This window comes from Bacillus sp. NPDC094064 (assembly GCF_050279585.1).
In the GTDB taxonomy this organism is placed as follows: Bacteria; Bacillota; Bacilli; order Bacillales; family Bacillaceae_G; genus Bacillus_A.
Map to the genome: position 1 here is coordinate 100,158 of NZ_JBNNUI010000002.1, position 57,671 is coordinate 157,828.

At 35.9% G+C, this 57,671-nt stretch carries 56 protein-coding genes, 1 tRNA gene, 3 pseudogenes and 1 riboswitch (2 of these 61 cut by a window edge); of the genes and pseudogenes, 39 read left to right on the plus strand and 21 right to left on the minus strand.

Annotation, left to right across the window (positions count from 1 at the left end):
• The 3 genes and pseudogenes from ACQKNI_RS05060 to ACQKNI_RS05070 form a co-directional block, all read left to right on the plus strand.
• A protein-coding gene (locus tag ACQKNI_RS05060; protein ID WP_088231391.1) for an FAD-dependent oxidoreductase crosses the window boundary here: on the plus strand, nt 1-152 show its 3' portion. It extends 1,183 nt beyond the left edge of the window; only the last 152 of its 1,335 coding nucleotides appear in the window; the start codon falls outside the window, past its left edge; the stop codon is at nt 150-152.
• A 23-nt stretch (nt 153-175) separates the two neighbouring features.
• A pseudogene (locus ACQKNI_RS05065) lies at nt 176-262 on the plus strand (GNAT family N-acetyltransferase); the annotation flags it as partial.
• 146 nt (nt 263-408) lie between these two features.
• Entirely contained in the window at nt 409-819 is a 411-nt protein-coding gene (locus ACQKNI_RS05070; protein ID WP_088231390.1) for a DUF3908 family protein, read from the plus strand.
• A gap of 31 nt (nt 820-850) precedes the next feature.
• Here ACQKNI_RS05070 and ACQKNI_RS05075 read toward each other — a convergent pair whose 3' ends face one another.
• The 6 genes from ACQKNI_RS05075 to odhA all read right to left on the minus strand — a co-directional run bounded on the left by ACQKNI_RS05075 (nt 851) and on the right by odhA (nt 11,339).
• Nucleotides 851-1,441, minus strand: coding sequence for a class I SAM-dependent methyltransferase (locus ACQKNI_RS05075; protein ID WP_088231389.1), 591 nt, complete (start codon nt 1,439-1,441; stop codon nt 851-853).
• 92 nt (nt 1,442-1,533) lie between these two features.
• Nucleotides 1,534-3,075, minus strand: a complete 1,542-nt coding sequence (locus tag ACQKNI_RS05080) for a SagB family peptide dehydrogenase (RefSeq protein ID WP_427282239.1) — start codon at nt 3,073-3,075, stop codon at nt 1,534-1,536.
• Between the two features lie 16 nt (nt 3,076-3,091).
• A complete protein-coding gene (locus ACQKNI_RS05085; protein ID WP_427282240.1) occupies nt 3,092-5,041 on the minus strand; it encodes a TOMM precursor leader peptide-binding protein in 1,950 nt (649 codons plus the stop codon).
• Nucleotides 5,038-6,957 carry a putative thiazole-containing bacteriocin maturation protein gene (locus ACQKNI_RS05090; RefSeq protein ID WP_098945931.1) on the minus strand — a complete coding sequence of 640 codons (1,920 nt, stop codon included), beginning with the start codon at nt 6,955-6,957 and terminating at the stop codon, nt 5,038-5,040. Before ACQKNI_RS05090 ends, ACQKNI_RS05085 begins: the two co-directional genes overlap by 4 nt.
• Before the next feature lie 124 nt (nt 6,958-7,081).
• Nucleotides 7,082-8,341: a 2-oxoglutarate dehydrogenase complex dihydrolipoyllysine-residue succinyltransferase gene (gene odhB, locus ACQKNI_RS05095; protein ID WP_088231385.1), complete on the minus strand. Its 1,260-nt coding sequence runs from the start codon at nt 8,339-8,341 to the stop codon at nt 7,082-7,084.
• A 130-nt stretch (nt 8,342-8,471) separates the two neighbouring features.
• Nucleotides 8,472-11,339: a 2-oxoglutarate dehydrogenase E1 component gene (gene odhA, locus ACQKNI_RS05100; protein WP_098252423.1), complete on the minus strand. Its 2,868-nt coding sequence runs from the start codon at nt 11,337-11,339 to the stop codon at nt 8,472-8,474.
• A 717-nt stretch (nt 11,340-12,056) separates the two neighbouring features.
• On the opposite strand from odhA, the pseudogene ACQKNI_RS05105 reads away from it, so the two are divergent.
• The 5 genes and pseudogenes from ACQKNI_RS05105 to ACQKNI_RS05125 all read left to right on the plus strand — a co-directional run.
• Nucleotides 12,057-12,125 (plus strand): annotated as a pseudogene (locus tag ACQKNI_RS05105) (permease); the annotation flags it as partial.
• Between the two features lie 28 nt (nt 12,126-12,153).
• Nucleotides 12,154-12,336: a DUF3976 domain-containing protein gene (locus ACQKNI_RS05110; protein ID WP_001178300.1), complete on the plus strand. Its 183-nt coding sequence runs from the start codon at nt 12,154-12,156 to the stop codon at nt 12,334-12,336.
• Between the two features lie 133 nt (nt 12,337-12,469).
• Nucleotides 12,470-12,832 carry a hypothetical protein gene (locus tag ACQKNI_RS05115; RefSeq protein WP_088231383.1) on the plus strand — a complete coding sequence of 121 codons (363 nt, stop codon included), beginning with the start codon at nt 12,470-12,472 and terminating at the stop codon, nt 12,830-12,832.
• A gap of 16 nt (nt 12,833-12,848) precedes the next feature.
• Nucleotides 12,849-13,118 carry a hypothetical protein gene (locus tag ACQKNI_RS05120; RefSeq protein WP_427282241.1) on the plus strand — a complete coding sequence of 90 codons (270 nt, stop codon included), beginning with the start codon at nt 12,849-12,851 and terminating at the stop codon, nt 13,116-13,118.
• Between the two features lie 81 nt (nt 13,119-13,199).
• Nucleotides 13,200-13,458: pseudogene (locus tag ACQKNI_RS05125) on the plus strand (hypothetical protein); the annotation flags it as partial.
• A gap of 261 nt (nt 13,459-13,719) precedes the next feature.
• Here the strand turns inward: ACQKNI_RS05125 and ACQKNI_RS05130 are convergent.
• Both ACQKNI_RS05130 and ACQKNI_RS05135 read right to left on the minus strand, forming a co-directional pair.
• Nucleotides 13,720-14,334 (minus strand): hypothetical protein, encoded by a 615-nt coding sequence (locus ACQKNI_RS05130; RefSeq protein ID WP_427282242.1) that lies wholly within the window; start codon nt 14,332-14,334, stop codon nt 13,720-13,722.
• A 243-nt stretch (nt 14,335-14,577) separates the two neighbouring features.
• Nucleotides 14,578-14,650 (minus strand) — tRNA-Val (locus tag ACQKNI_RS05135).
• Between the two features lie 697 nt (nt 14,651-15,347).
• On the opposite strand from ACQKNI_RS05135, the gene ACQKNI_RS05140 reads away from it, so the two are divergent.
• The 6 genes from ACQKNI_RS05140 to ACQKNI_RS05165 all read left to right on the plus strand — a co-directional run bounded on the left by ACQKNI_RS05140 (nt 15,348) and on the right by ACQKNI_RS05165 (nt 20,296).
• The gene (locus ACQKNI_RS05140; protein ID WP_071679315.1) at nt 15,348-15,575 is read left to right on the plus strand and encodes a hypothetical protein; all 228 of its coding nucleotides are present in this window, start codon (nt 15,348-15,350) and stop codon (nt 15,573-15,575) included.
• Nucleotides 15,576-15,728: 153 nt separating this feature from the next.
• Nucleotides 15,729-17,015 carry a D-alanyl-D-alanine carboxypeptidase family protein gene (locus ACQKNI_RS05145; RefSeq protein ID WP_088231378.1) on the plus strand — a complete coding sequence of 429 codons (1,287 nt, stop codon included), beginning with the start codon at nt 15,729-15,731 and terminating at the stop codon, nt 17,013-17,015.
• 193 nt (nt 17,016-17,208) lie between these two features.
• Nucleotides 17,209-17,778, plus strand: a complete 570-nt coding sequence (gene sipW, locus ACQKNI_RS05150) for a signal peptidase I SipW (RefSeq protein ID WP_088231377.1) — start codon at nt 17,209-17,211, stop codon at nt 17,776-17,778.
• Nucleotides 17,779-17,840: 62 nt separating this feature from the next.
• Complete coding sequence (locus ACQKNI_RS05155) at nt 17,841-18,428, plus strand: CalY family protein (RefSeq protein ID WP_088231376.1); 588 nt, start codon at nt 17,841-17,843, stop codon at nt 18,426-18,428.
• Nucleotides 18,429-18,548: 120 nt separating this feature from the next.
• Nucleotides 18,549-19,340 (plus strand): DUF4047 domain-containing protein, encoded by a 792-nt coding sequence (locus ACQKNI_RS05160; protein ID WP_427282243.1) that lies wholly within the window; start codon nt 18,549-18,551, stop codon nt 19,338-19,340.
• Between the two features lie 356 nt (nt 19,341-19,696).
• Nucleotides 19,697-20,296 carry a CalY family protein gene (locus ACQKNI_RS05165; RefSeq protein ID WP_427282244.1) on the plus strand — a complete coding sequence of 200 codons (600 nt, stop codon included), beginning with the start codon at nt 19,697-19,699 and terminating at the stop codon, nt 20,294-20,296.
• A gap of 78 nt (nt 20,297-20,374) precedes the next feature.
• Here the strand turns inward: ACQKNI_RS05165 and ACQKNI_RS05170 are convergent, their stop codons facing one another.
• Both ACQKNI_RS05170 and ACQKNI_RS05175 read right to left on the minus strand, forming a co-directional pair.
• Entirely contained in the window at nt 20,375-20,698 is a 324-nt protein-coding gene (locus ACQKNI_RS05170; RefSeq protein WP_088231373.1) for a helix-turn-helix domain-containing protein, read from the minus strand.
• 90 nt (nt 20,699-20,788) lie between these two features.
• Nucleotides 20,789-20,923 (minus strand): anti-repressor SinI family protein, encoded by a 135-nt coding sequence (locus tag ACQKNI_RS05175; RefSeq protein ID WP_000276217.1) that lies wholly within the window; start codon nt 20,921-20,923, stop codon nt 20,789-20,791.
• Nucleotides 20,924-21,267: 344 nt separating this feature from the next.
• On the opposite strand from ACQKNI_RS05175, the gene inhA1 reads away from it, so the two are divergent.
• The 11 genes from inhA1 (at nt 21,268) to ACQKNI_RS05230 (ending at nt 34,551) form a co-directional block, all read left to right on the plus strand.
• Complete coding sequence (inhA1, locus tag ACQKNI_RS05180) at nt 21,268-23,655, plus strand: M6 family metalloprotease immune inhibitor InhA1 (RefSeq protein WP_098945933.1); 2,388 nt, start codon at nt 21,268-21,270, stop codon at nt 23,653-23,655.
• A 273-nt stretch (nt 23,656-23,928) separates the two neighbouring features.
• Nucleotides 23,929-25,296, plus strand: a complete 1,368-nt coding sequence (locus ACQKNI_RS05185) for an aldehyde dehydrogenase (RefSeq protein WP_088231371.1) — start codon at nt 23,929-23,931, stop codon at nt 25,294-25,296.
• 283 nt (nt 25,297-25,579) lie between these two features.
• Entirely contained in the window at nt 25,580-26,563 is a 984-nt protein-coding gene (gene potA / locus ACQKNI_RS05190) for a spermidine/putrescine ABC transporter ATP-binding protein PotA (RefSeq protein ID WP_088231370.1), read from the plus strand.
• Entirely contained in the window at nt 26,560-27,408 is an 849-nt protein-coding gene (potB, locus tag ACQKNI_RS05195) for a spermidine/putrescine ABC transporter permease PotB (RefSeq protein ID WP_088231369.1), read from the plus strand. Before potA ends, potB begins: the two co-directional genes overlap by 4 nt.
• A gap of 6 nt (nt 27,409-27,414) precedes the next feature.
• A complete protein-coding gene (gene potC, locus ACQKNI_RS05200; protein WP_088231368.1) occupies nt 27,415-28,215 on the plus strand; it encodes a spermidine/putrescine ABC transporter permease PotC in 801 nt (266 codons plus the stop codon).
• 38 nt (nt 28,216-28,253) lie between these two features.
• The gene (locus tag ACQKNI_RS05205; RefSeq protein WP_088231367.1) at nt 28,254-29,303 is read left to right on the plus strand and encodes a polyamine ABC transporter substrate-binding protein; all 1,050 of its coding nucleotides are present in this window, start codon (nt 28,254-28,256) and stop codon (nt 29,301-29,303) included.
• Nucleotides 29,304-29,362: 59 nt separating this feature from the next.
• Nucleotides 29,363-30,010, plus strand: a complete 648-nt coding sequence (locus ACQKNI_RS05210) for a phosphatase PAP2 family protein (RefSeq protein ID WP_140417398.1) — start codon at nt 29,363-29,365, stop codon at nt 30,008-30,010.
• Nucleotides 30,011-30,120: 110 nt separating this feature from the next.
• Nucleotides 30,121-32,313, plus strand: coding sequence for an MMPL family transporter (locus tag ACQKNI_RS05215; protein ID WP_088231366.1), 2,193 nt, complete (start codon nt 30,121-30,123; stop codon nt 32,311-32,313).
• Between the two features lie 102 nt (nt 32,314-32,415).
• On the plus strand, nt 32,416-32,832 hold the full coding sequence (locus ACQKNI_RS05220) for a histidinol dehydrogenase (RefSeq protein WP_088231365.1): 417 nt from the start codon (nt 32,416-32,418) through the stop codon (nt 32,830-32,832).
• A 98-nt stretch (nt 32,833-32,930) separates the two neighbouring features.
• Nucleotides 32,931-33,854: an RluA family pseudouridine synthase gene (locus tag ACQKNI_RS05225; protein ID WP_088231364.1), complete on the plus strand. Its 924-nt coding sequence runs from the start codon at nt 32,931-32,933 to the stop codon at nt 33,852-33,854.
• Between the two features lie 91 nt (nt 33,855-33,945).
• Entirely contained in the window at nt 33,946-34,551 is a 606-nt protein-coding gene (locus tag ACQKNI_RS05230) for a DUF1648 domain-containing protein (RefSeq protein ID WP_098252417.1), read from the plus strand.
• Between the two features lie 40 nt (nt 34,552-34,591).
• On the opposite strand, the gene ACQKNI_RS05235 is transcribed toward ACQKNI_RS05230, so the two are convergent.
• The 4 genes from ACQKNI_RS05235 to ACQKNI_RS05250 form a co-directional block, all read right to left on the minus strand.
• A complete protein-coding gene (locus ACQKNI_RS05235) occupies nt 34,592-35,413 on the minus strand; it encodes a CAP domain-containing protein (RefSeq protein ID WP_088231362.1) in 822 nt (273 codons plus the stop codon).
• A gap of 464 nt (nt 35,414-35,877) precedes the next feature.
• Entirely contained in the window at nt 35,878-37,206 is a 1,329-nt protein-coding gene (locus ACQKNI_RS05240) for a (Fe-S)-binding protein (RefSeq protein ID WP_098252416.1), read from the minus strand.
• Nucleotides 37,203-38,615, minus strand: a complete 1,413-nt coding sequence (gene glcD, locus ACQKNI_RS05245; RefSeq protein ID WP_427282245.1) for a glycolate oxidase subunit GlcD — start codon at nt 38,613-38,615, stop codon at nt 37,203-37,205. The genes ACQKNI_RS05240 and glcD overlap by 4 nt, the downstream gene beginning before the upstream one ends.
• A gap of 117 nt (nt 38,616-38,732) precedes the next feature.
• A complete protein-coding gene (locus tag ACQKNI_RS05250; RefSeq protein WP_098252415.1) occupies nt 38,733-39,848 on the minus strand; it encodes a CdaR family transcriptional regulator in 1,116 nt (371 codons plus the stop codon).
• A 136-nt stretch (nt 39,849-39,984) separates the two neighbouring features.
• Here ACQKNI_RS05250 and ACQKNI_RS05255 point away from each other — a divergent pair, with 136 nt between their 5' ends.
• The 9 genes from ACQKNI_RS05255 (at nt 39,985) to ACQKNI_RS05295 (ending at nt 48,120) form a co-directional block, all read left to right on the plus strand.
• Nucleotides 39,985-40,953 (plus strand): YncE family protein, encoded by a 969-nt coding sequence (locus tag ACQKNI_RS05255; protein WP_088231358.1) that lies wholly within the window; start codon nt 39,985-39,987, stop codon nt 40,951-40,953.
• Nucleotides 40,953-41,624, plus strand: coding sequence for a response regulator transcription factor (locus ACQKNI_RS05260; RefSeq protein WP_088231357.1), 672 nt, complete (start codon nt 40,953-40,955; stop codon nt 41,622-41,624). The genes ACQKNI_RS05255 and ACQKNI_RS05260 overlap by 1 nt, the downstream gene beginning before the upstream one ends.
• Nucleotides 41,625-41,627: 3 nt before the next feature.
• Entirely contained in the window at nt 41,628-43,028 is a 1,401-nt protein-coding gene (locus tag ACQKNI_RS05265) for a sensor histidine kinase (RefSeq protein WP_088231356.1), read from the plus strand.
• A 205-nt stretch (nt 43,029-43,233) separates the two neighbouring features.
• Entirely contained in the window at nt 43,234-43,923 is a 690-nt protein-coding gene (locus tag ACQKNI_RS05270; RefSeq protein ID WP_255294748.1) for a FadR/GntR family transcriptional regulator, read from the plus strand.
• Nucleotides 43,924-44,090: 167 nt separating this feature from the next.
• Nucleotides 44,091-44,810, plus strand: a complete 720-nt coding sequence (locus ACQKNI_RS05275) for a (Fe-S)-binding protein (protein WP_088231354.1) — start codon at nt 44,091-44,093, stop codon at nt 44,808-44,810.
• Between the two features lie 16 nt (nt 44,811-44,826).
• Nucleotides 44,827-46,248, plus strand: a complete 1,422-nt coding sequence (locus ACQKNI_RS05280) for a LutB/LldF family L-lactate oxidation iron-sulfur protein (RefSeq protein ID WP_088231353.1) — start codon at nt 44,827-44,829, stop codon at nt 46,246-46,248.
• Nucleotides 46,248-46,958 carry a LutC/YkgG family protein gene (locus ACQKNI_RS05285; RefSeq protein ID WP_088231352.1) on the plus strand — a complete coding sequence of 237 codons (711 nt, stop codon included), beginning with the start codon at nt 46,248-46,250 and terminating at the stop codon, nt 46,956-46,958. Before ACQKNI_RS05280 ends, ACQKNI_RS05285 begins: the two co-directional genes overlap by 1 nt.
• A gap of 113 nt (nt 46,959-47,071) precedes the next feature.
• Complete coding sequence (locus ACQKNI_RS05290) at nt 47,072-47,794, plus strand: prepilin peptidase (RefSeq protein WP_088231351.1); 723 nt, start codon at nt 47,072-47,074, stop codon at nt 47,792-47,794.
• Between the two features lie 14 nt (nt 47,795-47,808).
• Nucleotides 47,809-48,120 (plus strand): cyclic-phosphate processing receiver domain-containing protein, encoded by a 312-nt coding sequence (locus ACQKNI_RS05295; protein ID WP_088231350.1) that lies wholly within the window; start codon nt 47,809-47,811, stop codon nt 48,118-48,120.
• Nucleotides 48,121-48,147: 27 nt separating this feature from the next.
• On the opposite strand, the gene ACQKNI_RS05300 is transcribed toward ACQKNI_RS05295, so the two are convergent.
• The 7 genes from ACQKNI_RS05300 to phaQ all read right to left on the minus strand — a co-directional run bounded on the left by ACQKNI_RS05300 (nt 48,148) and on the right by phaQ (nt 53,614).
• Nucleotides 48,148-48,999: a formate/nitrite transporter family protein gene (locus tag ACQKNI_RS05300; RefSeq protein ID WP_088231349.1), complete on the minus strand. Its 852-nt coding sequence runs from the start codon at nt 48,997-48,999 to the stop codon at nt 48,148-48,150.
• 194 nt (nt 49,000-49,193) lie between these two features.
• Nucleotides 49,194-49,988: a TerC family protein gene (locus tag ACQKNI_RS05305; protein WP_088231348.1), complete on the minus strand. Its 795-nt coding sequence runs from the start codon at nt 49,986-49,988 to the stop codon at nt 49,194-49,196.
• 90 nt (nt 49,989-50,078) lie between these two features.
• Nucleotides 50,079-50,245, minus strand: a riboswitch (yybP-ykoY riboswitch).
• A gap of 38 nt (nt 50,246-50,283) precedes the next feature.
• Nucleotides 50,284-51,603, minus strand: coding sequence for a TrkH family potassium uptake protein (locus ACQKNI_RS05310; protein WP_088231347.1), 1,320 nt, complete (start codon nt 51,601-51,603; stop codon nt 50,284-50,286).
• Between the two features lie 114 nt (nt 51,604-51,717).
• Nucleotides 51,718-51,903 (minus strand): alpha/beta-type small acid-soluble spore protein, encoded by a 186-nt coding sequence (locus ACQKNI_RS05315; protein ID WP_000241212.1) that lies wholly within the window; start codon nt 51,901-51,903, stop codon nt 51,718-51,720.
• A 146-nt stretch (nt 51,904-52,049) separates the two neighbouring features.
• A complete protein-coding gene (locus ACQKNI_RS05320) occupies nt 52,050-52,493 on the minus strand; it encodes a MaoC family dehydratase (RefSeq protein WP_071709900.1) in 444 nt (147 codons plus the stop codon).
• Between the two features lie 101 nt (nt 52,494-52,594).
• A complete protein-coding gene (gene phaP / locus ACQKNI_RS05325; RefSeq protein ID WP_000448582.1) occupies nt 52,595-53,119 on the minus strand; it encodes a polyhydroxyalkanoic acid inclusion protein PhaP in 525 nt (174 codons plus the stop codon).
• A gap of 42 nt (nt 53,120-53,161) precedes the next feature.
• Nucleotides 53,162-53,614 carry a poly-beta-hydroxybutyrate-responsive repressor gene (gene phaQ / locus ACQKNI_RS05330; RefSeq protein ID WP_000903017.1) on the minus strand — a complete coding sequence of 151 codons (453 nt, stop codon included), beginning with the start codon at nt 53,612-53,614 and terminating at the stop codon, nt 53,162-53,164.
• A 198-nt stretch (nt 53,615-53,812) separates the two neighbouring features.
• Between phaQ and phaR the strand changes: the two genes are divergently transcribed.
• From phaR to ACQKNI_RS05355, 5 genes are all read left to right on the plus strand, one after another.
• Nucleotides 53,813-54,295 carry a polyhydroxyalkanoic acid synthase subunit PhaR gene (gene phaR, locus ACQKNI_RS05335; RefSeq protein ID WP_088231346.1) on the plus strand — a complete coding sequence of 161 codons (483 nt, stop codon included), beginning with the start codon at nt 53,813-53,815 and terminating at the stop codon, nt 54,293-54,295.
• A 150-nt stretch (nt 54,296-54,445) separates the two neighbouring features.
• A complete protein-coding gene (locus tag ACQKNI_RS05340) occupies nt 54,446-55,189 on the plus strand; it encodes an acetoacetyl-CoA reductase (protein ID WP_000250412.1) in 744 nt (247 codons plus the stop codon).
• Nucleotides 55,190-55,271: 82 nt separating this feature from the next.
• A complete protein-coding gene (gene phaC / locus ACQKNI_RS05345; protein WP_000206837.1) occupies nt 55,272-56,357 on the plus strand; it encodes a class III poly(R)-hydroxyalkanoic acid synthase subunit PhaC in 1,086 nt (361 codons plus the stop codon).
• 95 nt (nt 56,358-56,452) lie between these two features.
• Nucleotides 56,453-57,646: an NAD(P)/FAD-dependent oxidoreductase gene (locus ACQKNI_RS05350; protein ID WP_088231345.1), complete on the plus strand. Its 1,194-nt coding sequence runs from the start codon at nt 56,453-56,455 to the stop codon at nt 57,644-57,646.
• Between the two features lie 23 nt (nt 57,647-57,669).
• Nucleotides 57,670-57,671: a 2-nt sliver of a TrkH family potassium uptake protein gene (locus tag ACQKNI_RS05355; protein WP_427282246.1), read on the plus strand. It continues 1,348 nt past the right edge of the window; only 2 of the gene's 1,350 nt are visible here; only part of the start codon is in view: it crosses the right edge, with 2 bases visible at nt 57,670-57,671; its stop codon lies beyond the right edge, outside the window.

Below are 57,671 nucleotides of genomic sequence, written 5' to 3' on the forward strand. Positions count from 1 at the left end.
AAGAAGGCGTAGATAAACGTATTGATGTGATCGCAATGGCACTTTTCAATAAAATGAGTATTCACGATTTAGAAGATGTCGACTTAAGTTACGCACCACCATATAACAGCGTTTGGGATCCAATTCAACAAGCGGCAAGAAGAGCAGAATAGCACTTTTTAAGTGCTATTTTTTTGTGCAAAGGGAGGTAAACATCGAATTTGATTAGAAAAAACAGTTAATCGATGATGAAGAATGTCTCTTTCAAACGTTTAAAATATAATGAAATGGATTCTACTTGTATATTAATTTGAAACTTCACTTTATTTCGAATGTATCGTTCACCCTTGAAAACATAGTACGTATCGCTTATATTTTCATATAGTATTTATTTTAAAAGAAAGCAATGAACGAACCAGGGGGCACAGTATGGCAATTAACATAAAAACAATCGAAGAATGGATTGCTGAATCAAACGCAAGACAGGAAGAAGACTTTGGACGTGTTGTTGAAGAGATGAAAGAAGTTTGCGTCGGACTTGATAATGCGACATTAATTTATGCGAAAAATGTATTTTGTTTCGGCAAAAAAGTAGAAGTATTGTTCTTCTTCCAAGACCATGTCGTAATTGGACAAGAAACAGATGAATATGTTGAAATTGAGAAATTAAAGTATGATGACATTACAAATAGTAATTTAAAAACAAACGACAAAAATACAACGTTAGCATTAAAGTTTGCTAATGGTAAATCTATTGATTTAGATAGCTTAAATGATAACTACGGTACGAAAAACTGGTTATTTGCGAGACAAATTAAGAGTATTTTTAAGTTAATCTAGTAAAAAGAGCAGACCTTTTAAGGTCTGCTTTTTATTTACTTCCTATTACACAAAGGCATCCTTTTTCTTCATAACATTGTACCCTTGTAAATCCAGTCTTATAAAAAAGGTTTACTAACTCTTCATTCGTTTTAAAATTCTCCATATGATATTGAATTTTAAAAGTTTCAGCTACTAATAAAAAAGATCCATTCGGTTGTAAGACGCGAAATACTTCTTTTATATCTTGTTCAACATCAGGCCAAAAGTAATGAGTTTGAAAAGCGGTAATGAGATCGAAGAAGTTTGTATTGTAAGGAATAGAGGAGACACTTGCCTGATGAATGATTACTTTTCCTTTTTTTACGTCCTGTATATTGGCTTTCTTTGAGTTTTCAACAGCTTGATTTGAATAATCAATTCCATATATTTTCCCAAGTGGAATCCGTTTTGAAAGAGTATGTATTGTCTTACCGCCCCCACAACCAATATCTAAAGTAATCGCATCTTTACGTATATGTATTTTTTGTAATCCCCAATGTGTTAATCTCGTATGTGCAGCGTTCATAATACAAAGCATGGAAGAACCAATTGTCCCGCGAGGATTTTTCGCTTGCTGAATTAACCGTTGTAAAATGCTCAAGTTAAACTCTCCTTTTATATAAGAATATATATTTATTTCGCTTTTTATAAATTAAGTCCTTTAGAAAAAGCACGCCATCAATCGGCGTGCTTCTAATTATGCAAAGCTCCTTTTAACCAATTCCGCGCCCGATACGCCCCAACAGGAATTTGAATGAGAGACGTTTCATTTCCAGCATCAATCCCGTACAGTTGATCACATGAATTTGTATCAAAGCTTAGTAACGGATGCCCACCCATCCCCATAGCGGTTGCAGTGAAAACGAGTTTATGGACGAGTATACCAGCTTCCATTTGGTGAATACGGTATCCTCTATAGCCTAGTGCATTTGTATAGTAATCTTTCTTTCCGACTACATGTAAGCAAAGTGGTACTTGAAAAAGGTTCACGTTATCCATCGTCATACTAGATTGAAGGGGATAACGAAGATCTCCGTATCGAAGTGGCTGTATGGAATGGGTTTTACTGTTATAAGTGTAAGCACCGTTTTCTATATCTTTTACGTTATAAAAACATCCATATAATGAGACTCGCGCATTTTTATTTAAAGAATTGCCATCAACGTCGTTGTAATAAGGAAAAGAGAGACTCGCTTCTTGTAGTAAAGTAGCGAGCTCGGCTGCATCCCATTTCGTTAAAGTAAAGTCAGCATCAGGGGAATATCGTTTTTTGCAAAGGTGTAAGAAATCATACGATAACCGTTCTACTTTTGGTAGCTGTATGGCGTGAGCACTATGTTGATAGTATTCTTCATGAGCGAATGCTTGGAAGTGTTCTGTCGATTCGATCATAGAAGCCGCGTTTATTTTTGTTATCATCGGATATTTATTCACATGCTTTGAGCGAACGAAATGTTCATGTGCTAACGGCGGAATTTGCTGTAGTAATTCATGAGAAGTAACAGTTTTATTTTCACGATGATCGTCATGAAACCAAGCTATATTTGGTTCTGTACTTAAAGGAATAACTGCATACACACTTTCTTCGTCTTCAGACAGTCCGAGTAAATGATTCATTGCCCGGTCTAGAAATTGAAAATATACGCCATTCGTGTAACCGAATTGTTTTGCGCATTCAAGCAATTGACCGATGAGAACACCACTATCTAATCCTTGCAGACGATAAGAAAAGTTATTGTATTTAAAGAAGTTTTTCCAAAACATAGTGGATACAAATGCAGCACCAAAACAAGAATGTATATTGCAACGATTGCCGAGTGCGTCTGTAAGGTATGAATCGAAATTTCCTTCGCGAAGTAAGATAAGTCGATGATGAGCGGCATCGTAATGGTAAATGCCGTCTGGATAATCGTCAATCTTTAAGTATATATACAATTCATTCGGATATAAAGCGCCGCCTGAAGGGATAGATCTTCGGAATACATTCCTCTCGCTGTTTAGCTGGCATAATTGTGTTAAACCAAATGAGTGCCAAAGATAATGACCAATCTTATCCAAAGTAGGTGCAGTAGAAGAGCTCGGCAAAGACAACGGAATTTCTAAAGAGAGAGGGATGACAGGTAAATTTCGATATAATTTATAAGGAAGCGGCGCGTCTTGCCAATCGACTTCATGATTCGGCATAATTTCATCGATAGAGAAATGGAGATGATGTAAAAAAGTATCCAGATGCATGAAATCCCCTCCTCTATTATGGAAACGGATGCGGATGTGGATTTAATTGTTCATTTGTTAACGGCTCAGCTCTATATCCAAGTGTCACCGGTACGGTATACACTCGATCTAATCCTGTAACACGAGTAAGGTGATGCCCGAACGTCATCGGTAACATGCCTGGAATTATTACTTTTACACAATGTAATCCATTTTTCTCTATAAGCGGTACCGTTTGATTTACAACGATCACCTCAAGTCCAGATTGATGTATTCGATTTAAAAGTTGATGAAGATCGGACGTTAAATCCATATGAAATGATTGTAATGCATTCATCTCTTGGAACGTCTGCAATGGCGCATCTTCACGTAAAAGAAAGTGAAGGCGTTCTTCCGCTTCTTTCAATCCGTAAAGCATACTATGGTCTTCCATTTTAGTAACGAGATAAGGATCTTGTAAGCAGTTTTCGTAGTGCTCCCTTTTTTGCTCGAGTTCATCGTCTGTTATTAGTAACATGCCTGCTATTTCGTGAATGGCACTCTTTAGAGCACGGATTGGATCTAAATGAGAGCCTCCTGCACAAACAACGTTCATCCCATTTTCACGAGTATTTTTCGCAATTACCCATAAGCTCGGGATGCCGTGTTCCATCGTCGCGTTAAAAGCATGTAGTTCATATCCAGTAATCGTGTGTAACCGCTGGATCATTAATTGTAGTTCTGTATCATTTGCTGAACTAAGATCAAGGCGGGGAAGAGGTAATTCAGCATACCAAGTGAGCAGGAAGGCGTCACGCTCTACAATTTCTAAAATGCCGTGAAAAATAGCTTCTTCTAAACTACCACCAATTGCACATCCATTCGATGTTTCATACACGAAAGCATCTCGATGACCGAGGCTATAATAAGCAATGGATTCAGGAACTAAAAGTGGCCTGTTTTGTAATAAAGAATAGCCCCATACCCAGTTTTGCTCATAATCAGGATCGAATGGTTTAAACGGGAAACTATCACGATTATAGTGTTCATTTGTATGTACACCGAGGGTGAGAGGATTCAGTGCATAACCTTCTAAATCATGAAAACTACTATGCACATTTGTCTTTTTCCCGCGGGGCGACATACCGCAATATCGTTCTAATCCTTCTAAAATCGCAGTTGCTTCACTTATTGCAAATGAATGAGTTCGACCTGCAACACCTTCATTTCCAAATATTAAAGGCATGTTTATAATAACGTCAGCAAAGGGTAATAAAGAATGTTGCATTTTTCCGTTCAATATACCAACCCGGTAATCTAAATAATCTCTCGTTAAAAATGTGTTTAGCTCATGAATGGAACGGCAGCGATACGTTTCAGTACTTGTTTTTAAGCTCGGTTGTAAAGAAATCTCTGCTGCATCCGCCGTATCATTAGGTAAATCACTACATACAGGGCAGAGAGGATCAGGAAGAAAAGAATGCCGCGTACATTGCAATGTTTGTAAGTTTAGTAAAATGAGTTCATTTTCTAAAGAAGAATGTCCGTTAGCTAATATATTCTCCGTTTCAGCATGAATGAGCTGGCACATTTGTAGAATACCGTTTTGGGTGGCACGTACATCACGTCTCGTCACGTTCGCTGCTTTTAGCGCATATTTTTGCTGTAATTCCCACATTTCTTTTTGATCAAATCCAGCGATAAAGCGTCGTCCATCGGCACAATGGGTACATCCAGTTGCAGGAGGATGAATGTAAGGACCGATAATACCCTCACCAAATGAAGTAAATGCACGTAGCCACGGAATGTGGTTGGAACGAAAAATCAACTCAGCATCATGATGAATAGTAGAAGGGGAGCCGTCATGTAATATGAGAGCGAGTTGAATATTTTCAGGAAGTTCTTCTGTGATAGTATGTTGGCGAATGATAGCGTATTGTTTGCATAATTGATCATGTACGTAGTCTGCAAGTAGGCCATCTCCTATAAGCAATATATTTTGAGTCATAGACTATCCTCCTTTGCAATTAATACCCCGTACACACCATCTAAATTTTCTTTCAAAAATGATTCAATTGCTAAATCAAATACGAATGGATAAAAATTATGTTCCGATAAATGCTGTAAGGCAAGCTGTAAAGATTGCACACTTGGAATGTCTTCTTCTGCTTGTATTTCCACTCTAAAAGGGTCCGTTTCATATAAAATAATAGATGAGTCAGGCAAAATATTAGCTCTGTAAGGAGTCTTTTCATTTTGAATATGGAGAAGTGATAGTTGTAGTGCATTTCGTAATGCTAACGTCATATTAATATTCGATGCACCATACCATCTCTCATTTACACCGACCCAAACGACAGGAAAACTGAGAATCTCGTCACTCATTGCTATTTTAGGTGTTTCGTGGATTGTAGAAAGGGCATCGTAATAAAACTTACAATGCTTATCATGAATTTCCGCTACGTTGATTGTTGTAATCTCTTCTAGCATATGTGACTGCCGTTCATACAGTTTATTGTTTACATGTTGTTGTAGAGCCCGGTATACACCTTCTGTCATCGTTTCCCCAGCGCCGATACCGATATCGTTATGTTCAGGAATAAGGCGATGAATGATTTCTGCTATATATGTTTCAATTCCTGTTAAACCAGCTTCTCGGCGCGCTTCATTATGGGTCAATCCTCCACAAGTCATAAGAGGGAGGAGGGTAGCCGGGCCATTTGATAGTGGCGTAGCTATTTGAATATTGCATTGTGATAACGGTAATTGATATAAATCTTGTTCATCCCACACATGGAATATACCAGCTTCTTTAGAAGTTAACGAGTCGAAAAAACGAAATAAATTAGTTGAAGCATGTTGGTTGGACCGATGCTCAAGTTTTTCGGAAAGATTTTCTATCGTATCGATTGTAAAACTTTCATCAGTAGCAAGAGGGTGTTTTATAAAAGGATGCCATGTTCCTTCGAGTGTTTCATAGTTTAATAAAAAGAATTGTGGTTCCTTTTCTCGGTAAGAATCATTCGCGACGTGTTTAAATAACTCAAAAACGATTATATTTGCTAACATTGCATATGGAATAGAAGAGAAGGAATCTGGTGAATGTTCATTTTGCAAAGTCGTTTCATGTAGCCGATGCCATGCTGATTCCCAGCACTCTTCATGATTTGCCGTTACGACAGGGCCGGCCAAACCGAAATTTGCTAAACAAATGGCTGGTATGAAGTTTTTTCCTAGTTCCTTGCAAATAGTGTGAACGGCTCTTAAACCTTCAATATCTCCATCTTGAGAAACGTACAAAATCCAGTCGAAAGGTTCGAATACTTCATGCAGGGGACGATCAATTGTCGTATCTATTTCTTGAATCAGTACACAATCATCAACTTCATATGCACGTTCTATTAGCTCATGAATTCTGTCATAATTTGTTTCAGCACGATCTGTAACGAGGTAATGAAATGTAGGTAAACCAGATTCAAGTAAAGAAGAAACTAAGGAAGTAAGCATATATCCGGAACCAACTATAAGGACATTTGCTGCGCGGTACGTTTCGAATTTTAAAGCACCTGAATGAGAATCAGCTTCTAGAAATTCAATTTGCGAAGCGTATCTATCAAGTAATGCACTGTTTAATTCATGAGGCGCATCTTGACTTACATCACGAACGAAACCATTTTCATATAAAATCTCTCCGATTTCAAATACACGATTTTGATAAGGGAGAGGGAGTCCGTCTGTTATTTCATCTAAAGAATAATGCCCGTTAAACATCGGCATTAATTTTTCAATCCAGTTATAAATTCCATCACCGTCCATGCGAAATGAACTGGCGTTATTTCGAAAATAGACACCCCCGCTTGAGTCAGGGAGAAAGAAAGTATCCTTATTTACTTTAAGTTTTGCATGAGTTGGAAGGTTACTCATTTTAATCCTCCTTACGTTTTAGGCATACATTATTAACGTATGTCATGTGATTTGTCCAGTATGAACGCAATAAAAAAGGCTGTAGAATGATTCATTCTACAGCCTTGAATAGACTTTTAGTCTATCAACCTTCTAATAATAATGATTTTGGATCTTCAAGCATATCTTTAACAGCAACAAGGAAGCTAACCGCTTCTTTACCATCAACAATACGGTGATCGTAAGATAAAGCAAGGTACATCATTGGGCGGTTTTCCATACGCTCATTATCGATTGCAACTGGGCGTACTTGGATTTTATGCATTCCTAAAATACCTACTTGTGGGCTATTTAGGATTGGTGTTGACATTAGAGAACCGAACACACCACCGTTTGTAATTGTAAATGTACCACCTTGTAGTTCTTTTAATGAAAGTTTGTTATCGCGTGCTTTCATACCTAAATTACGAATTTCGCTTTCGATTTCAGCGAAGTTTAATTGGTTAGCATCGCGTACAACTGGAACAACTAATCCATCTGGAGCTGCTACTGCAATACCGATATCATAGAATTTTTTAATGATAAGCTCGTCACCTTGAATTTCAGCATTTAATAATGGGAATTGTTTTAATGCTGCAACAACTGCTTTTGTGAAGAATGACATGAAACCAAGACGTACATCATGTTTTTTCTCGAAAGCATCTTTGCGCTCTTTACGTAATTCCATGATCGCACTCATATCAACTTCGTTAAATGTTGTTAACATTGCAGATGTTTGTTGAACTTCTACAAGACGTTTTGCAATTGTTTGACGGCGGCGGGACATTTTCACGCGCTCAACTGGTTTTTCGAATTCAGTTTTTGCAACTGGAGCAGGAGCTGGACTTTTTGGAGCAGCTGGTGCTTCTTTTGGTGCTGCAGCATGAGCTTGTACATCGTGTGGTCTCACACGTCCAAGTGGATCTGTGCTACGTACGTCGTTTAAGTCGATTCCTAATTCACGAGCCATTTTTCTAGCAGCTGGTGATGCGATAGGACGGTTTGTATTTGGTAAACCTTGTAGAGTTGCAGTTTGTTCAGCACTTGGAGCTGCTGCTTTCGGTGCTTCAGCTGTTTCTTGTTTTGGTTGCTCAGCAGGTGCTGCAGGTGTACTTACTGCAACTGGTGCTCCGTTTGCATCTAAAATTGCGATAGTTGCGCCAACTTCAACTGTATCCCCAGGTTCGCCTAGTAATTTCGATACAATACCTGAATCTTCTGCAATGATTTCTACATTGACTTTATCAGTTTCAAGCTCAACAACGCTGCCACCTTTCTCAACTTTGTCGCCTACGTTGATAAGCCATTGTGAGATAGTTCCTTCTGTAATAGATTCTGCAAGCTCAGGTACTTTAATTTCGATCATTTTAAATGTCCTCCCCTTATTTGCCTAACGGTGTGTTTTTTCTTCTTTTGTCTTCGGTAATCTCCATTTGTTAGCCTGACCCTGGGCAGATATTCTGCCCAAGGCAAGCTAGAAACCTTCATTCTTACTTTTAGTTGCTGTAAACTTCAATTTCTTGTTTATCTTGACGGAAGTTATACTTCACATCTAAAGCATGTGCAACAATTAGTTCTTGCTCAGCTTTATGAGCGAATGGATCGCCACCAGATGGGCTAGAACGGTCTGGGCGTCCAATGTAACCTGTTTTCACTGTATCTCCAGCTAGTTCGAACAGAATTGGAGCCATGTAATGCCAAGCGCCCATATTACGAGGTTCTTCTTGAACCCAAATGATTTCTTCTAAGTTTTTAAAGCGTTTAATAATAGATTGAACTTTCTCAGCAGGGAATGGGTACAATTGTTCAATACGAACAACATGAACTTCATCTAAGTTGTATTCATGTTTACCAGACTCGATTTCTGCTGCTAAGTCAATCGCCATTTTACCTGTACTTAAAACAAGACGTTTTACTTTGTTTGGTTTCATGCCAAGGTTTTCTTGTTCTAAAGCAGGTTGGAAACGTCCTTCGCTTAACTGACTAGCAGTTGAAAGCGTAAGTGGGTGACGTAATAAACTCTTCGGCGTCATAAGTACTAATGGTCGAACAGCTTCTGTTCCTAAGATAGATGCTTGACGACGTAAGATATGGAAGTACTGTGCCGCGCTCGTTAAGTTTGCAACTGTCCAGTTGTTCTCAGCAGCTAACTGTAAGAAACGCTCTGGACGTGCGCTAGAGTGCTCTGGTCCTTGACCTTCATAACCGTGTGGTAATAGAAGAACTAAACCAGATTTTTGACCCCATTTTGCTCTTCCAGCTGAAACATATTGATCAAATAATGCTTGCGCAGTATTTGAGAAGTCACCGTACTGTGCTTCCCACATAACAAGCGTTTCTGGAGCGAATACGTTATAACCGTACTCGTAACCAACAACAGCAGCTTCTGATAACGGACTGTTATGAACAGAGAATGAAGCGTTAATGTTTGGTAAGCGATGTAATGGTGAATATGTTTCATTTGTATCCGTATCATGTAATACGATATGACGGTGCGCGAATGTACCACGCTGTGAATCTTGACCAGTTAAACGAATTGGCGTACCTTCTTGTAAAATAGAAGCGAATGCTAATGACTCAGCAAGTGCCCATTCAATTTTACCGTTCTCTTCTAGAGCATCTTTACGGCGCTCTAGAATTTTCTTCACCTTCGGATATACGTTAAATCCTTCTGGCCAAGATAATAAACCTTCATTAATTGCACGAAGTGAATCAAGCTCAACACCAGTATCGATTGGCTGAATGCCTTTTGCAACAACATCTGGTACTTTAACGTGAATCGTTGCATCGCTCGTATCAGCTGGTGGTACTTGTGCATAGTCAGATTTTAATTGTTCTTGTATAAACTGTGTAATCGTTTCAACCTCATCTGCATTTAGAACACCAGCAGCTTGTAATTGATCTGCATAAATTGCTCTTACAGTAGGATGGTTTTTAATTTTTTTGTATACTTGTGGTTGCGTAACTGCTGGGTCATCCATTTCGTTATGACCGTAGCGGCGATAACCAATTAAATCGATCAAGAAGTCTTTTTTGAACAACATGCGATATTGGATCGCAAGGTTAGCAGCAGCAAGACAAGCTTCTGGATCATCAGCGTTCACGTGAACAATCGGAATATCGAAACCTTTTGCAAGGTCACTTGAATATTTCGTAGAACGAGAATCATAGCTATCAGTCGTAAAACCAACTGCATTGTTTGCGATAACATGAATTGTTCCGCCCGTTTGATACGCGTTCAATCTGCTTAAGTTCAACGTTTCAGATACAATACCTTGACCAGGGAATGCAGCATCACCATGAACTAAAATTACGAATGACTTTGAAGTATCTTGTTCTGGAAGACCAGATTTTTTACGGTTTTCTTGAGCTGCACGTGCGAAACCTTCTACTACAGGATTCACGAACTCAAGATGACTTGGGTTATTTGCTAATGTAACGCGAGTACTAACTTCTTCTTTACTAACGACTTGTTCTCTACCTAAATGGTATTTCACGTCGCCAGTCCAGCCAGAATTTGCTACTGCGCCTTCTATTTTTGCATGTTTGAACTCAGCAAACATGTGACTATATGGTTTTTCTAATACGTGTGCAAGTACGCTTAGACGACCGCGGTGAGCCATACCAATCATGACATCTTCTACGCCGCTCTTAGCACCTTCTAGAACAATCTCATCTAGAACAGGTACAAGCATATCAACGCCCTCGATAGAGAAACGCTTTTGCCCAACGAATGTTTTATGCAAGAATTGCTCGAAACCTTCAACCGCTGTTAAACGTTTTAAAAGAGCAGTTCGTTTTTTATTTGATAGTGGTTGACGCAATGAATTTGATTCCACCATTTGATGCAACCACGCGCGTTCTTCACTATCTTGTATATGAGAAAATTCATAAGCTAAAGATTTTGTATAAACGTCTTTTAATCTATGAATTACATCAAGTGCAGTGTGAATACCTTCTGGTGCATCTTGCCATACTGTTTTTGCTGGAATCGCTTTCAAATCAGCATCGCTAAGTTCGTTCATTGCTTTCTCAAGAAGAGATTGTCCATTTGCAGCATCTTCCATCGGGTTGATGTGAGCCAACGTATGCCCGAAAGAACGAATCTGCTCAACAAGTTGAACGACTTTAAGAATTTTTTCAATGTTCCCTGTGTTTTGAGGAGAAAAATGTGTTGCTGTGTTGTCCCCTGTTACGACATCATCTTGAAACGAAGGAGCTCCAAAAATTTCAAAAAGCTCTTGTAATTCCGGATCAACAGAACCTGCTCCAGTTACGTAAAGATCATACTGCTCAATAACATAACCAAGGTTCGGACCGTGGAACTTGGCCCAAGGGTTTGTCGTTGTATTCTTCCTCGTCATTTGTTTAAACCTCCCAATGCATATAATCCTTTTCCATACAAAGGTGCATTTTGCTCTTTTTCAATAATTGATTAACTAATAAATAATGTAATTGTTTTCTTTACTCTTATGTTATTACAATAATTTACATAATACCAAACACTATTACTTATCTGTTTTGTAAAAAAACATTCACAATAACTTATCACCCAAGTTAATCTTTCATGTTATAAAGTAATTTTACAGAAAAATGGGGTGGATATATTTGGTATACCTATACTAATAACTATAATTGTTGCATTTAAATATAGGTATAATAGTTAGAATGTTTCGATAAAATGTAGTTCGAATTATGTATATTGAAATAATAAGCGCTTTCATTGATATTATACAACAATATAACGGAATATAGTATAAAAAATAAAAAATTATGAATTTATCGTAAACTTTATTTCGATAGTATTAAATATCGAAAGGAAAACGAAGGATTTCTACAAAAAAAGTGGTTAAACATAAAAAATGCTCCATAACCCGTTAGTTTCTATCAATATGCCGAAAAACAACGTAAAACCAATAACGCATTTTATGAAATAAAGAGGAGAATGGAATACTTTAAAAGGATAAAACAAATATGGAGATATTAAATTTTCACAAAAGTGGGGAGGGGATATAGTAACGGATATATACATTGTTCCATGTTTCGTTTCAAAATAGACATGCTGAAAATGAAAAGTTTCTTCTATATTTATGGCACTCACAATGAGTACCGTCTTTATCTCATTTGTTGTTTTGGCAAAAAGATATTAAGATGGAAGAGAGAAAGGAAGATTAACATATGCAAATGATGTATGCTTTTGGCATTGGGCTTGTATTATTTTTAGCCGTATTCTTATTTATTCGTAAAGACGTTCAAGGCGGGACGTTAACGAAAAGAGGATTTTATAAAATGATTGGCTGTTTAGTTGTTATGTTTATAGCGATTATCGTAATGATCGTTTTAATAAATCAGTCACTGTAACATTGAAAAATGGAACCTTACTTATGTAAGGTTTTTCTTTTTGAAAACAAAACAAAAATTACCATAAAAACAATTTACTATCTATATCCTATATTATATAATCCAATAAAATGATAGATAAGGAGAATAGTATATGAATAAAAAAGCTATCTTCTTTATAGGAATAAGTCTACTACTTATAGCTAGTATCACTTATATAATATGTAACAAACGAGAACAAGTACCACCTATATTAGTATGGAACGAACAAGAATACTACGTTACGGATGAACCTGCCGAAGCAGAAGAAGTCGGGCAAAAACTTGGCGAGGTAACAAAGAAAATTGAAACGAGCAAACAGCCTACTAAAGACAGTGAATCCAACATATTACAAGAAAAAACAGAAGTATTTGAAATGATTGTAGAAGAAGAGGATGAAAGACCACCCCTAATCGTAAAAGAACCTAATAGTGAAGAATATAGAGTAGCAAGGCCGATGCTAAAGCAAGTATTATAATGAAAAGGAGACTTATATGCAGGCAGTAATTTCATATCCGTGGTCGTTAAGGGAAATATTTGTCTTTTTCCTGTGCTTTATCATTCCTCCTATCGGTGCTATTTACATTTTGATGAATAGAGAGGCGCTGCAAAAGAGAGACTTCATTTTATATTTAGTATTTGCTGCTATTAATATATCGCTTTGGTTATCATTGATGATTTTTGATCGGAGTATGTGGATGGTAGCGGGGCATTATGTGCTTGGCGGAATTGTTATTGTTGTTTCGAATATGAATAAGAGATAACCCAGCAATCTTAAAGTTGCTGGGTTTTATTTTGCTATTTATAATGAAGAAATAAATTTTTAATAGAGAGTAGTGAGCGGTATGAGATGGAAAGAGGGAACTTTTGAAAAAATAGAAACAAATGAATTATCTATTGAGCAGCTTATAAACACATTTAAGAAACAAAACTTAAATGGTGGAGCAGTAATAAGCTGTTTTAAAGTGCATAACGAAAATTTTTTCAAAGAAATACCACATGGAGAAGATGGACACGAGCACTTTTTCAGAAGAATCTTCAACTCTTTAGATATAATACATAATACATACGTCAGAAAAATATAAGTTTCATTTTAAAGAGCATTTCCATTAGTTTCTCAGATAAATAAAAAAATATAGGATGAGTGATTTTTTTAATTAATTTATGGTATAACATGTGGGTTCAAGGAAGAAATATTGAATAGCAGAGGGGAGTATCTGTAATAAAGGTATATAAATGGCGTTTTTTCTTTTATTTATTTATTAAAGGGGACAATAGTTTTTAGATTGTTCATTTTATACTATATAGAGCTGGGAATTTCTGATATGAAGCGGGAGGTTACGCTTCATATCAGAATAGAGCTAATTATAATAAATGTTGATTCCCTAATAAATAGCAAATCGTATAGGCAAATTTAATATAATCCCTATCAATAGTATTATATAAGCAATTTCCTCCAAGCGTAATTGTTTCAAATGCTACATAAACCTTGTTATCAACAAAGTTAATTTGTTTAAAGCTTTCCTTAAAAGTTATAAGGATATTGCCAAATTCATACTCTTTTAAACTTTCATTGTAGTATTGATTGTCCATAAAGGTGATATTTAAGGCGTTCTCTATATTGTCCCAATCTTCATCGTAAAAAAATTCATCAATCTCTACCTTTACATCAGATATATTAAATTTAAACTTTTGTTGAATACTTTGGTTCTCTAGAATGTTATAAACTTTTTGAGCTAAATCATCATAGTAATTGTTAGCATCTAAAACAAAGTAATTTATTTGAGGAGTGTTCTCTTTTAGTGTTTTTTGAAATGTACGTTTATTTTCATAGCTCTCTGTAAGCATGGTCACACCTGTTTTAACACTATTTCCTACTATAGGGATGTCAGAAAGTCCCTCTAAACCTTTTTTAAAGGTGTTATTCCATTTAGATGTATTCTTTTTTAAGTCTTTATAAGTTTGATATGAGTATTCCATATTGTGAAAAATCCTCCTTTAGTGATATATTGAGGTATTCCATGAATGCGTATATTTCTCCTCTTTTATTGATAGTTTGGATTAATTTTGTGAAGAAATATCCATGACATATTTTTTAGAAAAAACATTTTGATTAGTTGTGTTGCTTCTGAAAGAATAGCTTCTGCAAAAAAAAGCTGTTTCATCCCAGTTAATCAACTGTTATACATAAGAAAACCTCTTGAAGATCAAGAGGTTTCAGTATGACCCCGGAGAGGCTCGAACTCACGACCTCCACCCTGTCAAGGTGGCGCTCTCCCTGCTGAGCTACGGGATCTTCAAAAATGATTATGTATTTGCACTTTTAATCACTATGTTAAAGCAATTATATATAATTAACTGAAAATTTACAATATTTTTTGTGTAGTAAGTTTTTAAAGATGGAGTGTAATAGAAAATAGGTTTTATTTCAGAGGGATATTAGTATGTATGTTTTTATATTTAATAAGTAGAAGATGCTGGAGTGCTATGATTTCCGATACCAATCCAAAGGCCCTTCATCACTCAAATCAACTAGAAAAGGGAATAAGAAGTGTAGAGGTAAGCTTATAAACTCTGGCATAGCGTTCAATGTTTTCTTTGATAAATATTGTCTTCCAAAACAATATGGACAATCTTTTCAAATGTTACGAGTATTGACCATACTTCTTTTACTTTTCACTTCGTTTTACAATACGTACAGATAGCCATGGAGTTCCTCCTCATTTTAAGTTGTTTTCTAATATATTCCATCTTGTTGTGCTAAAGTCAAGTATATTTGGTGTGATAAAATGTAAGTTGTTTTGTTTTATATGGATCTATTTGGTGATTTATGGCCGATTGTATGCCGTATGACAGTTATGTAGGATAAGAGATTTCCACTTTCAATATCCAAATTGGCCAATATATCCTTTTTACAATTTACTTAAAATCATGTATAACAGAGATACAAGATTATTTTATAAATATTCAGGAGTAGAGGGAGAAAAGTTGTAATGGTGAGAAAAACGTTCAAGATGCGTGTGTCTAGAAATAGAACGATTTCGATTAATGGTTCGATTCTTGATGTGGATGTTACACATGATGAGTTTTTGCAAGAGTTTGTTGAGTGGGTGGATTCTAAAGGTTGGTCGTTTATGGGGATGACGGATGAGATTACGCTTGAGGAAGCTAGTCAAAATTTAATAGATTCGTTGATTGATGAGAAGGATAAGAAAGAGTAATTCCTTCTTATTTTTATTGTATATTTATGTCCTTTATCGTAAAAGTATGATATAGTAAAAAATAGTGAATATTCTTCCAATTTAATACAAATTACATAAAGATTGGTGGATTCATATTTTTGTTAGGGGAGTAAATTGAAAAGGGAGAGTCATATGGTAAATTTTAAGAAGATTTTGGCTTTTATTACAGTTATTTGTTTATTTTTTTTGACACCTATGACATTATACGCTGAGACGAATATTGGAGTGAATCCAGAACAAGTGGCACCACCACCTGCGGAAGGGCCAAATGTTTTTAGTCAGTTTGCAGCTACGATTGATGCGAAAACGGGAGATATGTTGTATGACAAAAACGCACGTCATCGTGCATTTCCTGCTAGTATGACGAAAGTGTTAACAGCGATTTTACTTATGGAGCATACGAAGCCTGAGGATCAATTTACGTTTTCACAATTAGCATTAGATCAGGAGAAGAGTAATTATCAAATTGAGTTTCAACCTGGTGAGACGATTGACCGCAATACGGCGCTGATGATTTTAATGGTGCTGAGTGCGAATGATGTGTCATATGCGATTGCGGAGCGTATTGGCGGGAGTGTTGAGAATTTCGCTAATATGATGAATGAAAAAGCGAAGCAATTAGGGGCTACAGATAGTCATTTTGTAACACCAAATGGTTTGCATGATCCAAATCATTATACGACGCCATATGATATGGCTATGATTACGAGAGGTGTGCAACAGTATCCTGAAATTTTGCAAGCGATGAATACGAAAAGAACAAGCGTTACGACATCTAGGCAGACGGTTTCTATTTTTAATAAATCTACTTATTTTGAAAATCCATATAGTATTGGTGGTAAGACGGGTTTTACGAATGAAGCACGTAATACACTCGTTTTATTAAATGAGAGAGATGGAAATCGTATTATAAATGTAGTAATGGCTTCTCAAAGACCTGAAATTTATGAAGATTTAAAGCAGATGGCAGAATATTCTTTCGGGCAATTTGTGAAGCAAACGGTGCTAGATAAACAGAGTTGGCATCAAAAGACAACGTATTTAAATAAGGATATTGATAGCGAACTTGAAAAAAGTGCAGAGCTTATGCTTAAGAAAGATGAAGGGAAAAATGTGAGAACTATTTTCCGGGCAGCTTCATTAGACAAAGATTCTTTGTATCATAAGGGGATCCATCGTGGTGAGGTAGTTGGTGCAGTTGATATTACGAAAAATAATCAAACAATTGCGACGATAAATGTTCTTTCAAAGGAAGATGTTACTTTTGCGATGCCTCAAAAAGATACAGTTGCGCCGGAAGCAAAGGAATCAAATGTGAAAGTGATAAGTGTTGGGATAGGCGCGATTGTATTATTTGGAGCGATTTTATATGTTGTGTTGCGCCGAAATAGGCAAGGGATAAAATTAGAAGAAAAGTAAAAAAGTATGAGGACTGTGAAGAGATTTCGTCACAGTCTTTTTTTTATGATTAAAAAGAGAGTTAACTAATAATTGTAAATTTTCTTATTGCAATTATATAAAGTTCATTATATCATTTACTTGTGTTCTTGTTAAAGAACGAAAGGTGTTACATATTTTAAATAATATAAAACAACGGAGAGGAAGAGAGACGATGAAATTCGTTTGGAAGATTATTAGCAACGTTATCTCATTTGTTTTATTTGCATTGATGGTTTTTTTAGCTTTTATAGTTATTTCGTCAAAGGCGAGTGGTGGGGATCCGACAGTGATGGGATATCAATTTAAATCCGTGCTATCAGGCTCGATGGAACCAACATTTTTAACAGGGTCAATCATCGCGATAGAGCCAACGAAAGATGGTTCTAAATATCAAAAAGGTGATGTGATTACCTTTAAAGAGAAAGATGGAAAAATTATCACTCACCGTATTATCGGTGTGAAAGATACAAATGGAAAAGTAATGTATGAAACAAAAGGGGATAACAACAACGGGCCAGATTTAGAGCCAGTGCTTGCGGAGAATGTAATTGGAAAATATGCGGATATTACAGTTCCTTATGTAGGGTATGCATTAAATTATGCTAGTTCAAAGGCTGGGGCTGCATTGCTTCTTATTATTCCAGGAGTCTTTTTACTAGGCTATTCTGCGATTTCTATTTTTAGTGCAATTCGTAGCATCGACGGAGAAAAGAAAGAGAAAAAAGTAGAACAATCCGTCTAGTGTGTTTGGTTATACTTTCCGTTTAGGAAGTTGACAAATATATAAATTAAGGGGATATGGACATGACTTTAAAGAAAAAATTAGGAATGGGTATCGCATCAGCAGTACTAGGAGCAGCGTTAGTTGGTGGAGGAACATTTGCATTTTTCAGCGATAAAGAAGTGTCAAACAATACATTTGCGGCTGGTACGCTTGATTTATCATTAAATCCATCAACAGTTGTTAATGTATCAAATTTAAAACCTGGGGATACAATCAAAAGAGATTTTAAACTAGAAAATAAAGGTTCTTTAGATATTAAAAAAGTTTTACTAAAAACGGATTATAGTGTAGTAGATGCAAAAGGCGACAATAAAGAAGATTTTGGTAAACATATTAAAGTAACATTCTTAAAAAATGTAGATAAGCATGAAACAATTGTAAAAGAAACAACACTAGATAAGTTGAAGGGTGACACGCTTACAGCGGTTGATAATGATTTAGCAGCTTGGTTCTGGGATGAAAAAGGTATTTCTGCAGGTAAATCTGATAACTTTACAGTAAAATTCGAGTTTGTTGATAATAAAAAAGATCAAAATGAATTCCAAGGCGATAAATTAAAATTGGATTGGACGTTTGATGCACAACAAACAGCAGGTGAAGAAAGATAATAATAAAAAAGGGCTATCAAATGGATAGTCCTTTTTCTATTTTTCTAGTATATAGCTATCATTTCGTAACGTTCTTTATTATAATAAAGATAATGTTCTGTATAAAGAACGTAACGTTCGATGGGAGAGATTAAGATGCTGAAAAGACCGCGTAATTTAAAAAAGATGCTTATATTGCCGTGTATGTGCTCTATTACGTTTTATTTAGGATCTCAAATCATGACGCATACGGAAGCGGCGTTCATTCATGAAACGAAAGTAGAAGCGACCCTTTCTACAGCAATAATATTTCCGAAAACAGTAAATACGTTTAAAGAACAGGCTGAGCAACATAAACAGTTTATTGAACATGAGTATGGGGCGATGAAGGAGAAATTAGCAGTGACTTCTATTGAAGAAATAGAACAGGCAATTACTGTATGGCAACAAGGACGTGAGAAAATTGTTTCTGAGAAGGAAGCACTGCAAAATGTATATACTGAAATAGAAGCTCCTTACAATCAAATACAGGAAGAATTAAAAGTGAATAAAGATGAGTCGACTCAGCAAGTAGCTTTATATGTGAATGAAGGCTTTCATAGTATAAAAGATAAGCGCGATTATATTGAAAAGGAAATTAGTTTGCAAGCTATTGATGAACAAATTCAGGCTCTGCACCAACAATTAAATGATGCGATAGAAGCAGAGAAGCAAGCAGAAGAACAGAAGCAAGCAGAAGAACAGAAACAAGCAGAAGAGCAGAAGAAAGCAGAAGAGCAGAAAAAAGCAGAAGAACAGAAACAAGCAGAAGAGCAGAAAAAAGCAGAAGAGCAAAAACAAGCAGAGGAACAGAAACACGTAGAAGAGCAGAAACAAGTAGAAACAGCTAAAAAGCCTGAGCAAGGAACCAATGAAAAGATTACTATCAACTAATCAAGAGAAACAATTGAAGGATAGGGTTGTGGTGTCAGAGAACGCATTAGAACAACTTGGTGATCGTCATGAAAAAGAATAATATATATAGGAGTGTGAGGGAGTATTTGCCCTCGCACTTATTGTTTATGCGTAAATGTAAACGGAAAAGTCAGAATAATATTGAGAAATAAAAATAACTGAAAATACTAATAAATATTTGTTGTATTTACATAGGTTCGTTCGTTATAATGAACATAAGGTTTTTAAAAAAGAACATATATTAGCTCAGCTAGTATAGTTTTTAGTTACACCTCTTATTTAAAAATAAGAGATAGAAATGTAAAAATACAAAAAACAGCTAGGGGGAATTGATTGTGAGTCTAAAGAAAAAGTTAGGTATGGGAGTTGCATCAGCGGCATTGGGGCTATCTTTAATTGGTGGAGGAACATTTGCATTCTTTAGCGATAAAGAAGTATCGAACAATACATTTGCGGCTGGGACATTAGATCTTTCGTTAAATCCTCAAAAAATTCTAGATGTAGATAACTTAAAACCAGGTGATTCAGTATTACGTGAGTTTAAGTTGACTAATAATGGTACATTAAATATTAAAGAAGTTAAATTGTTAACAGATTATAAAATTACTGATGCAAAAGGTGACAATAATGGAGAAGATTTCGCTAAGCATATTAATGTGAAATTCTTCTGGAACTGGGATAAACAAGCTGAACCAGTATATGAAATAACGTTAGATAATTTGAAAAATCTTAAAGATGCACCAGATCTTGTAGCGAAAAATGTATTCTCACCTGAATGGGCAGAAGAAGGTGGTTTACGAGCTGGAGATGAAGATACTTTATGGGTGCAATTAGAATTCGTTGAAAACGATAAAGACCAAAACAAATTCCAAGGCGATTCATTGAACTTAGAATGGACATTCAACGCAAGCCAAACAGATGGCGAAGAAAGATAATAAATCAAAAAGCGGGTACCCCCCGCTTTTTTGTATAAAGAAAAAGAAGTGCCAGTTGTAAGCACTTCTTTCTATGTATTATTTGTGATCTTGCTTCCATTTTGTAAATTCAAGAAATTCGCGAAATTGTTCTTTGGAGACACCGGAGTTCATCGCATCTTTAACGAGCTGTGTCCATTCGGAGTCTAGGTTGGTTTCCTTTGTTGTTTCATCGTGAAGTAAAGTATCAATTGGAATTTGTAGAACTGCTGCGATTTTTTCAAGAAACTGAATGGAAGGGTTTTTTTGTAAATTTCGTTCTATAGAACTAATGTAAGATTTAGCAACACCAGCTTTTTCGGCAAGTTCAGTTAATGAAATACCTTTTTGTAAACGAAGGCGTTTTATACGTTCTCCAATCATATTTGCGCACCTTTCTATCAATATGTAGTCGTCTTAGGGTGTCATTATTATAACATTATTATAGCATAAACTTCGTTAAAAAGAACAAAGCTATTGAGCCTGACTTGATGGCTTCATACGTTGGAAAAAGTGTTCAATATCTTGCAGGGCGATACCAGCATCTAGAGCTTCAAGTATTAGATCAATCCACTCTTGGTCCAGTGCGTCTGTCTTATCTTTGTACAAGTGAAATACCTCCCTAATTATCGGTCATAATTGTTGCTACAGAATAAATGATAATGAATCGAATTTTGTATTTTATGTATCGGATTATCAAATATTGTGTAGATAAAACAAAGATAAACTCCCCATTAAACTCCCTCAATGGTAATTATTATAAATTGTTCGATAAATATTTTCAATATTTTCAGAAAATATTGTTGAATTGTGATATATTCGTATATTAACTATGAAATTTTTACAAATATATTAAAAAAATTACATAATATAACTAAATATTGAAAAAATATTGAATTTTTAATAAAATTCAATTTGTAATACATATTATTTATTAGGGGAGGAAATAAGGGATGAAAAAGAAACCATTTAAAGTGTTATCATCAATTGCTTTAACAGCTGTTTTAGGTATTTCATTCAGCGCTGGTACCCAATCAGCATATGCTGAAACGCCTGTGAATAAGACGGCTACGAGCCCAGTTGATGATCATTTAATTCCAGAGGAGCGTTTAGCAAATGCACTAAAGGAACGTGGGGTAATTGATTCGAAGGCTTCAGAGACAGAAACAAAGAAAGCCGTCGAAAAATACGTTGAGAACAAAAAGGGTGAAAATCCTGGGAAAGAAGTAATAAATGGGGACCCACTTACGAAAGATGCATCAGACTTTTTAAAGAAAGTGAAAGATGCGAAAGCAGATACGAAAGAGAAGTTAGACAAACCTGCAACAGGGACACCTGCAGCAACAGGCCCAGTTAGAGGCGGACTAGATGGTAAAGTACCAACTTCTCCAGCAAAGCAAAAAGCATATAACGGTGAAGTTCGTAAAGATAAAGTACTCGTTTTACTTGTAGAGTACGCTGATTTCAAACATAACAATATCGATAAAGAGCCTGGTTATATGTATTCTAACGATTTTAATCAAGAACACTATGAAAAAATGTTATTCGGTAACGAGCCATTCACATTAGATGATGGAAGTAAAATCGAAACGTTTAAACAATATTATGAAGAGCAATCTGGTGGTAGTTACACTGTAGATGGGACAGTTACAAAATGGTTAACAGTTCCTGGTAAAGCTGCTGATTACGGTGCAGATGCTGCTACAGGCCATGATAATAAAGGACCAAAAGGACCACGTGATCTAGTAAAAGATGCATTAAAAGCAGCTGTAGATAGCGGTCTTGATTTATCACAGTTTGATCAATTTGATCAATATGATGTAAATGGCGATGGAAATCAAAATCAACCCGATGGTTTAATTGACCACTTAATGATTATTCATGCGGGTGTTGGACAAGAAGCTGGCGGCGGTAAATTAGGTGATGACGCAATTTGGTCACATCGCTGGACTGTTGGACCAAAACCATTCCAAATTGAAGGTACACAAGCGAAAGTTCCATATTGGGGCGGAAAGATGGCAGCGTTCGACTACACAATTGAACCAGAAGATGGCGCGGTTGGTGTATTCGCACATGAATACGGTCATGATTTAGGTCTTCCAGATGAGTATGATACACAATATACCGGTAACGGTGAGCCAGTTGAAGCTTGGTCTATTATGAGTGGCGGAAGCTGGGCTGGTAAAATCGCAGGAACAACGCCAACGAGTTTATCACCACAAAATAAAGAATTTTTCCAAAAAACAATCGGTGGTAACTGGGCAAATATCGTAGAAGTAGATTACGAGAAATTAAATAAAGGTATCGGTCTAGCAACATATTTAGACCAGAGTGTTACGAAATCTAACCGACCAGGTTTGATTCGTGTAAACTTACCAGATAAAGATGTAAAAACAATTGCACCAGCATTTGGTAAACAATACTATTACAGTACAAAAGGTGACGATCTTCATACGAAGATGGAAACACCACTGTTTGATTTAACAAATGCAACGACTGCAAAATTTGATTTCAAATCATTATATGAAATTGAAGCAGAGTATGACTTCCTTGAAGTACACGCTGTAACAGAAGACGGTACACAAACGTTAATTGAAAGACTTGGTGAGAAAGCAAATAGTGGAAATGCAGCTACGACAAATGGAAAATGGATTGATAAATCATATGATTTAAGCCAATTCAAAGGTAAGAAAGTAAAATTAACATTTGATTACATTACTGATGGTGGTTTAGCGTTAAACGGATTCGCTCTTGATAATGCGTCATTAACAGTAGATGGTAAAGTTGCATTCTCTGATGATGCAGAAGGTGCACCACAATTCAAATTAGATGGTTTCGCTGTTTCTAACGGAACAGAGAAGAAAGAACATAATTACTATGTAGAGTGGAGAAACTATGCTGGTTCAGACAACGCATTGAAATTTGCTCGTGGTCCACAATATAACACTGGTATGGTTGTATGGTATGCGGATTCAGAGTATACAGATAACTGGGTTGGCGTACATCCAGGACACGGTTTCCTTGGTGTAGTTGATTCTCATCCAGAAGCTATTGTAGGAACTTTAAATGGTAAACCGACAGTTAAGAGTAGTACACGATTCCAAATCGCTGATGCGGCGTTCTCATTCGATAAAACGCCAGCTTGGAAAGTTGTATCTCCAACGCGTGGAACGTTTACGTATAATGGCTTAGCAGGTGTACCGAAGTTTGATGATTCTAAAAAGTATATTAATGAACAAATTCCAGATGCAGGACGTATTTTACCGAAGCTTGGTCTGAAGTTTGAAGTAGTAGGACAAGCTGATGATAATTCTGCAGGTGCTGTTCGTTTATACCGTTAATACTGCAAAACTACCGGAAGATTTTCTTTCGGTAGTTTTTTGTGAGCAATGAATTTTATTAAAAAGAAAAAATTATATATAATGTAACTTTACGAATAAAAAAGTTCTATATAAATAATGAAAGAATTGGATAAAGTGAAATTTTAATCAGGGGTTATCCCGATTGATTATTCGTTCGGCTCTCGTCTAACTTCCTTGCGTTCGCTGGAGTTTGAAGTGAGAGTCTTACTGCCCGTTAATAGCGGGATAAAACTAGTGGGAGAAGGTGAATGGATGAGCATTTCTTCTATTGTAAATAAACAAAAGAAATATTTTTATAATGGACATACAAGAAGTATAGAAACAAGAAAAATTAATTTGAAGAAGCTTTATGGTGGCATTCAGCGTTATGAAGATGAGATATTTCAAGCATTGAAATTAGATTTAAATAAGTCAGTTCACGAATCGTTTACAACAGAAATAGGATACGTATTAAAAGAAATTTCTTTTCAATTAAAACATATTTCATCGTGGAGTAAACCGAAGCGTGTTCGAACAGCACTTACTCATTTCGGATCAAAGGGGAAAGTAGTACCAGAACCGTACGGTGTGACACTGATTATTGCACCGTGGAACTATCCATTTCAATTAGCAATTGCACCACTTGTAGGAGCTCTGGCAGCTGGCAATACAGTTGTTTTAAAGCCATCAGAGTTAACGCCAAACGTTTCAAAAGTACTTGCGAGAATAGTAGAGGAATTATTCCCAGAAGAGCTTGTAGCAGTAGTAGAAGGTGGCGTTGAAGAGAGTACAGCTTTGCTGAAGGAACCATTTGATTATATTTTCTTTACAGGTAGTGTTGGCGTTGGGAAAGTTGTAATGGAAGCAGCAGCGAAACAGTTAACGCCGCTTACGTTAGAACTTGGCGGAAAAAGCCCATGTATTGTACATAAAGATGCAAAAGTAGATGTAACCGCAAGACGAATTGTTTGGGGCAAGTTTTTAAATGCTGGACAGACGTGTGTAGCGCCTGATTATATGTATGTTCATTCTTCCGTGAAAGAACAGTTAATTGAGGCACTGAGACATGAAATTACAGAGCAGTATGGAAAAGAGCCACTTAATAATGATAACTACGTACGAATTGTGAGCGAGCGTCATTTTGAACGATTATGTACATTTTTGAAAGATGGTAAAACTGAAATTGGCGGAAATTATAAAAAAGAAACATTACATATTGAACCAACAGTAGTAACAAATGTTACATGGCAAAGTACTGTTATGGAAGATGAAATTTTTGGACCGATCTTACCAATTATAGAATATGACAAAATAGAAGATGTCATTGACACAATTCAGCAACATCCGAAGCCGTTAGCTTTATATGTATTTTCTGAAGATAAAGAAGTACAAAAGAAAGTGACTAGTAATATTTCATATGGTGGAGGCTGTATTAATGATGTTGTCTATCATCTAGCAACGCCATATTTACCTTTTGGAGGCGTCGGAAGTAGTGGATTAGGTAGTTATCATGGTGAAGAAAGTTTTCGGACTTTTTCACATTATAAAAGCATTTTAGTCCAATCTACAGCATTCGACATGAAAATTCGTTACTCTTCTACAAAAAGTGCTTTAAAATTCATACGAAAGTTGTTAAAATGATGATGGTGTTTATCAGTAGGCGTAGCCGTATGATAATAGCCCCTTCGCAATGGAAGGGGTTTTTCTGTTCGACGTTATGTATCGTGCGAAAATGAATCAAACATACTACATAAAGAATAGAAGCGAACGCTTGTTAAATAATCATTTTTGTTTGGATCGAAACAAAACAAAACAAAACAAAACAAAACAAAACAAAACAAAACAAAACAAAACATAGTCTATAGAATATAAATATTTATTCATAAATATAAAAATTAAAATTTAAGGTAGATAGGACGGGAAAATGAAAAAGATTATTAAAGTTGAAGCAGTAGAAAAACATTTTGGAAATCAAGTGATTATCCCACCTCTTTCTTTAGATATTAAAGAAGGAGAATTTTTAACAATTTTAGGACCGAGTGGTTGCGGGAAAACGACGTTACTTCGTATGATCGCGGGTTTTGAAACGCCAACTAAAGGGAATCTTTTATTAGATGATGAAAAAATTAACGATTTGCCGCCATATAAGCGTCATATGAACCTAGTGTTCCAACATTATGCATTATTCCCGCATATGAGTGTGGAGAAAAATATTTGTTTCGGTATGAAAATGCAGAAAGTACCAGCAGCAGAGCAGAAAGAGCGTGCTGAAGAGGCAATGCGTTTAACGCAGTTACTTGAGTTTCGTAATCGTAAACCTTCAAAGCTTTCTGGTGGACAGCAGCAGCGTGTAGCAATTGCGAGAGCGATTGTTAATAACCCACGCGTATTATTATTAGATGAGCCACTTGGAGCACTTGACTTTAAGTTACGAAAAGATTTGCAACGTGAATTGAAGAACTTGCAGCGTAATTTAGGAATTACGTTCATATACGTAACGCACGATCAAGAAGAAGCGATGAGTATGAGTGATCGTATTGTCGTTATGAATAAAGGACATATTGAACAAGTCGGTACGCCGAAAGAAATTTATAATCAACCGAAAACATTGTTCGTTGCGACGTTCATCGGTGAAAATAATATCGTGAAAAATGGGGAAAGCTACGTAGCAATTCGCCCTGAGAATGTAAAGGTTCGTTCGGTTGAAGAGCCAATTTTAAAAGAATACCATCTTGGACATATTGAAGACATTGAGTTTGTTGGAAATATGGAAAAGCTTTATGTACGTGATGAGAGAACATCAGAATTACTAATGGCGTATCAAACTGCTGAAGAAGTAGCACAGTGGAGCATTGGAGATAATGTATATGTAGGCTGGGAGCAAGAGGACGAGGTGACCTTAAATTGAAAAAAGGGAAATTACTCGCATTACCTACAGTCGTATGGCTGTTACTCTTCTTCCTAATTCCACTTCTGTTCGTACTTGCATTTGCCTTCATGCAGCGCGGAGCATACGGGACAGTGGAAATGAAGTTTACATTAGATAACATCGTGCGCGTGTTTGATCCGTTATATATGGGGACGTTATGGGAAACGGTGAAAATTGCGGTTATTACGACAGTACTTTGTTTAGTAATTGGTTATCCATTTGCCTATACAATTACAATTGTTGATCGTAAATATCGTTCTATCCTTTTATTATTGGCAACGATCCCGTTCTGGATTAACTTCCTTGTTCGTTCATACGCATGGATTGTCATTTTACGTTCACAAGGTCTTGTAAATACATTGTTATTGAAATTAGGCATTATTAGTGAACCTTTAAATTTATTATATAATACACCTTCTGTAATACTCGGAATGGTATATTCTTTATTACCATTTATGATTTTACCAGTGTATGCGGCAATTGAGCAGCTGGATAAGCGTAAGCTAGAGGCAGCTTATGATTTAGGAGCAACACCAGCAAAGGCATTTTGGAATGTAACAGTACCGATGACGATGTCAGGGATTGTTACTGGTTCTATTTTAGTATTCGTCTCTTCTATCGGAATGTTTGTTGTATCAGACGTTATGGGTGGATCGAAAGTAGCGTTAATCGGAAACGTAATTCAAAATCAATTCTTAGGCTCGCGTGACTGGCCGTTTGGTTCCGCGTTATCTCTGATTGTTGTTCTATTCTCTGTTCTGTTAATTTACTTATATTATCGTGCAACGAAAATATATAAATATGATGGAAACGGAGGGGAATAGGCAAAGATGAAGAAGTTTTTAGTTTCTTATTCTTGGTTAATTTTATTGTTTTTGTATTTTCCAATGCTGGTTTTAATGGTATATTCCTTCAACGATTCGCGCATTAATGCGGAATGGGAAGGCTTTACATTCCATTGGTATACAGATTTATTTCAAAAACAAGATGTTATTGATGCGTTTATAAATAGTATGACGATTGCAGTTATAACAACGGTTGTAACGACAATTCTTGGTGTGTTTTTTGCGATTGCCTTACATCGTTATAAATATCGTTTTGAAGGGGCAATTAATGGTCTTGTATACTTACCCATTTTAATTCCTGATATTTTAATGGGATTATCTTTACTAATCTTATTTAGTCAATTAGGTATGGAACTTGGACAAGTAACGATTATTATTGCGCACATTACATTTAGTATTTCATTTGTGGTTGTTATTTTAGCAGCGCGTCTTTCTAGTATGGGACGTGATTTAGAAGAGGCTGCAAATGATTTAGGAGCAACACCGTGGCAAACGTTTCGCTATGTAACATTTCCAGCAATTGCGCCGGGAGTTGTTTCGGCAGCATTATTAACATTCACATTATCAATTGATGATTTTGTAATTAGTTTCTTCGTATCAGGACCAGGATCAACAACATTGCCATTATACATTTACAGTATGGTTAAGCGCGGAGTATCACCTGAAATTAATGCCCTTTCTACAATTTTAATTGTCGTTATCGTAGGATTAATGGTTCTATCTGAAATCTTCCGTAATAAAGGTGCAGATGGTGAAGAAAACTCTGGAGGACACCTTCCTTTATAATACGAATGATATAGAAAGTACGAGGAGGTAATAAACCGATGAAATTAGTGAAGACATTAGCTGGCGCAGCTATTAGCTTTGGTCTTGTTGCAGGTGTACTTGCGGGCTGTGGTGAGAAGAAAGAAGAACTAAACATTTATAGTTGGGCTGATAACTTTGATGAGCAAGTTTTAAAAGATTTTGAAAAGAAGTATAACGTGAAAATCAATTATGATAAATATGCAAGTAATGAAGAAATGCTTGCAAAATTACAAGCTGGTGGCGCGACGTATGATTTAATTCAGCCATCTGATTACATGGTAAAAACAATGGCGAAGATGGACTTATTAGAGCCGTTAGACAAGAAGAACATCCCGAACATTGAGAACCTTGTTTCTAACTTTAAAACACCTGCGTTTGATCCAGAAAATAAGTATTCTCTAGTATATACTTGGGGTGTAACAGGCATTGCATACAATAAAAAGTATGTGAAAGAAACACCTACAAGCTGGGCAGATTTATGGGACGAGAAATATAAAGGGCATGTTACTTTATTAAACGATTCTCGTGAAGTGCTAGGAATGGGACTTAAAAAGAATGGATTCTCAAATAGCACGAAAGTTGATGCAGAGTTAAAGACAGCGTCAAATGATTTACAGAAGCTACTTCCAAACTTATTAGCATTCGATACAGATAATATTAAACAAAAATTCATTACAGAAGATGCTTGGATTGGAACTGTATGGTCTGGAGATGCAGCATTTATCGCGAAAGACAATAAAGATGTAGGATACGTTGTACCAAAAGAAGGCGGCACAATTTGGGCTGATACGTTAGCAATTCCAAAAGGTGCGAAACATAAAGAACTTGCAGAGAAGTTTATGAACTACTTATTAGATGAAAAAGTAAGTGTGAAAAACTACGAGTCAATTGGGTACAGTAATCCGAATGAAAAAGCTTATCCTCTTCACAGTAAAGAATATCGTGAGAATCACATGATTTTCTTAACGAAAGAAGAATTAGATCGTACAGAATGGCTTGTTGATGTAGACGATAAGTTAAAAGACTACGATCGTTACTGGACAGAGTTAAAAACAAAAGGTAAATAAGTAAGGAAATGCGGTTTCTAAAGTAGAAATCGCATTTTTTCATAGTAGGAGGAACTCGTTTGAAGAAGAAGTTACATCAATATGAGATAATGTGTATCGGTTTATTACTTGCTGTATTTAGTATTATTGCTTGGCGCGTACATGCAGGTGGCGTTACAGTGATGGATACATATGTCCATGGATTGGTAAAAGGGTTACAGACAGAAGGCTCACTTACATTTTTCTCATATTTTACAAAGATGGGATCTGAGATTGGGATCATAACTACGCTCGTTATAAGTTTGCTCGTTTTTTGGAAGAAGCGTTATTATGCTGCGATGATTGTGTATCCAGTAGGTATTTTAGTAACGCATCTTGTGAATAAAGGGATTAAAGAAATTGTGAAAAGGGACCGTCCGTCATTAAATGAAGCGCTAGATGCACTTGGATATAGTTTCCCTAGTGGGCATGCAATGCTATCCATTATGACATTCGGATTTCTTGCTTATATCATTGCTGCAAATTTGAAGAGTGTAACGGGGAAATATGTCATAACGATTTTGCTAAGTATATTAATCATATTGATTGGATTAAGTCGAATTATTTTAAATGTACATTATCCAACTGATATTTTAGCTGGTTACTGTTTCGGTGGCATTTTATTAATTATAGCAATTTATTTTCATCGCTTGCTTACCGAAAGGCTTGGGCTTAATAACGAGAGATAGAAAAACGTCTAAAAAAACTATCATTATAGTTTTTTTAGACGTTTTTTGTTTATGTGAAGATGTGATACAGTATAAATGACAATTGAATTTTTTAAAGTAGGTGAAAATGTGTGAAGACGAATGTACATAAAGTTGATAGGTGGGGGAAGTTAGGCTCTTTTTTATACCAGTTTCGTTATACGGTAATTGTAGCGTTATTATTACTCGCAGTAGCACTCGGTATTTTCGCTCCAAAGCTTCCAGGAGTGTTGGGCGGTGATGGTTTCCAAACAGAAGGGGACTATCAAAAAACGAAAGAAATTTTAGATAAAGATTTTAAGAGGTCCCAAGATACACTCCTACTCGTTTTTGAAAAAAATAAGGATGCTTCACATGAGGAATTCCAAAAGCAAATAGAGAAAATTGTAAAGAATATTCAAGAGAAAGAGACGTATGAATCTTTCCATCACCCAGTGCAAAATAAAGAAATGTTACAAGATGATATCGGTTATGCGACAATTTTATTTTCCGGGAAAACAAATAAAGAACGAATGGAACAGACATTACAATTCGCTGACAAAATTGAGAAGGAAAGTAATAGAGTGCTAAAAGTAACACCTACAGGGTTCCCTAAAATTAATCAAGAGATTAATGAAAGAACGCAAAATGATTTAAAGGTAGCAGAGATGATTGGCTTACCAATTGCGTTTCTTGTATTACTATTTTCATTTGGTAGCCTTTTGGCATCTATTTTACCAATTGTAAATGGGGCACTTAGTGTTATTAGTACGATGGGCATATTATACTTTATAGGTAGCGATAAAGAACTATCTATCTTTGTGTTAAATGTTGCACCGATGATCGGACTTGCGCTATCTATTGATTTTGCGCTATTATTTGTGAATCGCTTTCGAGAGGAAGTTGCAAAACGAACAGTAAAAGAAGCGATAGCAATTACATATCAGACAGCAGGTCGCGCTATCGTATTTTCGGGATTATGTGTATTTGTCGGATTATCTGGTTTGTTTTTCTTTAAGATAGATTATATTCAGTCTGTTGCTATTAGCGGAATGATTGTTGTGATTATGAGTATTTTATTTTCACTCACACTTCTTCCGGCGCTATTATCGTTAATTGGTAAACGAATATTAAAAAAGAATCAAGTAGCGCATACGCCGGCAAAGGCATGGCGTACATTTGCACAATTTGTAATGAAACATCCAATCGCAATGATTATTGTTGTTACAACATTTATTGTGATTTGTTTATTGCCGCTACGTACTGCGAATTTGCAGTTCCCTGATGTGGAAGCTCTACCTAAACAGAGTGATACAAGGATTGCATATGAAAAGTATGAAGAAGCATTTAATAAAATTGTCAAAACACATGCGGATGTTACGTTAGTGGTAGAGACGAAAAAAGATATGAAAGAAAAAGAAAGTTTACAAAAGATAGAAGAAGTCGTTCAAAAGTTAAAAGATGATAAGAAAGTACATGAAGTAAGAAGTTTATACGACGGATTACCTGGAATGAAAGCAGAGCAAGTTGCTGGAATATTACAGTCGCCAGAAGCCGCGAAACTAGCTCCTGTATTTGAAGTGTACACGAAAGGAAATAAGACAACGATAGAAGTCTTTTTGAAAACAAAACCACGTACGGAAACTGCTAAACAGTGGGTTCGTGATTTTAAAAAGAATTATAAAGAAACAGATGTTACGTACTATCTAGGCGGAATGACGACGTTCCAACAAGAGTTGGAAGATGAAATTAAAGATAATGTGGTAATTGGTATGTCTGTTATATTTGGATCGACCTTTGTTATATTATTATTTGCATTTCGCTCTATACTCATTCCAGTTAAGGCTATTATTATGAATATACTTAGTTTAAGCGCAACAATTGGAATTGTTGTTTGGTTATTTGAAGGTGGGCATTTTGGTTTAGAAGCGAGTCCTGTTCTATTTGTATTACCAATCTTCATTTTCGGTCTCGTATTTGGGCTTAGTATGGATTATGAAGTATTTCTTATTTCACGTATTCATGAGATCTATGAAGAAACAGGAGATAATGATCAAGCAACGTTAGAAGGGCTCGTTTCAACGAGTAGAATTATAACATCAGCTGCTTTAATTATGATCGTTGTAACTGGTGCGTTTGCATTTACTGATATTTTACCAGTGAGGCAGATGGGGCTTGGGGTGGCATTAGCGATATTTCTTGATGCAACAATTATTCGACTTATGCTCGTACCAAGCTTGATGAAGTTGTTTGGAGACTGGAACTGGTGGCTACCATTTCGAAAAAAACGAGAAAAATCATCTTGAAAAATGCTCATCATATTGATGAGCGTTTTTTTATGAATAGCAAAGCCTACATTTTGCAAATAGTATGTGATAAGAACATTACATAATAAGTAGGTGAAGGCAATGTTTCGTTATTTTAAGTTTAAATTAAATGATACAGTACAGTTTGCTGAGAACGATGGGCATATGTATCGCATTGTCGGTTATCGGTTAGAAAAAGGATTTTATCCAAAAGATGAATGGACTCATATCATTTATGAACTGCTTAGAGAATTTGACGGGTACACGATGGATGCAGAAGAAGAGGAGCTTGTAAAGGTCATTCAAGTAGAGGATGAGTATTATAAAATACAAGAAGTATCAGGCTATCGTTATCCAGTAAAAATGAAGCAAAAACACCAAGTGATGAAAGTAGAAAAGATTGACGATTTATTAGATACGTATAACGACTATAAACGATTGGCGGATTTCTTTAAAGATTTATCGTATGAACAAAAAGCTGAAGAATTGTTGCAGGAAATGAAAAAGCTTAGAGCATGAGGGACAGTCTACTATAAGACTGTCCTCTGTTTTTAGCGGTGCATCAAAGTGTGTTTTCCGTTACAATGAGAGAATCAATAGAAATAAGGTGATACAATATGGAAACAAAGAAGAAGGGCGAATGGTGCGAAATGACTGTTCCAGCTACATGGAATGGTATAAGTATCGAATCGTTATTAAAAGTAGAATGGGAAATACCGAAAAAATTATTACATCAGCTTCGTATGGAAAAAGGAGTTACTGTTAACGGGGAACAGAGAAGATGGAATGAACCTTTAAAAGAGGGCGATAAATTGCAAGTTCATATGTTTATGGAGGAGGAGTACGGTGTAGAACCGGAATATGGTGAGTTACATGTAATATTTGAAGACGATCACGTACTCATCGTAAATAAACCAGAGCAAATGGATACGCATCCTGCTGAAAAAGGTGGAAAGGGAACACTTGCAAACCTTGTTGCGTTTCATTTTCAAATGCAAGGTTTAGAGACGAAAGTTCGTCATATTCATCGCTTAGATAAAGATACAACAGGTGGTGTTGTGTTTGCTAAGCATAGAATTGCTGGTGCGATTATGGATCGTTTATTAATGGAACGAAAAATTAAGAGAACGTATGCGGCGCTTGTTGAAGGGAAAGTAAAAAAGAAGCAGGGAACAATTGATGTAGCTATTGGAAGGGATCGACATCATGCTACGAGACGTCGAATTTCTCCAAAAGGGGATGAAGCTATAACTTACTATAAAGTAGAAAAATACTTTAAGAAGCAAGATGCAACATTCATCACGTTACAATTAGAAACAGGTAGAACGCATCAAATTCGTGTTCATATGAGCTATAATGGTAATCCGTTAGTAGGGGATGTATTATATGGTGGACAAACAAAATATATGTCAGCGCAAGCGTTACATGCAATGAAAATTAATTTCCTACATCCAATTACGAAAGAAGAGATAGAAGTTGATGTACCATTTCCTACAAAATTAAACAATACTCTGAAAGAATTTCAAAGAGTGAATGCGTAAAATGTAAATATCAATTTGAGAAAAGTAGATTTTTGCAGGAATTTCTCTAAAAGAAGCGAAGCCGTTAAGAGAAAAGAGAGGTGAGAATCACTTGGTCAAATATAAATATATACTAGGAATATGTTTCGCTTGTCTCTTAGTTACTCTATGTCTCTATCCATATTTACCAAACCGGATGGCAGTGCATTGGAATGAAAATGGCGGGCCGAACGAGTTTATGAGTAAACAAGTTGTAGTATTATTTATTCCTTGTCTTATTATTTTCTTACATGGATTCGTGTATATTATTTCACATAATATATATAAGTTTAATGAAAGAGAGCATTTTATTATAAGTGGGTTTATAAAGACGATTACTTTATTTATGTTGTTTATCCATATGCTCATTCTCTTTATTAATTTTGGAAGCATTATATCTTTTCAGACAGGATTAACGATTGGGATTAGTATGTTTCTTTTTATGCTTAGTAAAGAGTTTAAAAAGGTTAAGAGTACGGAGAAAGATCCAATCAAATTACAAAAGATTCGTTTAGTGAGTAGGCGGATTTTTCAAGTGATGGCATGTGGTATATTATTTTCATTGTTTTTGAACTTGAAGTGGGGATTTTATGTGTTACTTAGTGTAATAAGCTGTGGTTCTATTTTGTTTATGTTCTACATTTTATATTCCTACATAATAGAAAGTTACGAAACTTAAAAAAGAGTCTTCTTGTTATGAGAAGACTCTTTTAATCTATTTATTTCGTAATAAATTGTTGTGTCCAGTAGTTTCCATTTTCTACATAGCCAACACCAATGTGAGTGAAGCCACTATTTAAGATGTTTGCACGGTGTCCAGCGCTGTTCATCCAAGCTTGTACTACTTCTTCAGGTGTACGTTGACCTTGAGCGATGTTTTCACCTGCAGATGTATAAGAAATACCAAATTTCTTCATCATGTCAAACGGAGACCCGTATGTAGGGCTGTTATGATCAAAGTAGTTATTCTTTTGCATATCTTCAGATTTAATACGTGCTACTTTGCTTAATTCAGTATCGATTTTTAGTGCTGGTAAGCCTTGTTTTGTACGCTCAGCGTTTGTTAATTCAACAACGCGTTGTTCGAACTCACTTAAAGATTTTGCTTCTTCAGCAGGCTTTTCAGCAGGTTTTTGTGTTTCGTTTTGAGTGTTATTATTTTCAGCTGGTTTTGAAGCTTCTGGTTTTTGAACTTCTTCAGCAGGCTTTTGTTCAGCAGGTTTTTGCTCAACAGGCTTTTGAGTTTCTGGCTTAGCTGTTGGTTGCTCAGTTACAACATTTTCAGTAGGTTGTTGACCAGGAACGAAGCAGTTTGGTTGGAAGTTAGCTTGTTGCCATTGTGCTAATGATTCAACTCCCATAGATTGTAAGAATGCTTGTAATTCTTGTTGGCTCATTTGCTTCATCATCACTTTTGAATGCTGAATATTTTGAACATTTATGTTAGATGGTTGTACTGTTGCAGCTTGTGCATCTAAAGATGATACTCCTAGAGTAAGAGCTGTTGCAGCAGCTACAGATAATAAAACACGCTTTTTCATGATGTGTGTCCCCCTATATAAAGTTTTAATTTGTTTTCACACGATTTGTTTTGACAGCCTGTCTGACTGACAAATTCATCGTAGCATACAATTTGCGAGAAAAAAGATGGAAAAAAATTCATAGACTTAAAAATTACCTAATTTATCCTAAGTGAAGAAAAGGAAAGAAATAAGAGAAACGTAGAGTATAAAAGGAATTTTCAGCATCTGTATACGTTGTTTTAAGAGGGGGTTTTTGGATAAAGTTACCTAAATAGAAAATGAAGAATCCTATTGTATCAATGGTTTGAGCGGTTTTCTGAGGAATATAATGGATTGATTTTTACAAAACTGTAATGTTTCTGTTGTTCTTTTTTATAATAAAGTAACATATTTTTAATGTTGTAGCGGACAAAAAAGCGGCTATCTCTTTACATAGACGAAGGAGATAGCCGTTTTCTTATTATTACGTATGTTACGAGTTATTACGAGTTGGTTTCAATTGCTTCTAATAATAGATCTACAATGTGAATTCCTCTCATTTTATGAGAAAGCCCTTCGCGCTCAATACCTAATTTCATTTGTAATAAACAACCTGGATTTGCAGTAACAATGGTTGCTGCGTCTGTTTCATGCACACGGTCCATTTTGTAATCTAGAAATTCCATTGATAACTCTGAATGAACAATATTGTAAATACCAGCAGAACCACAGCAGCGATCCGCATCTTTCATTTCACGGTATGTTGCACCTTGGATGGCTTCTAGTAATATACGAGGTGCAGAAGATGTTCGCATAACATTGCGTAAGTGACAAGAGTCTTGATACGTAATAATTTGCGGCGTGAGTCGTAAGTCATTGCGTTTATGGAAATCTAATTCTACTAGTATAGCAGTAATATCTTTAATTTTAGAAACAAACTGCTTTGCACGTTCAGCCCACTTAGGATCGTCTTTTAAAAGATAGTCATAGTCTACGAGGTAAGCTCCGCAACCACCAGCATTCGTAATAATATAGTCGATGTTTAAATCTTCGAATGCTTTTATATTTCGTTTCGCTAATTCTTTCGCTCCACTCTTTTCACCAGCATGCCCATGTAATGCTCCGCAGCAGTTTTGTGTTTTCGGAATAACGACATCACAACCAGCTAACTGAAGAAGTTTCATCGTTGCGTTATTTGTTTCTAAAAACATTGTATCCATTAAACAGCCTGTGAAGAATGCAACTTGTTTTTTCTTTGTGCTTTCAGCAGGTAAAAATGTAGGGCGGTCTTTCATTGCTTTCATTTTAGGGACTTTTGGTAAAACTAAATCCATCGTTGCAAGTGTTTCAGGGAATAACTTCATAATACCTGTTTTATGTGTTAGCGTTTGTAAACCAGAACGCTGGTAAAATCCAATTAATCCTGTTAATGTTCTCATTCGATTTTGATGCGGGAATAGTCCTTCAAACACGACTTTACGTACAGCTCTTACTGGCACCGAGAACTTTTTATTTTGATTAATAATATCACGAGCTTCTTCTAATAAATGTCCATAGTTCACACCAGATGGACAAACAGGTTCGCAAGCACGACAGCCGAGGCAGACGTTTAATGTATTTTCAACATCTTCATCTGGCTCGATTAAACCATCAACGACTGCTTTCATTAGTGCGATACGTCCGCGTGGTGAATGTGATTCTTTATAACCTGATTGAATGTAAGTAGGGCAAGTCGGTAAACAGAAACCACATCGCATACAATTTAGTAGTTCATCTTCGCTTAATCGTTCTTTAAATTCCTTTTGAATGTTTTCTTTATTTAATGTGGTCATCGCTCAACCACCACTCTTTTACGAGAGTCTTTCGCGAACATTTTTCCTGGATTCATAATGTTGTTTGGATCGAAAGCTTGCTTTATACCTTGCATAGCTGCAATACCTTCTTTACCTAGTTTCATTTCTAAATAGGGAGCTTTCATTGCACCAACACCATGTTCACCAGTAATCGTGCCGTCAAGTTCAATTGCTTTCGCAAATATTTCAGCAAAAGCTTGTTCAGCTCGGTGCATTTCTTCTTCATTACGAGCATCTGTCATACAAGTTGGATGTAAATTACCATCACCAGCGTGTCCAAACGTACAAATAGGAATATTATATTTTTTTGCAATGGCATTAATAGCTTCAACCATCGGAGCGATTTGTGAACGTGGTACAGTTGCGTCTTCTAATATTGTAGTAGGTTTTAATCTAGCAAGCGCAGATAAAGCACTACGGCGAGCAGTACGAAGCGCATCTGCTTCCGCTTCATCTTTTGCAACGCGAACATCAACTGCGTTCATAGAGCGGCAAACGTTAGCCATGTTTTCGATATCTCGATTGACTACTTCGGGTGGACCGTCTTGTTCGATTAATAAAATTGCTTTTACATCGGTAGGTAAACCGATTTGCGCAAACTCTTCTACTACTTCAATTGTCGGTTGATCTAAAAATTCCAGTGTCGCTGGAATGATTTTATTTGCAATAATAGAAGAAACAGCACGTGCAGCTTCATTAATATCTTCATATAGTGCAAGCATTGTTTTCTTCGTTTCAGGCATAGGAACAAGTTTTAATATCGCTTCTGTTACTACACCAAGTGTTCCTTCAGAACCGATAAATAAACGAGTTAAATCGTAACCAGCTACATCTTTTGCTAATTTACCGCCAGTACGGATAATATCTCCATTTGGTAAGACAAGTTCAAGTCCCATTACATAATCACGTGTTACGCCATATTTTAATCCGCGCAATCCACCTGAGTTTTCATTAATATTACCGCCGATTGTAGAAATCTTCATCGAACTTGGATCTGGCGGATAAAATAACCCTTTTTTCTCAACTGCTTTAATAATATCAAGTGTAATAACACCCGCTTGTACAGTAATTGTTAAATTTTCTTCATCAATTTCTAAAATGTTGTTCATATGGCGGAAAATAAGGACGATACCGCCTTCAAGTGGACATGTTCCTGCGCAAAGGTTTGTTCCAGACCCGCGAACATATACAGGAATTTTGTGAGTGTTACACACTTTTAACACTTCAGCTACTTCATTTGTATTACGAGGAGCAATGACTGCATCAGGCATTGCTTGGAAGTTTGGAGTGGCATCATAACTATAAGTTAAACGCCCCATATTGGATGTATCTACATTATCTTCGCCAACAATGGATACGAATGAATCAATAATTTGCTTTTCTAACATTGGAAATCCCCCTCAAACTGTTAACGTGTTTAGTTATAATAAAAAACGTTGTAACAGTGCTTTCATTATAATGATAAAAAAATCGGGGGATTCTTTCTATGTGTAATCATCTAAAGATTAATCTGTTTTGTCGTTCTTTTTTGTATGATTATCTAACAAGAGGAGTGCGAAGTATAAAACATTTAAATCTTTGAATTGTTTTGGATCAAGTCCTGTATATTCCTCAATCTTTTTTAGTCTGTAATGCAATGTGTTAATGTGTATATGTAATTGCTTAGCTGTCTGTTTATAAGATTGGTTATAATCGATAAATAAACGTAAAGTTTGCATAAGCTCAAGAGATGATACTAAGTTTTCAATGGTACGCTCTAGAAACTGTTCCCGCGTTTCAGTAGAAATATCTTGTAAGCACATTTCTAAACGTAAATCTTCATTAAATACAATTTTTTTCGTTTCAAGTGATACAGAAAGAGCTCGCAATGCTTGTTCGTATGATATGTTCATACTGCTTGGAGTAACGGTTTGTCCAATCCCGATATATAAAGGAATAGAAAATAAAGTTTCACAATCCTGTTTTAACCGTTTTAAAAATTGGTAAGTTTGCTCTTTGGAACGCATTGCTGTGAATAAAATGAATCGATCATTTCCCCAGCGAACAAATAGATGTTCCGTTGTTAATATATTGCGTATATGCTGCCAAATTTTACGCTGAAGCATCGTGTCATTTTGATCGATAGAGAACAAAATAAGCTGTTTCTTCTTATATAAATCAATGCCAAGTGTTTTTGCACGATCGAGAAAACTAGGAGACCAGTCTGTATTTTGAAGCCAATCAAAGACAAATGCTTCATACGAACGGTGCTCAAGTTCCAGCTGTTCTAAAAAGTAGTTTTCGTGAATTAATAGTTCGGTCATCTTACGTAATATTTCGCCGTACTGTGAAATGTTTTCAGGTTCTCCTGTAATGCCGATGACACCAATTACTTCGTCATGGAATAGTAGCGGAAGATTCATCCCAGCTTTTACACCTTGCAGTCGCCGTTCATCTTCTTTTGTAATGATGACAGTTTTTTTTTGTTTCGCGCAGCGGAGTGCACCTTCATGAAATTGACCAATTCTTTCTGCATCTGTACTTGCGATAATAACACCTTGTATATTAATGATAATAATATTTTCTGTAATTAGTCTGCGTACTTCTCGTACAATTTTATTCGCTAAATCAGGAAAAAGCATAATTGACACACCTCAAATTTTATTTGTTGTACATTATATATGTAAATGGAGTAAGAAAGGGAAATTTCACACTTTCCACACATTTATTTGGTATTTTACAATTATAACGAAATCATCTGAAGATGGAGGGAATCTTTTGAGAAAGTATGTTTTTCTTCTCTGTTTTTTATTTCTATTAGTAGGGTGTCAAGGAAGTCCATATACACCGATTGCTAATGATAAAAATGTTATTATAACTACGAATATAAAAGAAGGTAGTATTAGTTTTATTGATAAACAAACTAAAAAACTAATTACGACATGGGAACTAAATGAGCCGATGGCAGGAATTGCACTACTTCCAAACGGTGAGGACATACTTGTATACGGCAAGCAATTAGAGTACATGTATGTATATTCACTAACGGAAGGAAGGCAAGTGGAAAAATATAAAACTGGAAAAGGCATTGTAAATGTAGTCGTATCAGAAGATAAAAAGCAATTATTCGCTGCCGATCAAACTGCTCAAAAGGTAAGGTTCTTTACGATAAAAGGGAAAGAGACAGGGAGCGTGTCAACTGGAAAAGGGCCAATAACGATGGTAGAGCATCATAACCAGTTATCTGTATTAAACTTTTATGATACGAAATTAACGACAATTGATACAAAGACAAAAGAGGTTATACAATCCTTTATGATTCCACCAGCATCAACAGGAGCGACGGTTAGTCCTGATGGGAAAGAAATATGGATTGGCGGACATGGTGATGGAAATCAAGTGAATGAGAAAGTATTAGTGTATTCATTACAGAGCGGAGAAATGGTACGTTCTTTACACGCTCCATTTATGCCCGTGAACATAACGAATGATAATAAGTACGTCTATGCATTAAGTCACGGTTCGAATACACTTCGAAAGTTTGATGTTAGCACGTATAAAGAGGTAGCTTCTGTAGAAGTAGGATCGAACCCATTTGCATTTTTAAAAAGCGGGGCAGAAGGATACGTAGCAAGTTATGATAGTGATGAAGTGTGCGTCATCGATATGAAGAATTTAAAAATAAAACAAACAATTAAAGTCGGAAAAGGACCGTTTCAACTCATAGAGAGAGAAGGGGAAGGGTAATGAGTAAATATAGAGTGCTAGTTGTAGATGATGAAAGTGATATGAGACAACTTGTAGGAATGTACTTAGATAACTTCGGATACGAATGGGGAGAAGCCGAAAATGGAAAAGAGGCTCTGAAAAAATTAGAGTCGGATCACTATGATTTCGTTGTGCTAGATATTATGATGCCTGAAATGGATGGACTGTCAGTTTGTAAAGAAATTAGAAAAACGTCAGATGTGCCGATTATATTTTTAACGGCAAAAGGTGAAGAGTGGAATAGGGTGAACGGTTTACGTATGGGAGCAGATGATTATATTGTAAAGCCGTTTAGTCCTGGTGAGTTGATTGCTCGTATGGAAGCTGTGTTAAGACGATATACAAAGCAAGAACAGCAAGAGGAGATTCAGTTTGGACCAATCTTTATTAATGAAAAAAGTAGACGAATTGAGACGGATGGACAAGTAGTATCACTTACGGTTAAAGAGTTTGATTTACTATATTTCCTTTGCCAACATAATGGACAAGTATTTAGTCGGGAACAATTGCTTGAAAAGGTGTGGGGATATGATTATGCAGGAAGTACAAGAACGGTAGATACGCATGTGAAAACGATGCGTCTAAAGCTCGGAGAAAGTGGAAACTACATTCAAACTGTTTGGGGTGTAGGTTATAAATTTGAGGTGTAACGTATGTTTACGATGGTACAAAAGCTTTGGCTTACAGTAGTATGTGCAGTATGTGTAACAGTTTCCTTTCTTTATTTTGTATCTTTATACTCATATGAAAAGCTATACGTGGACAATTTAAAAGATTCATTAGTAGTGGAAGGGAAGCGTCTTGCTACGCAATATGATAAACATGAAGGAGTAGCCACTTTCGAAGAGAAAGTAAGAGCATACGATCAAATATCTAGTTCAGATGTTCTTTTCGTGTACAATCCGCGTGATTTAAGCGCATGTTTGCCTTTTGATGTTCACCATCATTCTCTTATAAGTGAAGGGGATAGACAGTCGCTATTAGATGGAAAAACTGTGACAAAGATAGGGTATGAAGAACATTTTGATCGCAATATTATGGGTGTTGTCATTCCGGTTTTAGATAATAAAAAATTAGTTGGTATTGTATACTCTTATATTCCTTTAAAAAGTATAAAAGATTTAATATTTGATATGGGTCTTATTTTAGCGCCGTTAGCACTTGCTATGATTTTAATTACAATATGGATTGGTAGAAAAATTATTATTGCTATTACAAGACCGCTTTCGCAAATGGAACGAGTTGCAAATCATCTGGCTACAGGAGATTTCTCAGAGCGAATTACAATTTCTTCAGAAGATGAAATTGGACGATTGGGAAAAGCGTTTAATAAAATGGCGAATTCTTTGGAAACAGAAGACGTAAAGCGTAAGGAATTTTTAGCGAATGTTTCGCATGAACTTAGAACGCCACTTAGTTATATTAAAGGATATAGTGAAGCTATTTTAGACGGTGTAGCAAAGGGGCCGCAGCAGGAAAAAGTAACGCAACTCATCCATAAAGAAGCAGATCGCATGCAGCGCCTCGTTCATGATTTATTAGATTTAGCGCAGCTAGAAGGTGAACATTTTCCGTTAAAGAAGCAACCTATCGTTTTTTCACAACTTATTGAGGATGTATTAGATACGTATGAGATTAAGTTTATAGAAAAGGAAATTCGTATTTCAACAAATTTAAATCCAGAGATCATTGTAATGATTGATGAGGATCGTATGCAACAAGTACTTCATAACGTGTTAGATAATGCGATACGGTATACCGATCAAAACGGGGATATTATAATAACTTTAGAGAAAATAGACGGTTATTGTGAATTGAAAATAAAAGATACAGGAATAGGTATTGATATAGAACATTTAGAAAATCTTGGTGAACGTTTTTACCGAGTTGATAAAGCGAGAAGTCGCCAACATGGCGGAACTGGTTTAGGACTTGCTATTGTAAGGCAGATTGTTCATATACATGATGGACAGTGGAGCATTGAAAGTGAAAAAGGGAATGGAACGACAGTTAGTATAAAATTAAAGACACAAGATGAGGGAGGCATGTTCTAATGTAAAAGGACATGCTTTTTAATAAATATAAATTAATATTAAATAAATATTAAAAATTTGACTATTTTATGAACAAAACATTTGTACTTCTTACCAATTCGTTCTAAAATAGTTATGATGCAAAGTTTTTATAAATCGTTTCAATTGTTGTTTGGAAGATACTGAGGTGATTTAACTGGAGTACAAATCTATTAAACCGAAAAAAATTTACGAAGAAGTATCTGAAGCTATTTTAACAATGATTAAAAATGGTACATTAAAACCTGGTGACAAACTACTTCCTGTGCATCAATTAGCTGAGCAGTTTCAAGTTGGCAGATCTGCTGTTCGTGAAGCGCTAAGTGCGCTAAGAGCGATGGGCTTAATTGAAATGAAACAAGGAGAAGGTACATATGTGAAGAATTTCGATTCTTCTTCATTAACAAAATCATTAAACAATAGATTATTAATGAAGAAAGAAGATATTTTGAATTTATTAGAAGTACGAAAGGTGCTTGAAGTGGGGGCAGTTCGAGCAGCGGCGGCAAAACGTACGGAAGATAACTTGAAAAATATGAAGCATTGGTTAGATGAAATGGCAAAGAGCATTGGAGATGAAAAGGCTGGTGAAAAAGCAGATTTTCAGTTCCATATGGGAATTGCGGAGTCTTCGCATAATAACATTTTGCTTGAACTCATGAATCATGTTTCAGAGATGATTGCTGAAACGATTGGTGAATCAAGACGCATTATTTTATATGGTGAACAAACAACATCAGAACGACTTATAGAAGAGCATCAAGTTATATATGATGCGGTGTTAAAGCAAGATGTAGAATTAGCGCAGCAAGCAATGCTAGATCATTTAACAAATGTAGAACATATTGTCACAGGTAAAACAGATAAAAATTCGTAATTTAATCTTTTAAAAATCTAATTTTCTGATAAAATAGAGAGAGATTAAGTAAGCGTTTTCTTTAGAAGAGGGAGGGGATAGGCCATGGTTGAGCCTATTTCTTCTTTCTTAGTCATCTGATGACCATACGTTTGTTGGTGGAGTTGTAAAAAGGGGGAGTAAGAATTATGAAAGTTACTTTATTTGTTACTTGTTTAGTCGATATGTTCGAAACAAACGTCGGCAAAGCAACAGTTGAAGTGTTGGAGCGTTTAGGTTGTGAAATTGAATTTCCAGAAGCACAAGTTTGTTGTGGTCAGCCTGCTTATAATAGCGGCCATATAGAAGCAGCAAAAGAAGCGATGAAGCATATGATTGAAACTTTTGAAAACGCGGAATATATCGTTACGCCATCTGGTTCTTGTGCGACAATGTTTCATGAGTATCCGCATGTTTTTAAAGATGATCCGAAGTGGGCTAAACGTGCACAAAAAGTTGCTGATAAAACATATGAATTTACACAATTTATTGTAGATGTTTTAAAAGTTACAGATGTTGGTGCAAGTTTACCAGGAATAGCTACTATTCATAAATCTTGTCATATGACACGTATGCTTGGAGTAAAAGAAGCGCCAGGAATTTTATTATCAAACGTAAAAGGATTAACTGTGAGAGATCTGCCAAACGTACAAAATTGTTGTGGGTTTGGGGGAACGTTTTCAGTTAAAATGACTCCAATTTCTGAGCAAATGGTAGATGAAAAAGTAGATAGCGTAATGGAAACAGGTGCTGATTATTTAATCGGTGCAGATTGTGGGTGTTTGTTAAACATTGGCGGACGTATTGAACGTTTAGGAAAAGAAGTAAAAGTAATGCATATTGCTGAGGTACTGAATAGTCGCTCATGAAGGGGGAACATAAGCTATGTCTATGAAAATCAGTGAGAAAAAATTTAATGATCGCGTAGGCGATGGAATTCAAGATTCGTTTATGCGCGGTGCGGTATCGTCTGCACAAACACGTTTATATACGAATCGATTAAAAGCAGCGGACGAATTAGGAAACTGGGAAGAGTGGCGTGAACTAGGTGAACAAATTCGTCAACACACGTTAGAAAATCTTGATTATTACTTAACGCAGTTAAGTGATAATGTAGCAAAAAGAGGCGGACACGTGTACTTTGCGAAAACGAAAGAGGAAGCAGCAAAGTATATTCAAGACGTTGCGAAAAAGAAGCAAGCGAAAAAAGTAGTGAAATCAAAGTCGATGGTAACTGAAGAAATTAGTATGAACCACGCACTTGAAGAGGTTGGTTGTGAAGTGTTAGAAAGTGACTTAGGAGAGTATATTCTGCAAGTAGATAACGATCCACCTTCACATATTATTGCGCCTGCACTTCATAAAAATAGAACGCAAATTCGTGATGTATTTAAAGAAAAGCTTGGCTATGAAAATTCTGATGATCCATACGAAATGACAAAGTTTGTTCGTAAACAACTTCGTGAAAAATTTATGGATGCAGAAATTGGTGTAACAGGTTGTAACTTCGCTGTTGCAAATACTGGTTCTCTTTGTTTAGTAACGAATGAAGGGAATGCGGATCTTGTTATGTCGATTCCAAAAACGCAAATTGCAGTAATGGGTATGGAACGTATGGTTCCAACAATGGAAGAACTAGATGTTTTAGTTGGTTTACTATGCCGTAGTGCGGTAGGGCAAAAGTTAACTAGTTATGTAACAGTAGCAGGACCAATTCAAGAAGAGGAAGTTGACGGACCAGAAGAATTCCATTTAGTTGTTGTTGATAATGGCCGTTCTCAAATTCTTGGATCGGAGTTCCGTTCAGTATTGCAATGTATTCGTTGTGCAGCTTGTGTTAACGTATGTCCTGTATATCGTCACGTTGGTGGACATTCATATGGTTCGATTTATTCAGGACCGATCGGTGCGGTATTAACACCACTTTTAGGTGGATATGATGATTACAAAGAGCTTCCTTATGCATCTAGTTTATGCGGAGCATGTACAGAAGCTTGTCCAGTAAAGATTCCGTTACATGATTTATTGTTAAAACATCGTCAAGTAATCGTTGAACAAGAAGGACGTGCGCCACTAGCAGAGAAATTAGCAATGAAAATGTTTAGTATGGGTGCTTCTTCAGCTGCCTTATATAAAATGGGATCGAAAATAGCTCCGGCAGCAATGAGTCCATTTACATCTGGTAACCGTGTATCAAAAGGTGTTGGACCACTTAAAAACTGGACGGATATTCGTGAATTCCCAGCGCCAAGTAAAGAACGGTTCCGTGATTGGTATAAAGATCATAAGAAAGGCGGCGATCAATAATGACAGGATTAATTCAAAACCGTGATTCCTTTCTAGATAACATTGCAAAAGAACTTGGGCGAGAACGTAAGACAGAAGGTGTTGAGCGTCCAGTATGGAAAAATAATGTGAATGTAGAAACGTTAAAAGATTATTCACAAGAAGAATTGTTAGAAGTATTTAAAAAGCAATGTACAAACATTCATACAACTGTAGTGGAAACGACAAATGATCGTTTACGTGAAGAAATTCAAAAAGTAATCATGGAAAACGGCGGCGGACCTATTATGCTATCAGCCGATGACCGTTTTGATGCATATGGTTTAACATCTTTATTTAAAGAAGAACTGCCAAAGCATGATATTGAAGTAAATGTATGGGATCCAGAGAGAAAAGAAGAAAATATGCGTTTAGCTGAACGGGCGAATATTGGTATTGCATTTAGTGATTATACATTAGCTGAATCCGGTACAATTGTTGTACAAAGTCATAAAGGGCAAGGACGTTCTTTACACTTTTTACCGACTGTATATTTTGCTATTATTCCACGTGAAACACTTGTGCCTCGTATTACGCAAGCAGTTCAGCATATGAACGCCCGTGTAGAAAAGGGCGAAGAGGTAGCATCTTGTATTAACTTTATTACGGGACCTAGTAACTCGGCTGATATTGAAATGAATCTTGTTGTCGGAGTACACGGACCATTAAAAGCAGTATATTTCATCGTATAAAATAGGGGAAAGCAGGCCAGAAAATGGCCTGCTTTTTTAGTAGAATAAAGGATAATATGAAGTAGAAGTTCTCTCCTTTTTTTGCTATGTTCTTTTGGAAAGGAGAGGAAGGGATGTTCACTTATGTATATGCATTGTTAGTGGGTATGGTGTTTGGTTCTTTTTTTATGGTAATCGCAATGAGGATTCCTGTAGGGGAATCTATTATTACACCGCGTTCGCATTGTCACTACTGCAAGTATACGTTACAGCCAAAAGAATTGATTCCAATCATTTCATTTTGTATGCAGAAAGGGCGTTGTACGAATTGTAAAAGAAAAATCTCAAGTTTGTACATAGCATTTGAATTTATTACAGGGAGTTTGTTTGTTCTTACTGTATATGTAATTGGAATAGAACGAGAGCTTATTCCTATTTTATCGCTCTTTTCTTTACTTCTCATTATTACGGTTACAGATGCAGTATATATGTTAATACCTAATCGTATTTTAATTTGGTTTGCCTTTTTGCTTACTTTAGAATGTATTTTTGTACCGTTAGTTACTTGGATAGATAGTATAGCAGGCAGTGGGATTATTTTTATTCTGTTATATTGTGTGCGAAGGATTTATCCAAAGGGTCTTGGCGGAGGGGATGTGAAATTACTTTCGTTACTTGGGTTTGTAGTAGGAGTGAAAGGGAGTTTTATGATTTTACTTTTATCATCTTGCTTTAGTCTTTGTTTTTTCGGGATTGGTATAGCATTAAAACGTATTAAAATAAGAACCCAAATTCCATTTGGACCTTTTATTAGCCTTGGGGCAATATGTTATGTATTGATCGCATATTCAAAGTAGAGAGGAAATAGAAAATGAATGTGTATATGGATGATCAAAGAATTTGTCTGTTCGGATATGTGCTAGCAACTACAGTAGAATGTGCCTTGCAAATGGTTCGGGATTATGATGTGAATATTCTTTCTCTTGATTTTAATATGGGATGGAGACAAAGTAATGGGCTTGATTTCGTAGATGCTTTTTGTGAAGAGCGATTATATGTTAAGGAAATTCACTTGCATACAAATGATGTCATTGGTATGCATAAAATGAAGCGAAGAATAGAAAGAGGGAAAGAGCAAGGAGAGATTGATCCTCATATTGTCGTTAAATATGTAGGGAGCTAAAAACTCCAAAGTGATACTTTGGAGTTTTTAATGTTTCATATGTGCTTGTAAAGGAATGATTTCCTCTGTTTGAGCTACTGCTAATTCAGTTTCTTCCTGTTTAACAGTAGGTGCTTTCTTTGTTAAGTAATGATAAACCATACCGACAAATACGGATCCGCCAATAATGTTACCGATTGTAACTGGAATTAAGTTATGAATAGCACCCGCAAAAGTAATTGTATCAGGATGTGGTGAAACTAAAGATAAGGCAAACAGAGATAAGTTTGCAATGCTATGCTCATAGCCAGACAAGAAGAATGTGAAAACGAGCATCATTATCATCAATATTTTTGCTGTATCGCCTTTTACTTGAGAAGGTAAGAAGCAGGCAAGACATACGAGCCAGTTACATAAAATCGCTTTAAAGAATAATTGCATTGTAGGTGTGTTCATTTTTCCTTCAACGACTGTATTCATTAAATGACCGTGATCGATTGCTCCAAAAATGCCAGTTGCGTAAAATAGTAAGGCAAAGAATAAAGCGCCAGCTAAGTTACCTGCATAACAAGCACCCCAGTTACGAAGTGTATCAGAAATCGTTGTTTCTTTTCGTAAAGTTGCCACTGTGAAATACATTGTATTTCCAGTAAATAATTCAGCACCGCCATATATAATAAGTACGAGAGCAATTCCGAAAAACATGGACTCAGCTAAATAGGTTGCTGGTGAATCTGCAATGTGAAAAAAGTTACCTAATTTAAAACATAGTACAATAACAAAACCGATATAAACGCCAGCAAGTGCAGCACGGATGAAATATTGCATTGGATTTGTATCTAGCATCTGCTTCTTGCTCTTAGCCAGTTTGACAACATAATCTAATCCTTGTTCTAGCATGAATAATACGCTCCTTTAATACATCGTCTCTAAATACTCTTTATATGAATAAAGTACATGGATTTGTTCTCGTTTTCAATAAGTTTGTTCAATATTTCACAAAAAGGACATACATACAGAAGGGAAGCGTTTACAAAAGGTAGTATAATGGAATTTTTTCTGAAAATAGAAAGGGAAAAGAAAAAGCGCTGTAATTACAGCGCTTTTTCGTCTAAATTCTTTTCTACTTTTACTTCTACTTCTTTTGAGAAGAACCAACCACAAACTGCGATTCCAACTAATACACCCCAGAATGTAAGCTTCCACGGAGTAGATTCTGGGAATGAGTGTGGAAGGACACCTAAAGCAGGGTGTGCTAACGTATACACTGCTAATTTCACACCAACCCAACCTACAATTAAAAATGCTGCAGTTTCAAGTCCTGGTTTACGTTTTAATATTTGTACGAAAGCAGATGCTGCAAATCGCATAATAACTAATCCGATAAGTCCACCTGTAAAGATAACGATAAATTGCCCTGTATCAAGACTACCAATCGTACCTAACCCTGTTTTTGGTAAAGTCATTGCTAATGCAACGGCAGCTAAAATAGAATCAACTGCGAAGGCAATATCTGCAACTTCGACTTTAAAGACAGTCCACCAAAAGTTCTCTTGCTTTTTCTCTGTTTCTTTTTCTTCTGTTTCTTCAGGTGCGTTCTTTTTAACATACGTTTTAAATAAGTGATTACCAGCGATAAACATAAGATAAATGGCACCAATTGCTTGCACTTGCCATACATCGACTAGAAATGAAATCATAAATAGTGATCCGAAGCGGAAAACAAATGCCCCTGCTAATCCATAAAATAGTGCTTTCTTTCGTTTTTCTTCTGGTAAATGTTTTACCATAATTGCCAGAACGAGAGCGTTATCAGCCGCTAAAATCCCCTCTAGTGCAATTAGGATGAGTAATACCCAACCATACTCCAATAATAATGATACATCCATGTACATTCTCCTCTCATTTCTATAAGTACTAAATAAGTGAAGAATTTCCCCACTATTTAGTTTCCCCATACTCCTGCCTATTAACTTTGGAATAATTTGGTAATGAATACAAAAAAGACCTCTGCCGTTAATAGGCAAAGGTCTTGCTAGACATATGTAATGAAAATGCCAACAAAGCCGGAAGAACTAAGTTCTACGTAATGACGACTTTGTTTCCAAGAAATAATTCTTGGACGCTACTCCCCTTTGGAGATATGCTATTGTATTCTCATTATATGGATAATTTATACGGTTGTCAACCTGTTAAAATATCTTCATTCGGATATTTTATTTTTCGGTTCTTTTTACGTGCAAATGAAAAGGCCAATGTTAAAGGTCCCATTTTGCCAAAGAACATCATAAAGATAATAATAGTTTTTCCGATCATAGTTAAGTGGGGTGTTAAATTCATGCTGAGGCCGACAGTACCGAATGCTGAAAATACTTCGAAAGCACTCATCAATAGAGGAACACGCTCAGTAATACTCAAAATTAAAATAGCAAAAAAGATAAATGAAATGGAAATAATAGTAATGGTTAATGATTTGACAATGAGAGTATCTTTAATGGATTTTTTAAACACGACAATATCATCTTGTTCTTGTAAAAATTTAAATACGCCAAAAAGCATAATTAAAAAGGTTGTTAACTTAATTCCACCACCAGTTGAAGCACTACCAGCGCCAATAAACATAAGGAGCATCATTAATAGTAGGGAAGGTTTGGATAATGCAGAAATATCAACTGTATTAAACCCGGCAGTTCGCGTTGAAATTGCTTGGAAATAAGCGGCCATTCCTTCTTCAAAAGGGGTAAATCCTCTCATAGAAAGGGAGTTATGGAACTCGAATATAAAAATTAAAACGGTAGCAATAATATTTACGATTAGAGTAGAAGAGAGCATAAGTTTTGAGTGTAAAGTAAGGTTTTTAAAATTTTTCTTTCTTTTGATATCTATGATGACTGTAAAACCAATCCCACCTAAAATGATGAGGGAGGAAATAACAAGATTGACAAGAATGCTATGGGAATGGGACATTAAATTATCACTCCACACAGAAAAACCAGCGTTATTAAAGGCTGAGATCGAATGAAAAAAACTATAATATATCCCTTTCGCAATCCCGTATTTGGGTACCCATTCAAAAGAGAGAAACAAAGTAGCGATACATTCAACTGTAAAAGAGAATAAAAATAATGATTTGGCAAGACGAATGACCCCGCCGATATTCGTTTGATTTAATGCTTGTTGCAGTAAAATTCGGTTTTGAAGCCCGATTTTTCTACCGAGCATAATCGCAATTAAAACAGCAAAGCTCATAATGCCAAGCCCACCCACTTGTATAAGCGTTAAAATGACACACTGTCCAAATAAAGTAAATACTTTTCCAGTATCCACAACACCAAGCCCAGTAACAGTACAAGCAGAAACGGTTGTAAATAAGGCATCGAGCCATGAAATAGACGTTGTTGTAGCAATTGGTAATTTTAATAAGCATGTGCCAACAATTGATAACACAATAAAAGATAAAGTAAGAACGCGGGGAGGACTCATGCTAATATTAATCCGTTTCATGTCACATATCACTCCTTTCGTTTTGCTTTTACTAGTATGTGAAAAAGCACGATTATGTATGTTAAAAATAGAAAGAGGCAGAGAATATCTGCCTCTAAGCCATATGTTATAGTATTATCCACGTAATTGTTGTTGAGCTAAAGCGACAAGACGTTTTGTTACTTCACCGCCAACTGAACCGTTAGAGCGAGAAGCTGTATTAGACCCTAAGCTAACACCGAATTCTTGTGCAATTTCATATTTAAATTGTTCAAGCGCTTGTTCTGCACCTGGAACTAGTAATTTGTTTGTTTTCACCATGTTGATACACATCCTTATGAGTAGTCCAGTTTAGTTAAGTACTATCTAAACTGGTACCGTTATTTTATGTGGAAACGATGTACTCATACCCGGAAGTAATCGGTGTGATTAGAAGTTCTTGGATAGAAAAAAGAGTAGCAAATTTGCTACTCTTTTTTCAGTATTGTCGCTGTACCTTCCACGACAATATCACCCGATTGATTATAGATGTTTGTTTGTAATGTAATGATTTTTTTATCATCCCGTTTTTTAATAACTTCTGCCACTACACGAAGTGTATCGCCGATTTTGACAGGAGCGCGGAATGAAACGTTTTGAGACAAATAAATCGTATTTTTGCCCGGAAGTTTCGTTCCAAGAATGGTGGAAATAAAACTGGAAACGAGCATGCCATGAGCAATACGTTCTTTAAACATTGTCGTTTTTGCAAACGAATCTAAAATATGAATGGGATTGACATCTCCAGTCAATTTTGCAAAATTGATAACGTCCTCATCCGTAATTTGTTTTGTTAAAGATGCTTGATCACCGACTTGAATCTCATCATAACGAAGCTCCGGAACAGTTTGTGCTTCTTGAAATGGATTCATTTTGTCCTCCTTCTTTTCCATATCGAAAAATGCCAGCCATCTTGATGTAGTAGGAGGAAGAAAGAGTTTTGTTTGTGCTGCGGTTAGTTGCCACATTTTTCTTACTTGATGGAAGTAAATAGATTTTTTGAGTTTTCCTCGAACTGCTTTGCGAGTTCTAGTTGTTTGGACTTGAACTCTCCCAAAAAAACTTCTAACTGTTTTTGAACCTCTTCACGTTGCGTTTGTTGTTGTTCGATAAAGTGCTTTGTTGTTTCTTCAAATTGACCGCTAGTTTGAGTAAGAATAGACAAAGATGTTTTCGTAGGAGAAACAGTAAGTTGGTGCATTTGAGTAGAAAGCTCATTCCATTTTTCTTGCCACTCGTTAATTTGATCGTTTAAGGAGTTTCCAGTTAATTGCTTCACGTAATCCGTGTATTGGTTATTGAACTGAGCAGTAAATTGTTGTAGTTCTTTTTCTAGTTCATCTACTCCTGATGTTAATTTATGCAAAGCGTCTTGTTGTTGTTTTAACGTTTCTAAAGTAAGTTGCTCTAATTGTTTCCCAGCTGAAGAGAAAAGGGAAAGAGATTGAGACCAGTTTTTCCAAAATGCATCGACTAATTCGTATGGCTTAGTTTCCATTGTTTGACCCCCAAATGTTTTTTTGCATATTGTGAACGCAGATTACTCTGCTGTACCACCAGGTGAAGATGAAGAATCCTTTTCATCCTTTTCTGGAGAAGTAGAAAATGGAAAGAATGCATTGGTGTATAACGTGAAAAACGTTCGCAACATATTTTGATAATGTTCAAAAGAAGTCGCACATGTTGTTAAATATTGCTCTCCATATTCAGTTAAAGAATAAATTCTTTTTGCTGGCCCTCCGTCGCTTGTATCCCAAGTAGAAGAAATAAGGTTTTCTTTTTCTAATTTGCGTAGTGTTCGATACACATTACCTTGGTCAACAGAAGAAAAGCCGATATCCATTAGCATTTGAATAAGTTTGTAACCGTGAAGACTCCAGTCTTTTAGACAGAGAAGTAAGAAAGGAACTAAGAAGTTTTTTGGCATGGAGTTTGGTTGTTTCGCTTGGTTTTTTTCCAAACTTTCTGGGTGTTCTGGTTCATTATGTAGCATGATTGTGCATCACCTCATGAATCAGTTAGATGGAATTTTTTGCTTATAAGTGCAATTTACACCTATCTGTTTTTAATGTCAATACATTTGTTGGAAAATAAAGAAAAATAAAATATAGGGTTGAAGTTTTATTCAGAATATTAGAAAATAGTGAATAGGTTGAATTGTTTCAAAAACGAAAAAGGGAGTGTAGGTAAAGTGATTGATCAAAAATTCGATCCACTACAAGCATGGAAAAATGCTTATGAACAAACCGAAACATTTTGGGGAAAAGCGCTCAATGAAACAATTAAAACAGAAGAATATTCTGCTTGGATGGGTAGCGTTCTAGATTTGAATTTGTTTTATCAAAAAGCATTAAATGATACGACAAAAAGCTATTTAGAACAAGTAAACGTACCGACAAAAGAGGATATTGCAAGAGTGGCTACGCTTGTTATTAACTTGGAAAATAAAGTAGATAACATCGAGGAGTTTCTAGAGGAGAAAGTAGATTCTTTAGGACAAGCTCCTACATTAAAGCGTGATGTTACGAAAGTAAAACAAGATATTCGGACGTTAGAAACGAAAGTTGATCAAATTTTAGAATTGCTAGAAAAGCAAAATGCAGTGCTAGCGAAACTACAAGAACCTGTAAAAGAAGAAGTAAAACCTACGAATAAGCCGGAAAATAAAAAATGATAAAAGCGCTTGTTTATAACAGGTAAAAGAGAGAGGGAGAATCTCTTTTCGTGTATAAACAGTGAAACATAATTATATAGGGACTCAATAGTATGAGTACCAAAATGATTCATAACATTCGTTCACAAATTCATTTAAGGGGGAAAAGAAATGGTTCAATTAAATGGCAAAGTAGCAATCGTAACAGGTGGGGCAAAAGGAATTGGAAAAGCAATTACAGTAGCATTAGCACAAGAGGGCGCTAAAGTTGTTATTAATTATAACAGCAGTAAAGAAGCAGCTGAAAATTTAGTAAATGAATTAGGAAAAGAAGGACATGACGTTTATGCAGTGCAAGCGGATGTTTCTAAAGTAGAAGATGCAAATCGTCTTGTAGAAGAAGCTGTGAATCATTTTGGTAAAGTTGATATTCTTGTTAACAATGCCGGTATTACAAGAGATCGTACATTCAAAAAGTTAAATCGTGAAGATTGGGAGCGCGTAATTGACGTGAACTTAAGCAGTGTATTTAATACAACAAGTGCGGTACTTCCATACATAACGGAAGCAGAAGAAGGAAGAATTATTAGTATTTCTTCTATTATCGGTCAAGCTGGTGGATTTGGACAAACAAACTATTCAGCAGCGAAAGCAGGTATGCTAGGATTCACAAAATCATTAGCGTTAGAACTTGCAAAAACAAATGTAACTGTAAACGCAATTTGCCCAGGATTTATTGATACTGAAATGGTAGCAGAAGTACCGGAAGAAGTACGTCAAAAAATCGTTGCGAAAATCCCGAAAAAACGTTTTGGTCAAGCTGATGAAATTGCAAAAGGTGTAGTATATCTATGCCGTGACGGTGCGTATATCACAGGTCAGCAATTAAATATTAACGGCGGATTATACATGTAATGAAGTAAGAAAAAAGTGCATATCCATATCAGGAATGCACTTCTTTTTTTAGAAAGAAATCGACCGAAAAGGAGATAGAAAAATGACTACATTCGTAACAGAATGGGAAAAGCAATTAGAGTTGTACCCAGAAGAATATCGCAAAGCATATCGTCGTGTGAAAAGAGCGAGTGAAATTTTATTACGCGAACCAGAACCACAAGTTGGTTTAACACCGAAAGAGGTTATTTGGACGAAGAATAAAACGAAGCTTTATCGTTACATTCCAAAACAAGAAAAAACACAGAGAGTACCAATCTTATTAATATATGCTCTTATTAATAAGCCATATATTATGGATTTAACTCCAGGAAATAGTTTAGTGGAATATTTAGTAGATCGTGGTTTTGATGTATATATGCTTGATTGGGGCACATTTGGTTTAGAAGATAGTCATTTGAAATTTGATGATTTCGTGTTCGATTATATTGCGAAAGCAGTCAAAAAAGTAATGAGAACTGCAAAATCGGACGAGATTTCTTTACTTGGTTATTGCATGGGTGGAACATTAACATCCATTTATGCAGCACTTCATCCGCACATGCCAATTCGTAATTTAATTTTCATGACAAGTCCTTTTGACTTTTCTGAAACAGGATTATATGGTCCTTTACTAGATGAAAAATATTTCAATTTAGATAAAGCGGTTGATACATTCGGAAACATTCCACCAGAAATGATTGATTTCGGAAACAAGATGTTAAAGCCAATTACAAACTTTGTTGGTCCGTACGTTGCTTTAGTCGATCGCTCAGAAAATGAGCGCTTCGTCGAAAGTTGGAAATTAGTTCAAAAGTGGGTTGGCGATGGTATTCCGTTCCCAGGTGAATCATATAGACAGTGGATTCGTGATTTTTATCAAAATAATAAATTGGTTAAGGGTGAACTCGTTATTCGCGGACAAAAGGTAGACCTTGCAAATATTAAGGCGAATGTCTTAAATATTTCCGCAAAACGTGATCATATTGCTCTGCCATGTCAAGTAGAAGCGTTACTTGATCATATTTCTAGTACAGATAAACAATATGTATGTTTACCAACAGGACATATGTCTATCGTTTACGGTGGAACAGCTGTAAAACAAACATATCCGACGATTGGAAATTGGCTTGAAGAGCGTTCTAATTAAAAATAAAAAAATCCAACTAGCGCACGTTAGTTGGATTTTTTTATGGGAAATAACAAAACATAGAAAGGAGAAATTTACATTATAGGAGTATAATTATGAAGCTTATGACCGGTAAGTTGTTTTGGAATACAGGTGTTTCTGTACCTTGTTATCCACCGTTAGAAAGTGATATGATATGTGATGTGCTCGTAGTTGGAAGTGGAGAAGCAGGTGCTCATATAGCGTATTCGTTAGCGAAAATTGGAATGAGTGTTACGCTCATTGAAAAAAGGGCAATCGCATGTGGTAGCACAGCTGCCAATACAGGTTTATTGCAATTTCTTCATGATAAATCATTAACCTCCCTAATTCATACATTTGGTAGAGAAAAAGGGGTACGAGCATATAGACTCTGTTATGAAGCGTTAAGAACAATGGAGGAAGTTGTGCCGACTCTTGATATGAATCCCCATTTTATTCCTCGAAATAGTTTATATTATGCAAGTAAAAGTGAAGATGTTTCATTTTTACAAGAGGAATATAATACGTTACATGAGTATGGGTTTCCAGTTGAATACTTTGCAGAATCTGATATTAAAAAGCGTTATTCTTTTATAAAAAAAGCGGCGCTATATACGCATGGCGATGCTGAGGTGAATCCATATTTATTAGCGCATAGTCTCTTGCATAAAGCAAGCCAAATGGGAGCCACTATACATGAACATACAGAGGCAATACATATAAAAAAACTTCAAGATGATTTGATATGTTATACGAAAATGGGAAATCAAATTGTAGCAAAGAATATTATTATGGCTACAGGTTATGAAGCACTTTTTGGAAAGAAAGAAAAAAATACAACAGTAGAGACATCTTATGCAGTTGTGACAAATGAGGTAGATCATTTTGAGGGATGGTATGAGCAATCCTTAATTTGGGAAACAGCAAGACCTTATTTATATTTTCGAACGTATCAAAATCGCATTATTATAGGTGGATTAGATGAGGCGATGCAAATTCAAGCAATCGGTGATACGAAATTATTGCATAAGCGTAATATCCTTATTAATCTTGTAAAAGAAATGTTCCCACAATATAAAAATATACAGGCAGAGTACTATTGGGCAGCAGCATTTGGTGGTAGTCACGATGGTCTTCCTATTTTAAAAGAGGATAAACAGATACATAATTTGTTTTATGCATTGCCGTATGGAGGTAATGGAACTGTATATGGAATGGTGTTTGCCAAATTATTTGAGCAGTTATTTACAAATAAAGAAAGTGAAGATTTTTCTTTATTTAATCGATAGAAAAAAGGTAGCGAAGTGATGGAAT

What these genes read in the sequence shown, in the direction of transcription:
- ACQKNI_RS05350 (WP_088231345.1), top strand. Translation starts at nt 56,453, where the DNA reads ATGAAGCTTATGACCGGTAAGTTGTTTTGGAATACAGGTGTTTCTGTA.
- odhB (WP_088231385.1), bottom strand. Translation starts at nt 8,341, where the DNA reads ATGATCGAAATTAAAGTACCTGAGCTTGCAGAATCTATTACAGAAGGA.
- ACQKNI_RS05285 (WP_088231352.1), top strand. Translation starts at nt 46,248, where the DNA reads ATGACAGGATTAATTCAAAACCGTGATTCCTTTCTAGATAACATTGCA.
- ACQKNI_RS05110 (WP_001178300.1), top strand. Translation starts at nt 12,154, where the DNA reads ATGCAAATGATGTATGCTTTTGGCATTGGGCTTGTATTATTTTTAGCC.
- ACQKNI_RS05260 (WP_088231357.1), top strand. Translation starts at nt 40,953, where the DNA reads ATGAGTAAATATAGAGTGCTAGTTGTAGATGATGAAAGTGATATGAGA.
- ACQKNI_RS05300 (WP_088231349.1), bottom strand. Translation starts at nt 48,999, where the DNA reads ATGCTAGAACAAGGATTAGATTATGTTGTCAAACTGGCTAAGAGCAAG.
- ACQKNI_RS05085 (WP_427282240.1), bottom strand. Translation starts at nt 5,041, where the DNA reads ATGACTCAAAATATATTGCTTATAGGAGATGGCCTACTTGCAGACTAC.
- ACQKNI_RS05080 (WP_427282239.1), bottom strand. Translation starts at nt 3,075, where the DNA reads ATGCATCTGGATACTTTTTTACATCATCTCCATTTCTCTATCGATGAA.
- ACQKNI_RS05115 (WP_088231383.1), top strand. Translation starts at nt 12,470, where the DNA reads ATGAATAAAAAAGCTATCTTCTTTATAGGAATAAGTCTACTACTTATA.
- ACQKNI_RS05305 (WP_088231348.1), bottom strand. Translation starts at nt 49,988, where the DNA reads ATGGATGTATCATTATTATTGGAGTATGGTTGGGTATTACTCATCCTA.
- ACQKNI_RS05340 (WP_000250412.1), top strand. Translation starts at nt 54,446, where the DNA reads ATGGTTCAATTAAATGGCAAAGTAGCAATCGTAACAGGTGGGGCAAAA.
- ACQKNI_RS05170 (WP_088231373.1), bottom strand. Translation starts at nt 20,698, where the DNA reads ATGATTGGAGAACGTATAAAACGCCTTCGTTTACAAAAAGGTATTTCA.
- ACQKNI_RS05205 (WP_088231367.1), top strand. Translation starts at nt 28,254, where the DNA reads ATGAAATTAGTGAAGACATTAGCTGGCGCAGCTATTAGCTTTGGTCTT.
- glcD (WP_427282245.1), bottom strand. Translation starts at nt 38,615, where the DNA reads ATGTTAGAAAAGCAAATTATTGATTCATTCGTATCCATTGTTGGCGAA.
- potC (WP_088231368.1), top strand. Translation starts at nt 27,415, where the DNA reads ATGAAGAAGTTTTTAGTTTCTTATTCTTGGTTAATTTTATTGTTTTTG.
- ACQKNI_RS05120 (WP_427282241.1), top strand. Translation starts at nt 12,849, where the DNA reads ATGCAGGCAGTAATTTCATATCCGTGGTCGTTAAGGGAAATATTTGTC.
- ACQKNI_RS05290 (WP_088231351.1), top strand. Translation starts at nt 47,072, where the DNA reads ATGTTCACTTATGTATATGCATTGTTAGTGGGTATGGTGTTTGGTTCT.
- phaQ (WP_000903017.1), bottom strand. Translation starts at nt 53,614, where the DNA reads ATGCTACATAATGAACCAGAACACCCAGAAAGTTTGGAAAAAAACCAA.
- odhA (WP_098252423.1), bottom strand. Translation starts at nt 11,339, where the DNA reads ATGACGAGGAAGAATACAACGACAAACCCTTGGGCCAAGTTCCACGGT.
- potA (WP_088231370.1), top strand. Translation starts at nt 25,580, where the DNA reads ATGAAAAAGATTATTAAAGTTGAAGCAGTAGAAAAACATTTTGGAAAT.
- ACQKNI_RS05160 (WP_427282243.1), top strand. Translation starts at nt 18,549, where the DNA reads ATGGGAGAGATTAAGATGCTGAAAAGACCGCGTAATTTAAAAAAGATG.
- ACQKNI_RS05265 (WP_088231356.1), top strand. Translation starts at nt 41,628, where the DNA reads ATGTTTACGATGGTACAAAAGCTTTGGCTTACAGTAGTATGTGCAGTA.
- ACQKNI_RS05280 (WP_088231353.1), top strand. Translation starts at nt 44,827, where the DNA reads ATGTCTATGAAAATCAGTGAGAAAAAATTTAATGATCGCGTAGGCGAT.
- ACQKNI_RS05295 (WP_088231350.1), top strand. Translation starts at nt 47,809, where the DNA reads ATGAATGTGTATATGGATGATCAAAGAATTTGTCTGTTCGGATATGTG.
- ACQKNI_RS05225 (WP_088231364.1), top strand. Translation starts at nt 32,931, where the DNA reads ATGGAAACAAAGAAGAAGGGCGAATGGTGCGAAATGACTGTTCCAGCT.
- ACQKNI_RS05240 (WP_098252416.1), bottom strand. Translation starts at nt 37,206, where the DNA reads ATGACCACATTAAATAAAGAAAACATTCAAAAGGAATTTAAAGAACGA.
- ACQKNI_RS05090 (WP_098945931.1), bottom strand. Translation starts at nt 6,957, where the DNA reads ATGAGTAACCTTCCAACTCATGCAAAACTTAAAGTAAATAAGGATACT.
- ACQKNI_RS05185 (WP_088231371.1), top strand. Translation starts at nt 23,929, where the DNA reads ATGAGCATTTCTTCTATTGTAAATAAACAAAAGAAATATTTTTATAAT.
- ACQKNI_RS05220 (WP_088231365.1), top strand. Translation starts at nt 32,416, where the DNA reads ATGTTTCGTTATTTTAAGTTTAAATTAAATGATACAGTACAGTTTGCT.
- phaC (WP_000206837.1), top strand. Translation starts at nt 55,272, where the DNA reads ATGACTACATTCGTAACAGAATGGGAAAAGCAATTAGAGTTGTACCCA.
- ACQKNI_RS05250 (WP_098252415.1), bottom strand. Translation starts at nt 39,848, where the DNA reads ATGCTTTTTCCTGATTTAGCGAATAAAATTGTACGAGAAGTACGCAGA.
- ACQKNI_RS05315 (WP_000241212.1), bottom strand. Translation starts at nt 51,903, where the DNA reads ATGGTGAAAACAAACAAATTACTAGTTCCAGGTGCAGAACAAGCGCTT.
- ACQKNI_RS05145 (WP_088231378.1), top strand. Translation starts at nt 15,729, where the DNA reads ATGGTAAATTTTAAGAAGATTTTGGCTTTTATTACAGTTATTTGTTTA.
- ACQKNI_RS05155 (WP_088231376.1), top strand. Translation starts at nt 17,841, where the DNA reads ATGACTTTAAAGAAAAAATTAGGAATGGGTATCGCATCAGCAGTACTA.
- ACQKNI_RS05275 (WP_088231354.1), top strand. Translation starts at nt 44,091, where the DNA reads ATGAAAGTTACTTTATTTGTTACTTGTTTAGTCGATATGTTCGAAACA.
- ACQKNI_RS05140 (WP_071679315.1), top strand. Translation starts at nt 15,348, where the DNA reads ATGGTGAGAAAAACGTTCAAGATGCGTGTGTCTAGAAATAGAACGATT.
- ACQKNI_RS05130 (WP_427282242.1), bottom strand. Translation starts at nt 14,334, where the DNA reads ATGGAATACTCATATCAAACTTATAAAGACTTAAAAAAGAATACATCT.
- inhA1 (WP_098945933.1), top strand. Translation starts at nt 21,268, where the DNA reads ATGAAAAAGAAACCATTTAAAGTGTTATCATCAATTGCTTTAACAGCT.
- ACQKNI_RS05310 (WP_088231347.1), bottom strand. Translation starts at nt 51,603, where the DNA reads ATGAAACGGATTAATATTAGCATGAGTCCTCCCCGCGTTCTTACTTTA.
- ACQKNI_RS05235 (WP_088231362.1), bottom strand. Translation starts at nt 35,413, where the DNA reads ATGAAAAAGCGTGTTTTATTATCTGTAGCTGCTGCAACAGCTCTTACT.
- phaP (WP_000448582.1), bottom strand. Translation starts at nt 53,119, where the DNA reads ATGGAAACTAAGCCATACGAATTAGTCGATGCATTTTGGAAAAACTGG.
- ACQKNI_RS05320 (WP_071709900.1), bottom strand. Translation starts at nt 52,493, where the DNA reads ATGAATCCATTTCAAGAAGCACAAACTGTTCCGGAGCTTCGTTATGAT.
- ACQKNI_RS05070 (WP_088231390.1), top strand. Translation starts at nt 409, where the DNA reads ATGGCAATTAACATAAAAACAATCGAAGAATGGATTGCTGAATCAAAC.
- sipW (WP_088231377.1), top strand. Translation starts at nt 17,209, where the DNA reads ATGAAATTCGTTTGGAAGATTATTAGCAACGTTATCTCATTTGTTTTA.